At 64.0% G+C, this 50,526-nt stretch carries 38 protein-coding genes; 23 read left to right on the top strand and 15 right to left on the bottom strand.

Features of this window, described 5'->3' with window-relative positions; genetic code table 11:
• The first annotated feature begins 307 nt into the window (after positions 1-307).
• From CKO25_RS18695 to CKO25_RS18685, 3 genes are all read left to right on the top strand, one after another.
• Complete coding sequence (locus CKO25_RS18695) at positions 308-754, top strand: Hsp20 family protein (RefSeq protein ID WP_200389468.1); 447 nt, start codon at positions 308-310, stop codon at positions 752-754.
• Positions 755-965: 211 nt separating this feature from the next.
• Positions 966-2,315 (top strand): Do family serine endopeptidase, encoded by a 1,350-nt coding sequence (locus CKO25_RS18690; protein ID WP_200389467.1) that lies wholly within the window; start codon positions 966-968, stop codon positions 2,313-2,315.
• Positions 2,316-2,750: 435 nt separating this feature from the next.
• On the top strand, positions 2,751-3,092 hold the full coding sequence (locus tag CKO25_RS18685; protein WP_200389466.1) for a TusE/DsrC/DsvC family sulfur relay protein: 342 nt from the start codon (positions 2,751-2,753) through the stop codon (positions 3,090-3,092).
• 201 nt (positions 3,093-3,293) lie between these two features.
• Here the strand turns inward: CKO25_RS18685 and malQ are convergent, their stop codons facing one another.
• Complete coding sequence (malQ, locus tag CKO25_RS18680; RefSeq protein ID WP_200389465.1) at positions 3,294-4,802, bottom strand: 4-alpha-glucanotransferase; 1,509 nt, start codon at positions 4,800-4,802, stop codon at positions 3,294-3,296.
• A gap of 278 nt (positions 4,803-5,080) precedes the next feature.
• Between malQ and CKO25_RS18675 the strand changes: the two genes are divergently transcribed.
• From CKO25_RS18675 to CKO25_RS18615, 13 genes are all read left to right on the top strand, one after another.
• Positions 5,081-7,036, top strand: a complete 1,956-nt coding sequence (locus tag CKO25_RS18675; protein WP_200389464.1) for a methyl-accepting chemotaxis protein — start codon at positions 5,081-5,083, stop codon at positions 7,034-7,036.
• 11 nt (positions 7,037-7,047) lie between these two features.
• Positions 7,048-8,124, top strand: coding sequence for a chemotaxis-specific protein-glutamate methyltransferase CheB (cheB, locus tag CKO25_RS18670; RefSeq protein ID WP_200389463.1), 1,077 nt, complete (start codon positions 7,048-7,050; stop codon positions 8,122-8,124).
• Between the two features lie 13 nt (positions 8,125-8,137).
• Entirely contained in the window at positions 8,138-9,712 is a 1,575-nt protein-coding gene (locus tag CKO25_RS18665; protein WP_200389462.1) for a CheR family methyltransferase, read from the top strand.
• Between the two features lie 10 nt (positions 9,713-9,722).
• Positions 9,723-11,996 (top strand): hybrid sensor histidine kinase/response regulator, encoded by a 2,274-nt coding sequence (locus CKO25_RS18660; protein ID WP_200389461.1) that lies wholly within the window; start codon positions 9,723-9,725, stop codon positions 11,994-11,996.
• Positions 11,997-12,025: 29 nt separating this feature from the next.
• Positions 12,026-12,376, top strand: coding sequence for a response regulator (locus CKO25_RS18655; RefSeq protein ID WP_200389460.1), 351 nt, complete (start codon positions 12,026-12,028; stop codon positions 12,374-12,376).
• Between the two features lie 38 nt (positions 12,377-12,414).
• On the top strand, positions 12,415-14,226 hold the full coding sequence (locus CKO25_RS18650; protein ID WP_200389459.1) for a diguanylate cyclase: 1,812 nt from the start codon (positions 12,415-12,417) through the stop codon (positions 14,224-14,226).
• On the top strand, positions 14,216-14,812 hold the full coding sequence (locus tag CKO25_RS18645; protein WP_200389458.1) for a chemotaxis protein CheW: 597 nt from the start codon (positions 14,216-14,218) through the stop codon (positions 14,810-14,812). Before CKO25_RS18650 ends, CKO25_RS18645 begins: the two co-directional genes overlap by 11 nt.
• The gene (locus CKO25_RS18640) at positions 14,809-15,318 is read left to right on the top strand and encodes a hypothetical protein (protein ID WP_200389457.1); all 510 of its coding nucleotides are present in this window, start codon (positions 14,809-14,811) and stop codon (positions 15,316-15,318) included. Before CKO25_RS18645 ends, CKO25_RS18640 begins: the two co-directional genes overlap by 4 nt.
• Positions 15,315-18,134 (top strand): sensor domain-containing protein, encoded by a 2,820-nt coding sequence (locus CKO25_RS18635; protein WP_200389456.1) that lies wholly within the window; start codon positions 15,315-15,317, stop codon positions 18,132-18,134. Before CKO25_RS18640 ends, CKO25_RS18635 begins: the two co-directional genes overlap by 4 nt.
• Before the next feature lie 20 nt (positions 18,135-18,154).
• Positions 18,155-19,894 (top strand): circadian clock protein KaiC, encoded by a 1,740-nt coding sequence (gene kaiC, locus CKO25_RS18630; RefSeq protein ID WP_200389455.1) that lies wholly within the window; start codon positions 18,155-18,157, stop codon positions 19,892-19,894.
• The gene (locus CKO25_RS18625) at positions 19,891-20,169 is read left to right on the top strand and encodes a circadian clock KaiB family protein (protein WP_200389454.1); all 279 of its coding nucleotides are present in this window, start codon (positions 19,891-19,893) and stop codon (positions 20,167-20,169) included. The genes kaiC and CKO25_RS18625 overlap by 4 nt, the downstream gene beginning before the upstream one ends.
• A gap of 13 nt (positions 20,170-20,182) precedes the next feature.
• A complete protein-coding gene (locus CKO25_RS18620) occupies positions 20,183-22,945 on the top strand; it encodes a bifunctional diguanylate cyclase/phosphodiesterase (RefSeq protein WP_200389453.1) in 2,763 nt (920 codons plus the stop codon).
• Between the two features lie 377 nt (positions 22,946-23,322).
• A complete protein-coding gene (locus CKO25_RS18615) occupies positions 23,323-27,288 on the top strand; it encodes an EAL domain-containing protein (protein WP_200389452.1) in 3,966 nt (1,321 codons plus the stop codon).
• 145 nt (positions 27,289-27,433) lie between these two features.
• Here the strand turns inward: CKO25_RS18615 and CKO25_RS18610 are convergent, their stop codons facing one another.
• Positions 27,434-28,033 carry a fasciclin domain-containing protein gene (locus CKO25_RS18610; RefSeq protein ID WP_200389451.1) on the bottom strand — a complete coding sequence of 200 codons (600 nt, stop codon included), beginning with the start codon at positions 28,031-28,033 and terminating at the stop codon, positions 27,434-27,436.
• A gap of 137 nt (positions 28,034-28,170) precedes the next feature.
• On the opposite strand from CKO25_RS18610, the gene CKO25_RS21690 reads away from it, so the two are divergent.
• Positions 28,171-28,296, top strand: a complete 126-nt coding sequence (locus CKO25_RS21690) for a hypothetical protein (protein WP_276569056.1) — start codon at positions 28,171-28,173, stop codon at positions 28,294-28,296.
• A 102-nt stretch (positions 28,297-28,398) separates the two neighbouring features.
• Positions 28,399-28,563 carry a hypothetical protein gene (locus CKO25_RS18605; RefSeq protein ID WP_200389450.1) on the top strand — a complete coding sequence of 55 codons (165 nt, stop codon included), beginning with the start codon at positions 28,399-28,401 and terminating at the stop codon, positions 28,561-28,563.
• 88 nt (positions 28,564-28,651) lie between these two features.
• Here CKO25_RS18605 and CKO25_RS18600 read toward each other — a convergent pair whose 3' ends face one another.
• From CKO25_RS18600 to CKO25_RS18590, 3 genes are all read right to left on the bottom strand, one after another.
• Complete coding sequence (locus CKO25_RS18600) at positions 28,652-30,325, bottom strand: MFS transporter (protein WP_200389449.1); 1,674 nt, start codon at positions 30,323-30,325, stop codon at positions 28,652-28,654.
• 127 nt (positions 30,326-30,452) lie between these two features.
• On the bottom strand, positions 30,453-30,902 hold the full coding sequence (locus CKO25_RS18595; protein WP_200389448.1) for a barstar family protein: 450 nt from the start codon (positions 30,900-30,902) through the stop codon (positions 30,453-30,455).
• Positions 30,899-31,333 carry a guanyl-specific ribonuclease gene (locus CKO25_RS18590; protein WP_338115175.1) on the bottom strand — a complete coding sequence of 145 codons (435 nt, stop codon included), beginning with the start codon at positions 31,331-31,333 and terminating at the stop codon, positions 30,899-30,901. Before CKO25_RS18590 ends, CKO25_RS18595 begins: the two co-directional genes overlap by 4 nt.
• A 135-nt stretch (positions 31,334-31,468) precedes the next feature.
• On the opposite strand from CKO25_RS18590, the gene CKO25_RS18585 reads away from it, so the two are divergent.
• The 5 genes from CKO25_RS18585 (at position 31,469) to CKO25_RS18565 (ending at position 39,202) form a co-directional block, all read left to right on the top strand.
• Positions 31,469-32,104: a LysE family translocator gene (locus CKO25_RS18585; RefSeq protein ID WP_200389447.1), complete on the top strand. Its 636-nt coding sequence runs from the start codon at positions 31,469-31,471 to the stop codon at positions 32,102-32,104.
• A gap of 429 nt (positions 32,105-32,533) precedes the next feature.
• Positions 32,534-34,804 (top strand): transglutaminase family protein, encoded by a 2,271-nt coding sequence (locus CKO25_RS18580; RefSeq protein ID WP_200389446.1) that lies wholly within the window; start codon positions 32,534-32,536, stop codon positions 34,802-34,804.
• A 113-nt stretch (positions 34,805-34,917) separates the two neighbouring features.
• On the top strand, positions 34,918-35,934 hold the full coding sequence (locus CKO25_RS18575; protein WP_200389445.1) for an AAA family ATPase: 1,017 nt from the start codon (positions 34,918-34,920) through the stop codon (positions 35,932-35,934).
• A 93-nt stretch (positions 35,935-36,027) separates the two neighbouring features.
• Entirely contained in the window at positions 36,028-37,344 is a 1,317-nt protein-coding gene (locus tag CKO25_RS18570) for a DUF58 domain-containing protein (RefSeq protein WP_200389444.1), read from the top strand.
• Positions 37,345-37,720: 376 nt separating this feature from the next.
• On the top strand, positions 37,721-39,202 hold the full coding sequence (locus tag CKO25_RS18565; protein WP_200389472.1) for a hypothetical protein: 1,482 nt from the start codon (positions 37,721-37,723) through the stop codon (positions 39,200-39,202).
• Between the two features lie 72 nt (positions 39,203-39,274).
• On the opposite strand, the gene lipB is transcribed toward CKO25_RS18565, so the two are convergent.
• The 10 genes from lipB to CKO25_RS18515 all read right to left on the bottom strand — a co-directional run bounded on the left by lipB (position 39,275) and on the right by CKO25_RS18515 (position 49,932).
• Positions 39,275-39,913 (bottom strand): lipoyl(octanoyl) transferase LipB, encoded by a 639-nt coding sequence (gene lipB, locus CKO25_RS18560; protein ID WP_200389443.1) that lies wholly within the window; start codon positions 39,911-39,913, stop codon positions 39,275-39,277.
• A gap of 2 nt (positions 39,914-39,915) precedes the next feature.
• Entirely contained in the window at positions 39,916-40,221 is a 306-nt protein-coding gene (locus tag CKO25_RS18555; protein WP_200389442.1) for a YbeD family protein, read from the bottom strand.
• Positions 40,218-41,369: a D-alanyl-D-alanine carboxypeptidase family protein gene (locus tag CKO25_RS18550; protein WP_200389441.1), complete on the bottom strand. Its 1,152-nt coding sequence runs from the start codon at positions 41,367-41,369 to the stop codon at positions 40,218-40,220. The genes CKO25_RS18555 and CKO25_RS18550 overlap by 4 nt, the downstream gene beginning before the upstream one ends.
• A 132-nt stretch (positions 41,370-41,501) precedes the next feature.
• Entirely contained in the window at positions 41,502-42,665 is a 1,164-nt protein-coding gene (gene mltB, locus CKO25_RS18545) for a lytic murein transglycosylase B (RefSeq protein ID WP_242467738.1), read from the bottom strand.
• A gap of 235 nt (positions 42,666-42,900) precedes the next feature.
• Positions 42,901-44,010 carry a rod shape-determining protein RodA gene (rodA, locus tag CKO25_RS18540; RefSeq protein WP_242467740.1) on the bottom strand — a complete coding sequence of 370 codons (1,110 nt, stop codon included), beginning with the start codon at positions 44,008-44,010 and terminating at the stop codon, positions 42,901-42,903.
• Between the two features lie 16 nt (positions 44,011-44,026).
• Entirely contained in the window at positions 44,027-45,889 is a 1,863-nt protein-coding gene (mrdA, locus tag CKO25_RS18535) for a penicillin-binding protein 2 (protein ID WP_242467737.1), read from the bottom strand.
• A gap of 13 nt (positions 45,890-45,902) precedes the next feature.
• Positions 45,903-46,391, bottom strand: coding sequence for a rod shape-determining protein MreD (mreD, locus tag CKO25_RS18530; RefSeq protein WP_200389439.1), 489 nt, complete (start codon positions 46,389-46,391; stop codon positions 45,903-45,905).
• Entirely contained in the window at positions 46,388-47,254 is an 867-nt protein-coding gene (mreC, locus tag CKO25_RS18525; RefSeq protein WP_338115176.1) for a rod shape-determining protein MreC, read from the bottom strand. The genes mreD and mreC overlap by 4 nt, the downstream gene beginning before the upstream one ends.
• A gap of 75 nt (positions 47,255-47,329) precedes the next feature.
• Positions 47,330-48,373, bottom strand: a complete 1,044-nt coding sequence (locus CKO25_RS18520; RefSeq protein WP_200389438.1) for a rod shape-determining protein MreB — start codon at positions 48,371-48,373, stop codon at positions 47,330-47,332.
• 380 nt (positions 48,374-48,753) lie between these two features.
• Entirely contained in the window at positions 48,754-49,932 is a 1,179-nt protein-coding gene (locus tag CKO25_RS18515; protein ID WP_200389437.1) for a hypothetical protein, read from the bottom strand.
• Positions 49,933-50,526 lie beyond the last annotated feature (594 nt).

Raw genomic sequence — 50,526 nt, 5'->3', positions numbered from 1 at the left:
CTCCCGCCCACCCTATCCTCAGTCCTCGGTGATGTGGCCAAGATCGGGCCGCAAGGCCGCGGTGATCACGCCATCAGCTTCCTCGACTGGGCTCGGCGAACGCCTCGACCGACCCGGTTCGAGGATCATCTAGATCCTGCTTGATCGAGAGCCGAGACCTTGGGATCGGGATGGATATCAGCGGCCCTTGACAAGGCCGGAAACCGATCCTACTTTACATAATGTAGTCGCTCCCCGGAGGGCTACGGACCTCGCGGTTCTTGATAGAACGCGCCCTTCCATATTGCTCGAGATTGAGGATATGACGATGACAAATATCGACTTCTCACCACTGCTCCGCTCCATGATCGGCTTCGATCGGATGTCGAATGCACTCGAATCGGCTTACCGTTCCGACACGGGTGGTTATCCGCCCTACAACATCGAGATCAGCGGCGAGAACGACTACCGCATCACCATGGCGGTTGCCGGCTTCACGGATCGCGACTTAGCGCTGGAGGTGAAGGAGAATATCCTCACGGTCACCGGCACACGGCCGGACGAGGAGGAGAAAGAGCCTGCGACCTATCTGTATCGTGGCATCGCGAACCGAAACTTCGAACGCAAGTTCCAGCTCGCCGATTATGTCCGGGTACGTGACGCACGGCTTGAGAATGGCCTGCTGCACATCGATCTGCGCCGCGAGATCCCCGAGGCGATGAAACCACGTAAGATCGCGATCCGCAACGACGCCGGCCCCTACATCGAGGTCTAGTGTTCGGGTCACGCCAGCGACGCGATCTGGAAGAGCGTGGTCACACCTCGACACCGGCATCTTAAGGTGATCCCAGCGATCCAGGCAGTGGTCGCGTCCAACCCATCTCGCGCCGGGCCGAGCCCGGCACAAATCAATCACGATGACCTCCATCCGCGGTCGTGATCGGATCGCACGCTCAGAGAAGCGACTTGAACAGAGCATCCTATCCATGCGGCTCTTTCACCTGATCGGCGCCGGCGGCCTTGCACTCGTCCTGAGCGGTCAGGATGCTGGCGCCGCACTGCCCGCGGTCGTGGATCAGCAACCTCTTCCAAGCCTCGCGCCCATGCTGGAACGCACGGTGCCGGCGGTCGTCAACATCTCGACCGTGATCCGGATCGACGCCGCCGAGCATCCGCTGATGCGCGATCCCTTCTTTCGTCACTTCCTCGACATCCCCCAGCGGCGGCGCGAGGGCAACAGTTTGGGCTCAGGCATCGTCGTCGATGCCACGCGGGGGCTGGTGTTGACCAATCATCACGTCGTCGCGAAGGCGACCGAAATCCGGATCACGCTCCACGACGGGCGGCGCCTCCTCGCGGAGCTGGTCGGCGCTGATCCCGACACGGACATCGCCGTGTTGCGCATTCCCGCCGACCACCTCACGGCCCTGACCATCGGTGACTCAGATGCACTCAGGGTCGGGGATTTCGTCGTCGCCATTGGGAACCCCTTCGGGCTGAGCCAGACGGTCACCTCAGGCATCGTCAGCGGTTTGGGACGGACGGGCCTCGGGATCGAGGGCTATGAGAGCTTCATCCAGACCGACGCCTCGATCAATCCGGGAAACTCGGGCGGCCCCTTGGTGAATCTGCATGGCGAACTCGTGGGGATCAATACCGCGATCCTCGCACCTGGGGGAGGCAATATCGGGATCGGCTTCGCCATCCCCGCCAACATGGCCCGCGCGATCATGGAGCAACTCATTGATCACGGCGCCGTACAGCGGGGCCTCTTCGGCGTGGCCATGCAGGATCTGACACCCGAGTTGGCCGCCGCCCTGGGGGTGGAGTACGGCCGGGGCGCCGTGATCAATCACGTTGTCCCAGACTCCGCCGCGGCCGCGGCCGGTGTGCGGGAGGGCGATCTGATCCTGCGCATTAATGGCGCAACGGTCAACAGCGCGGCGGATCTCCGCCATCGCCTCGCGCTGCTGCGGGTCGGCACCAGGGTGGATCTCGAGATCCTGCGCGGCGGGCAGCGCCTGCGCTTGGTCGCAACCCTCTGGGACCCCTACCATGCCTTCGTCGATGGTCAAGGCATCGCCCCCAGCCTCGCGGGATCACTGATCGGAGAGTTGGATCGCCAGGGCGGTGTTCCCGCCCTCCCGGTCGGGACGGTGCAGCCCAACAGCAACGCCTGGAATGCGGGTCTGCGCGAGGGTGATCGGATCCTGCAAGTCAATGGGCAGCGGGTGGTCAGCCTGCATGATCTGTCGCGAACGATTCAGCAATCAGGCGCGCTCATCAGCCTCCGAATCCAACGCGGCGACGACCTGGTCGTCCTCGCCCGCCGTTGAGGGCGGGAGCTGGGGCGCTTACCCCCCGATGGCGCGACGCGGCCAATCGTGACGTCTTCATCATTGCCAACAACAAGGCCGAAGGCTCGGCGCCGCTCAGTCTGCTGCACCTCGGGGCGACCCTTGCCGCCACCGCGGGCCCTAAACCGCGGTGAACCGATGAATGGCGTGATCATGTAACCCATACCGAACCGGGAACGCGGTCGCTCAGATTGGGTATGACCAAGTCCAGATTGAATTATTGACCGCCTCATTGATCTGGGTTCGGTTCCATCCAAAGGTCGGATGGTTCATCATAGACCTCGTTGCATTGACAATTGTCTAGCCTGGCGACCTGTCTTCGGGCGAAGACCACAAACATGGAACCCATGCCACGGGAAGGCAAAAGACCCACCTCAGCAGGACCAAACCACCCACCGGGTGGAGGAGTGACCGATGTCAGCGATGCAGAACCTTGGACAGCAACTCGAGTTCAATAAACAAGGCCATCTAGCCCGTTTCGACGACTGGAACCCCAGCGTGGCGCAAGCCTTGGCCGAGGAAGAGGGGCTGGCACTCACCGAGTGTCATTGGGCGGTGATCGATTTTTTGCGAGAATATTACGGAACGCATGAGATTCCGCCCTCGCCTCGCGTCGTTATCAAGACCGTCGGCGCACGCGTCTCGCCGCATGTGTCCTGTTCGCGCAAACATCTCGAGGCGCTCTTCCCAAATGGAGGGTGCAAGCAGGCGTGCCGACTCGCTGGCTTGCCGCGTTATTACTGCCATTCCTGTTAGCCATGCGGCACGGCGCTCATCCCCATGAGCGCCCAACCTCGGTGAGGGACCTCCGCGTCCCTCACCGCCCCGCACCGCCCCGCACCTGAATCTGTCCCCCGCGCGACCCAGCCATCCCAGGAGCTGTGCTCGGACGACCACGGCAGCGATGGCCAACCGCCGCCCCCGGCATCATCCCGCGACCTTACGGCTCTCGTCTGATCAAACCGGATAGGGCAGACGTCCATACAAACGACTGAGCCTGCGCAACCGCTCAGCCGCGGCCTCGTCCAGCATCTCATCGCGATAACGCCAGAGCCAGTTGCCTCCCGCGGTGCCGGGTCGATTCATGCAGGCTTCGCTCCCCAGACCCAGGACATCCTGGAGCGGGAAGATGGCGAACGCCGCAACCGAGCCCAGCGCGGCGCGAATGAAATCCCAGTGAATCGCCGTCTCATCACTGTTCAGATAGAGCCGGGCATGCTCTTGCTGTGCCGCATCGCGCTGCGCCCACCATCCGAGCAAGGTATTGTTGTCGTGCGTGCCCGTGTAGACCGCCAGGCCGCGGCGGTGGTTGTGAGGGAGAAACGCCGAACGACCGAAACCGCCCTCGATGTCCTCGAAGCCAAACTGGAGGATCGCCATCCCCGGCAGACCCAGTCCATCGCGTAAGGCCTCGACATCCTCAGTGATGACGCCCAAATCCTCCGCGATCAGCGGCAGACCCTCGCCCAGCGCCTCGCGCAGGGCATCAAACAGAGCCATCCCCGGTCCTGGAACCCAGCGGCCGTTGATCGCGGTCTCCTCCGCGGCGGGAATTTCCCAATAGCCGGCGAAACCTCGGAAATGATCGACCCGCACCAGATCCACCAGGTCCAGGACGCGGCGCAGCCGTTGGACCCAGAAGCGATAGCCATCCGCGGCCAGCCGTGGCCAGTCATACAGCGGGTTGCCCCAGCGTTGCCCGGTCGCGCTGAAATAATCCGGCGGCACCCCGGCGATCACCGTCGGATGCCCCTGCGCATCCAGTTGGAACCACTCGCGATGGGTCCAGACCTCGCTCGAGTCGTGGGCAACGAAGATCGGCATGTCACCAATCAGACGGACGCCGCGCTCATTGGCATAGGCACGTAACGCGCTCCACTGACGAAAGAAGAAGTATTGGATCAGCCGCTCCCGCTCGAGCTCCTCGGCATGCGTCTCGCGCCACCGCGCCAAGACTCGCGGCTCTCGTTGCGCGAGCGCGTCCGGCCACTCGGTCCATGACGTGAGGTCATGCTGGATCTTCAGGGCTTGATACAGCACGAAGTCCTCTAGCCAGTTCGCATGCGTCTCCAGGAACCGCTGGTAGTCGGCACGATCTGAGTCACGCGCTTGACAGGTGAACTCCCGCGCGGCCTCCACCAGCAGCCTGCGCTTCCAGGCGATCACCTGCGTGAAGTCGATCCGATCGGTGGGAAAGGGTGGGGGATCACAGGCCGATTCGCCCACCCACCCGGCATCACGGAGCAATTCGGGGCTAATGAGAAGCGGATTGCCCGCGAAGGCTGAGGTGCACTGATACGGCGACTCACCGAAGCCAGTGGGTCCGAGCGGCAGCATCTGCCAGAGCCCCTGTCCCGCGGCGGCGAGAAAATCCACGAAGCGGTAAGCGCAAGGCCCGAGATCGCCGATTCCAAAGGGACCCGGTAAGGATGTCGGGTGAAGCAGAATGCCGCTCGTGCGGTGCATGCCGAAAGCTCCTGAGACCTAATCGTAGAAACCGAGACCAAACCGCGCGGGCCGAGAGACGCCCCATCGACGCGAATCCACCACAGCAGTCTACCGAAAGCCTCGGAGAAAAACTGCGCGCATTCGAGCCCGTCCGCGCACACCCGCTGGAGCCGCGCGCCTGGCGGCCTTCGCCACTCGAACGATCCGGGTGGATTTCAGCTACACTTCGCGAGGCTTCCCTCGTGCGCCAGATCCTTGATCGGGCGCGGTCTGAACTCTGTCGAGACGCGTTCCGAATGTTCAAGCAACTCCGACTCTGGGCCAACATCCTGCTCGTGATTGGCGCCGCGATCATTCTCGCCATCACAACGCTGACCTTGGTCAGCATCCACAACCTCAAGCTCGTCAGCCACAACGCCGAGGAGGCCGAACTGCGTCAATTCGTCGCCATGGTGCAAACACGCATCGCCGACGAGGTCCGCGTCGCCCAGGCACTCACTGCCTTGGTCGCGAATATGCCTGAGATCCAAACCCGCTTCGCGGCGGGCGACCGCGACTGGCTAATCGAGCAGCTCCACCCCGCGTTTCTGGTCCTCGAGCGCGATTTCGACGCCGTTCAGTTCCAGTTCCACACCCCCCCAGCGACCTCGTTCCTGCGTTTGCACCTACTCGAGAAGTTCGGCGATGACCTCACCAGCATCCGTCAGTCGGTGGTGGACACCAATACGCTGCGCGCCGCGCATCATGGTCTTGAGTTCGGGGTCGCCGGTCTGGGTGCTCGTGCCGTGACACCCGTCTTCGAGAACGGGCGGCATCTGGGTTCGGTTGAATTCGGCATGTCGTTCGGGCAGGGCTTTTTCGATGAATTCAAGGCGGATTACGGTGTCGAGGCGGCGCTCTATCTGTTTCCGGACGGACAGCTCGAGACCTTCGCCAGCACCCATCCCGACCAGCCCATGCTGAGTCCTGAAGTGCTCAAGGCGGCCTTCGCCGGTCAGTCCTCAATGGCCGAGCTGGTTGTCGGAGGGCTCCCGGTGGCTGTCTATGCCGAGGTGGTTCATGACTACTCAGGCACGCCGCTCGGGGTCGTCGAAGTGGCCATCGACCGCAGCCCCTATGTCGCCGCTCTCAACCAAACCACGATGCAAGCGGCCATCATCGGCCTGCTGGTAGCCCTCTTCAGCATCGGGATCGCCTTGGTCACCGCGCAGGCGATCACCCGCCGCATTGGCCAGCTCACCGATGAGATCAATCGGGTTGCCAACGGTGATTTGAGTGGGGGCAGCGTGATCGACGGCCGCGACGAACTCGCGCAGCTCGCGCACGTGATCGAAGAGATGCGGGGGCATCTTAACGAATTGGTCGCTGGAGTCGCGTCCAACGCCTCCTCGGTGCATGCCGCCTCGCGCGAAATCGCCCGGGCCGTCGATGGCCAGGCCGCAACCTCGAGTGAGATGTCGGCCTCGGTCGCCGAGATCACCTCCACCATGGAAGAGCTTTCCGCATCCTCGACCCAGATTGCCGAGTACTCGGAATCCGTTGTGTCGATCGCCGAGCGCACCCACGAGGACACCCGTCACGGCTCGGAGGCCATGCAGCTCCTCGTCGACAAGATGCAGCGCATTGGCCAGGACAATCAGAGCGCACTGAACGAAATCCTCACGCTCGGCACCCGCTCCAAGGAAATCTCGAAAATCATGGAGATCATCGATACCGTGGCGGACCAGACGAAGCTGATCGCCTTCAACGCGGCGCTGGAGGCCTCCTCCGCCGGCGAGGCCGGTAAGCGCTTCGGTGTCGTCGCGGGCGAGATTCGTCGCCTCGCCGATTCCGTGTCCGAATCGACCAATGAGATTACCGCGAAGGTCTCGGAGATCCAAGAATCGATCAGTCGCTTGGTGATCAGTTCGGAGAAAGGCTCAGCCGGCATCCAACAGGGGATTAAGGACTCCACCAGGACCGCCGAGATCCTTGAGGCCCTGGTTGAGGCCGCGAGCGAGACCTCGAGCTCGGCGCAACAGATCAGCCTCTCGACCCAACAACAGCGCACCGCGAGCAATCAGGTGGTCGTCGCCCTGCGCGAGATCGTCACGGCGAGTGCCGAAACGGCGCAGGCCGTGCGACAGATCTCACAGATCGCGCGGGATATGAACGCACTCTCGGACACGCTCAAGGACCGCATGTCGCAATTCGTCCTGACCCGAGCTGACGCATCGTCGGACACGCCCCCCACGCCAGCGAGTCACGCTTGATGTCGCGCCCCATGAAGCCCCCCATACGGGTGTTGGTGGTCGATGATAGCCGTTCGGCCCGTGCACTGATCAGGGCCCTCATCGAGTCCGCGCCAGAACTGGTGGTCTGTGGCGAAGCGGCGAACGGACGCGAGGCGATCGAGCAAGTCCTCGCGCTGCGGCCCGATGTGGTCACCATGGACATCCAAATGCCCGTGATGGATGGGATGCAGGCCATTGAGGAGATCATGGCCCGCTACGCGGTGCCCATTCTGGTGCTCTCCGATGTCGCCGATGCCCACAACGCCATATCGGCGGTGGCACGCGGCGCGCTGGAGGCAGCGCGCAAGCCGACCTACGACGAAGGCAGTGGTTTGACCACGCGCTTGCGCATCCTCGCCGGCGTCCCCGTTATCCGTCACATTCGTCGCAGCGGCACGCTCGTCACCACCCCGGTTCCCGCCCAGCCGCCAATCCCTTTCGAGATCCCCGCGCACCATGAGCCGCACGGTGCTGTGCCGCGTCCGCGTGCGCCAGTCGTCGCCATTGCCTCCTCGACCGGTGGCCCCCAAGCCCTCGCGCGACTGCTCCCTGAACTTCCCGCGGATTTTCCGGCACCGGTCCTGATCGCCCAACACATCTCCGATGGCTTCGCCCAGGCCATGACCGAGTGGTTGAGCGAACTCAGCGCCCTCCCGATCCAGCTCGGCGTCGAGGGTGAACTGATCCAACCTGGGCGAGTCTATGTGGCCGATTCCACAACCAACATGACGCTCAAGCCGGGACGCCGCATTCATCTGGAACCCAGGTCCAAGAACGATATCTATCGACCCAGTTGCGATCGGCTCTTGGGCAGTGTCGCCGCCACATGCACGCGCGATGCCATCGGTGTCGTCCTCACCGGCATGGGCCGCGACGGTGCCCGCGGACTGCTCGACATTGCCCAGGCGGGCGGCGCAACCCTGGCCCAGGACGAGGCGAGTTCCGTGATCTTCGGCATGAATCGAGAAGCCATTCAACTCGGTGGCGCCCAGCGGGTGTTGCCGCTTGACCTGATCGCTGACGCACTCCGAACCCTTGTCCGTCTCCACCTCGACGTCACCGCCTGATCTCGCCCGCCTGATGAACCTAGACGCCTTCAAACAATTCGTGAAAGAGCAACTTGGTTTGCATTTCGGGGAGGATGCCCATGCGCGCTTGCAAGCGCTGCTCGCGGGTCGCATCGCCGCGACCGCGACCGCCTCAACCGCGCACTATCTCGCGCTCGCGGCCGAGGACCCGCGCGAACTGCAACGCTTGACCAGTCTGCTGACGGTCAACGAGACCTATTTCTATCGCGAGCCCCAACATTTACAGCTACTGACGGAACACCTGATCCCGTCCATCTTGAAGCGTCAAGAGCCTGGACAGCGGATTCGCATCCTTTCCCTTGGCTGCTCCACCGGCGAAGAGCCCTACTCGATCGCCATCGCCTTGCGCGAACGCTTTGGCGACCAGGCTGAGCGACTGTTTCAGATCCAGGCCGCCGATGTCGACGAGGAGGTGCTGGAGCGTGCCCGCGCGGCCATCTATGGCCCCTTCGCGTTCCGCGCCTTACCGGCGGAGCTGCGTGAGCGCTGGTTCACCGCGATCGATCCGACCCACCGTCGCCTCGACCAACGCATTCGCCAACAGGTTGCATTCCGTTCCCTCAATCTGTTCGCCACCCCCTATCCGCAGTCGGTGGCGGCGCAGGACATTATTTTCTTCCGCAATGTCTCCATCTATTTCGATAGTGACACCCGAAAAATCGTGCTGACACGGCTGCGCGACCTGCTCAACCCGCATGGCGCCCTCATCGTCGGCACCTCCGAGACGCTGGCGAATGATTTCGGCATTCTGCGTCTGCATGCCATCGACGGTGTCTTCCTGTTCAGCCGCGCGACCACTGGAGAGGGACGGCAGGAGGCGGCGGGGGCACACCACAAGTGGGACACGTCGCGCGCACGATCGCATCCCCAGCCGCCGCCCGTTGGTAAGCCTCCTCCCACCCCTGCGCGCGCCATCAAGACCGCGCTCGACCCTGCCCCGCCCCGACCTCGTACCAAAGCGCCGGTTCGCGGCGACACGCGCGCGGATCAGGCGGCTGCCTCGACGAACCGCGCACCCGCCGCGCACCCGCCGCGGTCGTCCTCTCAACCGGACCAGGACCACTATGCGCGGGCGCTGGCCGCGGCACGCGCGGAACGATTCCAGGACGCCTTGAACGCACTCGCGCCGCTCATCAAGAGCGCGGACGTCCGTGCCGAACATCTCGCCCTGAAAGCGCATCTGCTGCTCGAACAAGGTGACACGCAAGGCGCCGAGGCCGCTGCCGAGCAGGCGCTGAGCAAAGATCCCTGGTGCGCGGACGCACTGCTGCTGCGCGGCCGCTGTGAGCGCTTGCGGGGTCACGCCGCGGCGGCGATTCGCACCCTGCGTCGGGTGGTCTATGACCGACCCGATTGTTGGCGTGCCCACTACCAACTCGCGGAGACCTATCGAGAGAGCGGAGAGCCACAGCTCGCAAGACGCGAATACCGCATCGTCTTGCGACAGCTGGAGGATGAGACCCGCGCCCTGCAGAGCGTCGCAGCGCTCCCCTCGCTGATGTCAGTGAAGGATCTGCGCTTCTTGTGCGAAACACGTCTCGCCCAACTGGCGGACAGCGCGGCCTAGATCCATCACCATGGCGCTCGATCTCAGCAAATTCATCAACCGCTTCGTCGATGAGGCCCGTGAGCATCTCGCCCGCCTTGAGGACGGCCTCGGCGCGCTCGCAACCGCCCCGGATGGTGGGCGTCAGGGCATCGATGCCCTGTTTCGCTCCGCCCATACCATCAAGGGCTCGGCGCGCATGCTGAAATTGGCCAGCATCGCCGAAACCGCCCATCATCTCGAGGACGTTCTCGGTGCCTTGCGCGAGGGCAAGATTCAGCCCAACCCGGAGTTGAGCGTCCTGCTGATGCGTGCCGTCGATGCCATCAGCGCCCTGGTCGAGCAGGTGTCCACATCCGGCGGTGACACGGATCCACCCAACCAGGCCTTATGCGCTCGCCTGACGCGGGCCGCCGCGGGCCAGCTCGACGACCCGGATGGCGACCCCGCGCCGGCATCCGAACCGGCCGCGGCAGCGACCGTTCCGACGGCGGCGACCGCCCCAGCTCCCGCGGTGGCGCCCGACCGGACCCGTGCCGAGCGCCCCTCCCCGCCGGACACGCAACACGACCCGGCCATTCGCGCTCCCGAGAGTGTCCGCGTGCGGATGGACAAGCTCGACCAGGTCATCAAGCTGATGGGTGAATTGGTCTCGAACCAAGCCCGCCTCCGTCATACCCTCGACCAAGCACGCGCGCTCGATGCCGCCGCCGCGGCATTCGCGGTCAAGATGGGCGCCAATGCGGCCGCGGATCCGCACGCCTTGTCCCGCGCCCTGCACCAGTTCACACTCGATCTGCGTGACCTCACACTGACTCAAGAACGGCTCATCGGCGAATTGAACGACCATGCGCTCGGGCTGCGGATGCTGCCGTTGAGCACGGTCTTGGACCCACTGGCACGGGTCGCGCGCGAACTCGGACGCACCCTCGGCAAAGAGGTGCAATGTGAGGTGAGCGGCAGCGAAATCGAACTCGACCGGCAGATCATCGATCATTTGGGTGAGGTTCTCGTCCACATGATGCGCAATGCCATTGATCATGGCATTGAGTCGGCCGAGGCGCGCCGGGGCGCGGGCAAACCCCCCATCGGACGCATCCATCTGGCGGCACGCCAAGAGGGCGGTGCCGTGCTGATCTCGGTCACGGACGACGGTCGTGGTCTCGAGCGCGAACGGATCCTTGAGAAGGCGATCCAGAAAGGGCTGATCGAACCTGGGGCCATCCATCAAGTCACCGACGAGCAGGTCGCGGACTTGATCTTCCAGCCCGGCTTCAGTACCAGCGCCATCCTCACCGAGGTCTCCGGTCGCGGGGTCGGGATGGATGTCGTCAAACGCACCGTCACCGATGATCTCCAAGGTTCGGTCGTTATCAGCAGCCGCGCCGGGGCGGGCACAAGCATCACCCTCAAACTCCCGCTCTCGCTGGCGGTGATGCGCATCCTGCTGCTCGAAGCCGCGGGCTATACCTTCGGTCTCACCGCCCCACATGTCGCTGAACTGATCCGCACCCCGCGCTCCGGGACCATTCAAGTGGCCGGTCGCCCGGCGGTGGTCCTGCGCAATGAGCTCGTCCCGCTCATTCCCTTGGCCGAGCTGCTGGATCTCCCACCCTCATCCACCAGCCTGGCCACGGTGAAGCCGTCCAGCCATCAGGATGAGACGCTCTTGGTCGTGATCATCGGGGTGCGTCAGTCCAAACTCGGGCTGGTGGTGGATCAATTGGTCGACGAGCGCGACATGGTGCTGAAACCCCTGCCGGCCCACCTGCGGGGACAGGGCGCCTTCGGTGGCGTGGTCGGTGGCATGGTCGTGACCGGGACCAATTCACTCGTCAGCCTGCTCCAGGCCCCCGCGTTGCTCGATGCGGCACGGCGTCTGCGCGGCGAGGCGATCAAGGCCGCGGTTCAGGATCACTCACGGGCCACGCACCAGGGCGAGCACCATATCCTGGTGGTCGACGACTCACTGAATACGCGCGAGATCGAAAAGGAGGTCCTGGAAGCATCGGGCTACCGTGTCACCCTGGCCGAGGATGGTCTCGACGGTTGGCAGAAGGCCGTCGGTGGTCGTTTCGATGCCATCCTCACCGACGTCGAAATGCCCGGTCTCGATGGCTTCTCCTTGACGGCCAAGCTGCGCGATCATGAGAAATATCACGCGACGCCGATCATTATCGTGACCTCGCGGCAAACCCAGGAAGACAAACAACGAGGCATCCAGGTTGGCGCCGATGCCTACATCGTCAAGGGCGATTTCGACCAAACGAACCTGGTCGACACCTTGCGCAACCTGCTCGGCTAAACAGGCCTAAAACTGGAGACTCCCTTGTCATGAAGATCTTGATCGTCGATGATGACCCCTTCGCGGGTGAGATGGCATCCGTCATCCTGGAATCGGATGGCCATGACTGTACCCTCGTCGAGAGTGGGCTTGCCGCACTGGAACTCCTCGGCGACGACTCCGATGGTTTCGAGGTCATCATCTCGGACATGAACATGCCACTCTTGAGTGGTCTTGAGTTATTCCGGGAGCTCCGTGACCAGGGGATCGCAACCCCCTTCGTGCTCTTGACCGGGGACGATCCGGCGCCCTTGCACCAGCAGGAGCCACGCCTCGAGGCCTGCTTGATGAAGGATGCGTCGCTTGAGCATCGTTTACCGTCCCTGGTCGAACACCTCTGAGTCCACCGAGACGCTTCGCTGTTGTTGAGTCGCGCTCTATGTCAAATCCCTCATCGAAACCCATCCAGGAGAGCGCCGCCAAGCCGCCAGAATCCTTCCAGGCGCGCAAGGCGAAGTTGCGTCAACTCTTTCTGTCGCAGTTGCCAGGGCGACTTGCCGATGCGCGTCGGGTGGTCGCGGACTGGCGCGGGCTGGAGCCGGATCGCACGGAGCTCGAGGCCCTGCGTGTCCTGTTCCATACCCTGAAGGGCTCGGGTGCCACCTTCGGTTTCCAACCCATCGCCGACCGGGCCCAGGACGCCGAGCACGCCGTGCGTCAGGTGCTTGAGGATGAGGAGACCACGACCGCTGGAACCTTGCGCAATACCCTCACCGGCATCCTCGACGACCTTGAGCATCTGCAGCGCACCGCCGAGGGGCAGGCCGCTCCAGACCCACCGCCAGCCTTCGAACTTGCGCCGCGCGAGCCGCATCCCGAACGCGGCAGCGATCGGAGCCAGCGGCTCATCTATTTGTGTGACGATGATCCGGCGCTCGCGGCGCAGTTAGCGGGCCAACTCGGTTGCTTCGGCTATCGGGTGCAGGCCTTCACGACCCTCACCGAACTCGCCGAGGCGGTCACGCAAGAGACGCCCGCGGCCCTCATCCTCGATATCGTCTTCCCCGAGGACAGCAATGGCGGGCCGAAGATGCTGAGCGAGCTGACGGGCCGCGGCGAGGAGGATCTCCCCTGCATCTTCATTTCCTGCCGTGATGACTTCCAGGGCCGCCTCCAAGCCGTGCGCGCGGGTGGCAGCGCCTATTGCACCAAGCCCATCAAGACGGTCGAGATGCTCGAGTTCCTCGACCGTCTCACCAACCCCAACCCACCCGAGCCGATCAACGTGCTCGTCGTGGATGATGACCAGGAACTCGCCCAATTCCACGCGACCGTCCTGGAAGAGGCAGGCATGGTCGCCAAGGCGGTCAGCGACCCCGAACAGGTCCTCGAACTGCTCGATCATTTCGATGCGGACCTGGTGCTGATGGATATGTATATGCCGGAATGTTCCGGACCCGAATTGTCGCAGATCCTGCGCCAGATCCCCGGCCATGTCAGCCTGCCGATCATCTACGTCTCCTCGGAGACGAACGTCGAACGCCAACACCAAGCGATGGCCGCCGGGGCGGATGGCTTTCTGACCAAGCCAATCGAGCCCGCGCAACTGGTCGCCGAGGTCAACTTGCGCGCCGAGCGGATGCGCATCCTCCACTCTCTGATGGTACGCGATGGCCTGACCGGGCTCTTCAATCACAACGCCATCATGCAGTTCCTCGAAATCGCGGTGGCCAATGCGCGCCGCGCGGACGCGATGCTCTGCTTCGCGATGATCGACGTCGACCACTTCAAGGCCGTCAATGACACCTATGGTCACCCCACCGGTGATCAGGTTCTGATGGCCTTGAGCCGCACCCTGCGCCTGCGCCTGCGCGAGGACGACATGGTCGGACGCTACGGGGGCGAGGAGTTCGCCGTCGTTCTCAACGGGGTCACGCTCGCGCAGGCCAAAGACATCATTGATGATCTGCGCAACAGCTTCGCCGCGGTCACCTTCTATGCCGACGGGCAGGAGTTTCGTTGCACCTTCAGCTCCGGCGTGTCGGACTTCCCCACCTTCGCCACGCCCGATGCCATGACCGAGGCCGCGGATCGCGCCCTCTATCAGGCCAAGCACAGCGGCCGCAACCGCGTCGAGATTGCACTCGCCGACCCGAGCGCGAGTGCCGAGGACGACACATTCAGCGCGCACCGGCAAGCCACTGACGCGGCCACCACCGACGCCGACCAACGGAGCCACGATGGCGAGTGATGATCTTCACCACGATCCGCGGGGTCTCGGCCAGGCGACCCTCCGAGGGGGCACGGACACCCCAGGAGTCCGTGCGGACGAACTCGATGCGCTGCTCGCGCAACGTGGCCAGGCCGCGCGTCAAATCATCGACGTCGAGACCGCGCGGATCAAACTCGTGATCTTCGTCATCGGCGAGACGTCGCTCGCCTTGCGTGCCCGCAATCTGCTCGAGATCCTACCGTTCTCAACGCCCCATTTCGTCCCGGGTTGCCCACCGGTGATCGAAGGGGTCATCGATGTGCGTGGCGACATCGCCTCGGTGCTGCGATTAGGCGACCTGCTTGGCCTCGCGCATGCCCCGCCGGAGCGAGGTGGGGCCATTCTGCTCGGTGAAGCGCATGCGGTTCGCAGCGGTCTACGGGTCGATCGCGTCATCGATGTCTTCGATCTCGCCGAGGAGGCGATCCAGCCCCCCCCCGACAGCCTGCGCCAACCGCTCCGCGACTTCACCAGCGGGGTTTTCGAACATCAGGGTGAAGTGGTGATCCTGCTGGAACTCGAACAGATCTTTCGCGCCCTAGTCGGCAGCATGGACGGAGCATGACTGAGACCCACGTCCCGCATCCGGATTCGACCTCGGTCCCCGCAACCGCTCCGCTCACTGAGATCGACATGGTGGCCTTCAGGCTCGGCGCGCAGCGCTTCGTCGTGGATGCGCGCCAGATCCGGGGGATCGGCGAGAGCACGGATCCGCGGGTGCCGGCCTTGGCACCACTCATCGGATTACCGATGCCGTCCGCGCGCGCGCGCGAACGCGCCCTGCAACTGCGCCACGCCAGCGCGCCGGAGACTGATCGCCCCGACACCCTGCACTGCGTGCGGGTCGAGGAACCCGTGTCACTCCAGACCATCCCCATCGACGCGCTCTTTCCGTTGCCCAGGCTCATCACCAGACTCTCGACCCTGCCCTGCGTGCGTGGTCTCGCTCGACTCCCCGACAGCACCGGACCGGGGTTTTCCGTCCTGCTTGATCTGCGACGCATCCCCGCCCCCGAGACGGCTTCGACCGGTCATGCGGAACCGGCAGCGAGGCCTGGACCGACCGCATGACCAGCGACCGCACACCGCGTCCTCCCGCGCAGCCCTTGGGATCGTCCGGAGCAACCGATCAGCCGCCCACCCCAGCGCCCGCATCCGAGGTGCCGGAGTCTGACCTCAGGGCACCGGCGCCACCTGGTGAGGATCAGCAGGGGGAGCAGGACCCGCTCACCAGACTGCGCGCGCGCGCCACCGAGGCCCTCGTGAACGGGCTGATCGAGCGCGCGGACGACCTGGTGTCCGAGGCCAATGAAGAGGCACTGGGGCTGACCGGACTGGTCGAGAACCTGCGCATCTATCAGGCCGAGTTGGAAATCCAGAACGAGGAATTACAGGTCAGCCAGCAAACCAGTGAAGATGCCCTGATCCGCTTCGCCGCCTTCTTCAATGACCTGCCGCTGCCGGCCATCGTGATCGATCAACAGGGGCTGATCCTCGAGGCCAATCAGCGCTCACGTGCCTGTTTCGATCTGCGTGATCGGGTCGGACACGCCTATTTCTTCGCCCGTCTGATCGGCAACCCAGATCGCGGTCGTGTCATCCATGCGTGGTCGCGCCTCGGCAGCGGCCACGCACTGGAATTAGCGGAAGTCACCTTCAACACGGCGTCAGGCGAGGACTTCATCGGCGATCTCCACATCGCCCGTCTGCATGCGTTGGCACACGAGACCCCACGATTCGTTTGTGTGCTGGTCGACCGCACCGAGGCGGTGCGCAAGGCCGAGGCGCTCGCGCGCACCGCCGAGCGCTTACGAGCCAGTGAGGAGGCCTATCGGGTCGTCGCTGAGTTCAGCCCCGATTGGGACTACTGGCTCACCCCGGACGGGCAATTTCGCTATGTGTCTCCGGCCTGCGAACTGCTCACAGGCTATCCGGCCGAGGCCTTCCTCGCGGATCCCAGACTCTTCGAGACCCTGCTCCATCCCGCGGACCGGGCACGCTGGCAGGCGCATTACGACCTGGTCACCGCGCACCCGTGCGATGATCAACAACGGCTCGAACTGGCACTGATCGACGCGCGGGGACAGATGCGTTGGATCGAGCACGTGTGTCGCGGGGTTGTCGACGACAAGGGCCGTTTTCTCGGCCGGCGCGGCGTCAATCGCGACATCACCGAGCGGCGGCGCGTCACCGAGGCGCTAGAACGTAGTGAGCGTTTTCTGAATGCGACCGGCCAGATCGCGAAGGTTGGGGGCTGGGAACTCGAGGTCGCGACCCAAGCGGTGCGCTGGACCGAGGTCACCTACCAGATCCATGACCTCCCGGAGTCCGCGCCCGTCCCCTTCGAAGAGGCACTCGATTATTACCATCCCTCCGATCGCCAGTTGCTCGCCCAGCATCTCGAGCGGGCGACAACCCTTGGCGATCCCTTCGATCTGCAACTGCGCATGACCACCGCGAAGGGACGCGAGATCTGGGTCCAGGCGACCTGTGAACCGGTTCGAGAGGGTCAGACGGTGGTCAAGCTCCAGGGCACCGTCCAGGACATCTCGCACCGCAAGGAGGCGGAGGCACAACTCGACTATCTGGCACACCATGATCCGCTGACGAATCTGGCGAACCGGAGTCTCTTTCATGCCCGGCTCGAACTCTGTCTGCAGCGCGCCGCCCGTTTCGGCGCCCAGATCGGGTTACTCTTCATCGATTTGGACCGCTTCAAGTCCGTCAACGATACCCTGGGGCATTTCGTCGGCGATCAATTGCTCCAGGTCGTCTCAAGTGCCCTGGCCGCGCAGATCCGCGCGTCCGATACCATCGCCCGACTCGGTGGTGATGAGTTCGTCGTGATCATGGATGACCTGGTCAAACCACGTTTTGCCGCCCGTCTTGCCCGCCGCCTCTTGGGGACCTTGGAACAGCCGTTCACCATCGAGAACCGTGAACTCTATATCACGGCAAGCATTGGAATCAGTATCTACCCCAACGATGGCACCGAGATGCAATCCCTGCTGCGGCACGCCGACATTGCCATGTATCGCGCCAAGGAGCATGGCCGCAATCACTATTGTTTCTACACCCCCGAGATGTCCGTGGGGGCGGTCGAACGGCTGCGTCTCGAGAATGCCTTGCGGGGGGCCGTCGCGCGTCATGAACTGCACTTGCACTTTCAGCCTCAAGTTGGACTGCGAGATGGACAACTCACCGGGGCCGAGGCGCTGTGCCGCTGGGAGCATCCGGAGTTCGGATCCGTGTCACCCGAGCAGTTCATCCCGATCGCGGAGGAGATCGGTCTGATCGGCGAACTCTCGACCTGGGTTCTCCACACCGCCTGCACTCAGCTCATGCATTGGGATGAGGCCGGCTTCCGCCTCGCACGACTCGCCGTGAACCTTCCCATGAACGAGATCGAAAAGGCCGATCTCGTCGAGCGCGTTCAACACGTCTTGCGGCGCACCGGGTTGGAGGCCTCACGCTTGGAGTTGGAGATCACCGAGTCGATGATCATGCGCCGGCTCGATGTGGCGATCACCACCCTGCAAGCGCTGCACGAACTCGGCGTGACCCTGGCCCTGGATGACTTCGGGACTGGGCACTCCTCCCTCTCTCACCTCAAGCGCCTGCGGGTCGATCGGCTCAAGATCGATCGCTCGTTCGTCGCTCGGCTCGACGACGACCCACGTGACGTCGCCATTACCCGCACCGCCATTGCGCTGGGTCATAGTCTTGGTCTTGTGGTCATCGCCGAAGGGATCGAGTCCCAGGCACAATTCGAGATCCTGCACCGTGAGGGCTGCGATGAGGGCCAGGGCTATTTCTTTGGCAAGCCCTGCTCAGCCGGGGCGTTTTTCGCGCACTGGTCACAACAGCCCATCCGCGCTGATCGTTAGCAACAGAGATCGCATCGTCCATGCCCGCATCCAACCACCAGGACCCCGCGTCCGACCGCGCTAGTCCGCATCCGAGCTCGCCCAGACCACCAACCCCCACCGGTCTCTCTGGGCTCGATGCCATCCTGCGCGGCGGGTTGCCCGCGGGGCGGCCTAGTCTGCTGCGGGGCAGCGCGGGGACCGGCAAGACGGTGATCGCGCTGAGCTTCCTCTGTCATGGCATCGCACAGGGCGAGACCGGGGTGTTCGTGACCTTCGACGAATCACCCGAGGCCCTGCTCGATCATGCCGAAGGCTTCGGCTTTCCCGCACGCGCCGACCTCGCGGCCGGGCGTCTGCGCATCCTCGACATGCGCCCCCAACCCAATGAGGTCCAGGTTGGCGAGACGATCGAATTAACCGCGATCCTCGCCCGCATCGGCTATGCGCTCGACCGTCTTGAATCACCCCGACTCGTGCTCGATGCCATCGACGCGCTTGAAAGCGGGTTCGCCGATAGCGCGAATCTCCGCGCGGAACTGACGCGCGTCTTCGATTGGATCCGCGAGCGGGCCGTGACCTGCATCCTCACGACCGGAGAACAGGCCGAGTTCAGCGCCCGCTATGGCCTCGAGGACTATATCGCCGACTGTGTGATCGCCCTGCGACAGGACGTCAAGGACCGCATCATGACGCGCGTGTTGCGCATCGTGAAACGGCGCGGCGGTGGGCATGGCGCGAACGAGTATCCCTTCCTCCTCGACAGTCAAGGCATCTTCCTGATTCCGGTCACCGGCACGACCCTGCAGGCACGGGTCTCGTCGCAGCGCCTGCCCACGGGGATCCCCGGCCTCGATGCCATGCTCGGCGGCGGGGGGCCCTACGCGGGCTCGACCATCTTAATCTCAGGTCAGGCGGGGACCGGCAAAACGAGCATTTCGAGCAGCATCGCCCGCGCGGTCTGCGACACGGGACAGTTGGTGCTCTACATCAGTTTCGAGGAGAGCATGGATGAACTGATCCGCAATCAAGGCAGCATCGGGATCGACCTCGCCCGCTACAGCGACAGCGCCGATTCCGCGACCGGGTGTGCGGGAACACTCGTGATGCAGCCGGTGCGCGCGGTCGAATTCGGTCTCGAGGAGCACCTGATGCGGATCATTCGCTCGATTCGTGTCCTGCAACCCGCGCTCGTCATCCTCGACCCAGTGAGCAGCCTGTCCGAGCGCCGCGACGTCTCGGGGGCGAAAGAGATGTTGCTGCGATTGCTCTACCTCATCAAGGAGGAGGGCGTTACCACACTCGCCACCGAGTTGCTGAGCGACGACTCGCTCGGCGTCAGTCATCTCGACGTCTCCTCCATGATCGATGTCTGGATCAAGCTGCGTCGCCTCGAAAACGACGGCGAGATGAATCGTCTCATCACAGTGATCAAGGCCCGTGGCCTGCCGATCTCGGACCAGGTCAAGGAATTTCGGATCACTCCAAGCGGGCTACAGATCATCGATCCCTACATGGGCGAAGGTGGTATCGTCTACGGAACCGCGCGCATCGCCCGGCTCGCCGAGGACGAGGAGACACTCGAACAGTTGCGTCTCGATCTCGATCGCGCCCAGCAATTACGCCGCGAAATCGAGGAGATCGCGGCCGCGAGCGAACGACTGAACCGCGCCGAGCGGGACGCGAAGGCCGCTGATCTCGACCGCCAGATCGCCCAGATCGAAAGCCGACTCGCCCGGATCACGCGCGCGCGCGCTGCCATCAAGCGAGAGCGTGCATGAACACACAACGGCTCAGACTCTATATCGCCGGGCGGACCGCCGTGGCCGATCGCGCCATCGAGAATCTGCGTGCGATCGCCGCTGCTCTCGAGTCCACCGGGTGGACGCTCGAGATCGAGGTCATCGATATTCTCGAGCGACCGCAACTGGCCGAGGACGAACGAATCCTCGCCACCCCCATGGTGATCAAGAAGCTGCCACCGCCCGTCAGGCGTGTGGTCGGCGACCTCTCGGAGCACGACAAGGTGCTGATCGGCCTCGATCTTCGGCCCTAATCGCATCCCCCTCATGGAGCCGACCCGCCCCCACTTCGAACAGATCGTCGCCCGTGCCTCGGACGCCATCCTGACCCTCGACCAAGAGGGCCTTATCCGCTATGTGAATCCCGCGGCGCTCCACTTGTTTGCGCGCGCCAGCGAGGAGCTTATCGGATACCCGTTCGGTTTCGTGGTCACGGATGGTCCCACGGAAATCACCATCACGCGCCCTGGCGGCAAGGTGGTGTCGGCGGACGTGCGCGCGGTGGAGATGGACATGGAGGGTGCTTGGGTGACGGTGCTCTATCTGCGCGATGTCACGGAGCGCAAGGCCTCCGAGCGCGTTCTGCTGAAGACCAAATCCCAACTCGAGGAGGCGCAACGGATCACCGCGCTCGGCTACTGGGAGTGGTTGCCGGAGTGCGGCTCCCTCTTTTGGTCCGCCATGGTCTACGAGATCCTCGGCGTCGACGGGCACCAGGTGGTTCCGAGCGAGAGGGTCTATGAGCAACTCGTCCATCCCGATGATCGCGCCATGATGCTGGCGGCCAAGGAGCGATCGCTGATCAGTAGCGCCGTCGATCTCGACCATCGCATCATCCGCCCCAACGGCGAACTCGGATGGGTCCGCCTCGTCGCCCGCATGCAGCCAGACGAAGACGGCCATGGTCAACGGCTGCTCGGCACCATCCAGGACATCACCGAACGCAAGCTGGCCGAGACCCAATTGCGAGACCGTGAACGCTTGATCCAGATGGCCGCGGACCTGGCCCGCATCGGTGGTTGGGAGGTCCGACTCGATTCACAGTACGTCATTTGGTCCGATGAGGTCTGCCGCATCCATGAAGAGCCGCCCGGGATGCGGTTCACCGTTGAGCAGGCCATTGCCTACTATGCCCCGGAGTGGCGCGAACGCATCACCCGTCTCTTCATGGCCTGTGCACATGATGGCGTCGGATATGACGAGGAGATGGAGATCATCACGGCGAAACAGCGGCGTGTCTGGATTCGCACCACGGCACAAGCCGTTCACAATGAAGCCGGTCGCATCATCTCCGTCCAGGGCGCCCTGCAGGACATCACGGAACGCAAGCAGGCCGAGGAGCGTCTACGCCTCACGGCCGCGGTGTTCGAGAACACCAGTGAGGGCATCCTGATCACGGATACCGCCCCGGTGATCCTGTCCGTCAATCGCGCCTTCACGGAGATCAACGGGTATCCACCCGAGGATGTTCTGGGCCAGAATCCAAGTCTGCTGAAATCAGGACGGCACGATACGGACTTCTATCGAAAGATGTGGCAAGCGCTCAACGAGCGAGGGCATTGGCGCGGTGAGATCTGGAATCGGCGCAAGGATGGCGAAACCTATCCACAGTGGGTCAATATCAATGCCGTGAAATCCGAGATCGGACTGACGACGCATTATATCGGCGTCTTCTCCGATATCTCCGATATCAAGCGTTCCGAGGCGCAACTCGAACGTCTCGCGCATCTCGACCCCCTGACCGAACTGCCCAACCGACTCCTGTTTCGAACCCGTCTCGAGCAATCCTTACTCCGTGCCAAGACCACGGGGACGGAGGTCGGGATGCTCCTGGTCGACATCGATGGCTTTCGGCATATCAACGACAGCCTCGGCCATGCCGTCGGCGATCTCGCCCTGCGCGAGATCGCGGCACGACTGACCAGACCGGCGCGCCCCGAGGAAACCGTCGCACGGCTCAGCGGCGATGAATTCGCGCTCATGATCGAGAGTAACGAGGACATCGAAACCCACGCCGCGCTCACCGCGGAACGCATCCTCGAAACACTCAATTCGGCCTTGACCCTCGCCGGACACGAACTCTTCATCGGGGCCAGTATTGGGATCGCCTGCGCGCCCGTGGACGGGACCGAGGCCGCGGAGCTCTTCCAAAACAGCGACGCCGCCCTCTATCAGGCCCGCGAGTCCGGCGGCAACACCTACCGGCATTATGCGCGGGCTCTGACGGAACGCGCCCATGAACGGGTTCGTCTCACCGCGGAACTGCATCGCGCACTCGATCGTGATGAGCTGGTGCTCTACTATCAACCACAAGTCGACCTCCGGCTCGATCGGCTGGTGGGCTTCGAGGCCTTGCTGCGCTGGCAGCACCCTGAGCGTGGGTTGCTGATGCCCGATGCCTTTCTCCCGATCGCCGAGGAGGCGGGGTTGATGATCCTCCTCGGCGAATGGGTGTTGCAACGTGCCTGTCTCCAGGCCCGCGCATGGGAGCGCGCGCGGCTCGATGTCGGTCAGATCGCCATCAATGTCTCCGGCGTGCAAATCCAACGCAGTGATTTCGCCGCGACAGTCACACGCGTCCTGCGCGAAACCGGACTTGCCGCCGAGCGGATCGAACTGGAGTTGACCGAGACCTTTGTCATGGATCTGCGTGATCGCGCCCCGCAACTGCTCGGCGCGCTGCGGGATCTCGGCATCAGCCTGGCGATGGATGATTTCGGGACAGGCTATTCCTCCCTTGCCTATCTCAAGGGGCTGCCGTTCGATCGACTCAAGATCGATCGGAGTTTCATCAGCGGTTTACCAGGTGATCCCGCAAGCGTGGCGATCGTCACCGCCATCACGACACTCTGCACCACCCTGGGTTTCAAGGTCCTCGCCGAAGGGGTCGAGACTCCCGCCCAGCGCCAGTTCCTGCTCGATGTGGGCTGTGATCTCGCGCAGGGTTACTTGTTCAGTCGGGCCGTTCCCGCCGCGGCGGTCCCACGACTCTGCAAGCGTCTGCACAGGGGTCTAACCCGATCCGACTGACAGCCGCGCCTCACGCCCCTCCTCGCGACCCCATCGCACCCACGCAGACTGACCCCCGAACCAGGTGGTCAGACGGTTCGGAGCCCCGCTCGGCGGCGTCGAAAAGCTCCAGCGCATCAGGCAAAGAACGATATACTCCGAACAGGACGCCATTCAACGCTGTCCGATCTACCCCGCTCATCGCGGCGCTGGATCGACGTTGCGTACGGGCGACTGAAGGCGTGCACTGGGCGTGCCGCGCCGAGCGCCAGACTCCGAACCATGACGCTATCCGGGAAAGCAAGGGCCTTCGCCCGCCGCGCGCGAGAATCGCACCGCTGAACCCAACCCGCCAGTCGGTTCGCGCTGAGACAGCACGCCCGGGATCCAGTGAGGACATGACGAGACACCAGATCGATCCCGAGAAGCTGACGGATCTGAGAGAACAAGCGCGCAGGATCCTGCGTGACCACGTCTTCGAGGGTGCGCTCGCGGACATCGCTCAGGGTGATCTCGATCTCGAGGCACTGCTCGAAGAACTCCACATCTATCATGCCGAGTTGTATCTGCAGCAAGAGGCACTCGGCGAGAGCCACGAGGCCAACGAGCGGGCGCTCGCGCGCTTCATGCGCCTCTATCATGAACTGCCGCTCCCCGTCCTCCTGCTCGCGCGGGAGGGGCGGGTCAAGGACGCGAACACGGCGGCGCATCGTCTCCTCCCACTCGATCGCCAGCTCTTCTCGCACCTCGCGGCCGCGGGACAGGAGCGGGTGCTCGAGCATGCACTAATCGAGGCCCATCGTCGCGGCACGGCCGATTGCAAAGAGGTCAAGATCCGCGCCCTCGGGGACAGCACGCTGATCGCCGACCTGCGATTGATCCGGTTACCAGCCGCCAATGAAGTCGCTACGGAGATCGTCTGCACGCTCGTCGATCAAACCGAACAGGTGGTGCGTCGCGACGACCTGGTCACGGCGAATCGGCGCCTGCGGCTGCAAGAAGAGCGGTACCACATCGTCGCCGATTTCGCACCGGATTGGGCCTATTGGATGGGCGAGGATGGACGCTTTCGCTATGTGTCGCCCGCCTGCGCCCGCATCAGCGGCTACCCCGCGGCCGCTTTTCTCAAGGATCCCGAACTCTTGGTTCGCATCATCCATCCGGACGATCGCGAACACTATCTGGCGCACCTGCACGGCGGAACCACGACCAGTTCCCAACACCCTCTGCGCTTTCGCATCCAGGCACGCACCGGTGAATGGCGTTGGATCGAGCACCAGTGCACGCGCGTCGTCGGTGAAAACGGCCGTCCATTAGGCCACCGTGGCTCGAACATCGATGTCACCGAGAAGAGCCTGCTGGAGCAGGCCCTGGCCATGGCCGCGGAGGTCATCGACAGCAGTTCGACCGTGGCCCTGCACTGGAAACCCGAAGCCGGCTGGCCCATCGCCTATGCCTCGGCGAACATCCTGCGCTGGGGGTATCCGCTCGAGCGTGTTCTCTCGGGCCACGTCACCTACCTCGACATCGTGCACCCAGAGGATCGCAATGAGCTGGTCGCGGACTTTGAGCACTTCAACAACGCGGGCGACGAGACCTACACGCGCACCTATCGTTTGATCTGGGCCGATGGCTCGGTTCATTGGGTCGATGAGGAGACCCATGCGAGCCGGGACGAGGCCGGGCGGATCGTCTCCTTGCGCGGTGTCGTCACCGATGTCAGCGAACGTGAACGCGTCCAGGCGCATCTCGCGAACCAACTCAAGCTGCAGGCGCTCGCCGCGGATCTGTCATCACGCTTGACAGAGGTCACGGCAGACACCCTGGATGCGACCATGATTCAGCTCCTCGAACGGATCGGGGCTGGTCTCGGCGCGGATCACTGTCATCTCTACCAGGGCCAGGAGACCAGACTGGCCCTGACACATGCCTGGTGTCGTGACGGGGCCAACCCCATGCCTCGGGACAAGACGACGCTCGAACTCGCCCAGTTTCCCTGGTGTTCCCAGCTCCTGCAGAGCCGGCAGCCCAGCGTGATTCCCGATGTTCAGGCCCTGCCTCCGGAGGCGGCTGCCGAGCGTACCGCCTGCGCGCGGCACGCGATCCGCTCGCTTCTGAGCGTCCCCTTGACGCGACACGATCGACTCAGTGGCGTCCTCGCGATCATGAGCGAGCAGGGACCCCACCACTGGAGCGACGATGAAATCCACATGCTGCAACTCATCGGTGAGGTCCTGTCCTCCACCCTTCAACGAATCGAGACCGCACGTGAACTCATCGCCAGTGAGAACCGCTATCGTCAGGTGACGGCCGTGATGACGGATGTCGCCTATTCCTGTGTGGATCATACGAATCAGGGTTTTCAACTCGACTGGATCACGGCCTCCGTCGCCACGCTCACCGGTTACTCCCTCGAGGAGATGATGGCCATGCGATGTTGGGGAGACCTGGTCATTCCGGAGGATGCGAAGGTCTTTCAAGCACGGGTCGTCGGCCTGCCCCCGAACACGACGGCAACCTGCGAACTGCGACTGCGTCATCGGGACGGCTCGATACGTTGGGTTCGGGTCACGACGGAATGCCTCGAGGACGTCCCTGGAACCTCGTTGCGACGTCTCTACGGGGGGTTGTTGGACATCACGGCCGAGAAGAGCCGGCAGGATGAGATCGAGCGCCTCGCGCTCGTGGTCGAGCAAAGCCCGAGCATCGTGCTCATCACCGACGTCGACGGCCTGGTTCAGTATGTCAATCAACGTTTCACCGAGGCGACCGGCTATGCTCGCAACGAGATCATCGGACGCAATGCGTCGGTCTTGTCCCGCGAGGGCTCGAACCGCGAGCAGAGCGCCGAGATCTGGGACCAACTCCGACAGGGTATCCCCTGGACCGGCGAGTTCGAGAATCAGAAGAAATCGGGCGCTCGCTATTGGGAGCATGCCCAGATCACCCCGCTGTATGACTCCCAGGGCGCGATCAGCGGTTACGTGAAGCTGGCCGAGGACATCAGTGATCGCAAGGACCTCTCACAGCGACTGGCTTATCTGTCGCAGTATGACCCGCTCACCGGTCTCGCGAATCGGCTCTTGATGCGCGAGCGGATCGACGAGGCCCTGCACGACGCGCAGGGCACCAAGCGCGGCATCATTCTGCTCTCGATCGATCTCGACGATTTGCGCTCAGTGAACGACTCCTTGGGCCATCGCGCGGGCGATGCGCTGTTGAAATCCGTGGCCTTGCGTTGGCAATCCCTGCTTGGCGAGCGCGATACGCTGGCTCGCTTCAGCGGTGACAATTTTCTGATCCTCGCGCCCGGGCGCACGCCCCCCTTGGTCCCGAAAGCAACGCGCCTGGCCACCGAGTTCGCCGAGGCGCTGCGCGAGCCGATCACCCTTGGCGACCAGAGCGTCATCGTCACCTGCAGCCTGGGCATCGCGCTCCATCCGGATGATGCGCAGGGCATCGATGAACTCATTGGTCACGCCGACGCGGCGCTGCATGTCGCGAAGGCCGAGGGGCGCGGACAGCTTCGCTTCTATGCCTCGGTGCTGAACAAGGGCCTGCACGAACAGTTTCGGATCGAACAGGCACTGCGTCGCGCAATCGATCGTGATGAATTTCTGCTCCACTACCAACCGCGCGTGGACATCGCGACCGGGCGCGTGCTTGGACTCGAGGCACTGGTGCGCTGGCACGACCCCGAGCAGGGCATGATTGCGCCGGATCGGTTCATTCCGATCGCCGAGTCGAGTGGGCTCATTCTCTTAATCGGCCCCATCGTATTCAGGCTGGCCTGTGCACAAATTGCCGCTTGGGAACGTGCCGGCATCCCCGTCGTTCCGATCGCGATCAATCTCTCCGCGAATGAGCTCTATCAAGAGGGTCTCGTCCAGCGGATCTGCGCGATCGCCGCCGCAGGTGGCATCGACCCAGCACAGTTGGACTTGGAGGTCACGGAAAGTGCCGCGATGCGTTCGATCGACCAGGCCGTCGAGGTGCTGTCGCAACTGCGTGAGAAGGGCTTTAAACTTGCGATCGACGACTTCGGAACCGGTTACGCGTCGCTGAACTATCTCAATCGCTTGCCGGTGCAGACGATCAAGATCGACCGCTCATTCCTCGCGGCGATCGGCAGCGGGCGCCCCGAGGAGACCAGTGCACGCAGTATCGTGAAGGCGATCATCGGCTTGAGCGACAGCCTGAATCTGGAAGCGATTGCGGAGGGCGTGGAAACGGATGATCAGCGTCGGTTTTTGCTCGAACATGGCTGCCGTGAGGCACAGGGTTATTTCTTTAGCCGCCCCCGACTGGGCGTGGAACTCGAGGACATCCTGCGAGCGGGTGTAATCGATTTCGCGTCACGGTGATGAGGCCGGCCCGAGGCGCGATCGGTCATCGACTGGGTCCGGGGGATTCAGGACGGGTTGACGCAGGGGTCAACCGACGTGGATGTGATCGCGTCAGGATGACGCGGGGCGTGACGGGGCGGATTCGACGCCCCGTCATCCTGGCCTACAGAATCACACGATCGATGACATGCACGATTCCGTTGCGGGCATTGATGCTCTGTGAAATCGTGGCATCGCCCACTTTGAGATTGCCAGCAACGCCAACCGGGACGGTCTGACCCGCAAGATTGGCCGCGGTGAGCCCTTGCATCATCTGGGTCGTACTTAAGCGGCCTGGGACGACGTGTGCCTCGATGAGTGCACGCAGGGCCTCGGGATCAGCCATCAAGGCCGCGAGCTGTTCCTTTGGGAGGCGCGCGAACGCCTCGTTACTGGGTGCGAACACCGTGAAGGGGCCCTCACCTTCGAGCATCTCCTGCGTCCCGGCGGCCTGGATGGCGGCTTGCAACTGACTGAAGATGGCCGAGCCGCTGGTGATATCGCGCAGGCTCCTATCACTCGCATACGCGGCGGAGCGGGTACTGTCGTACGCGCTCAACTGATCACTCGGCGTGGCATTGGCAAGGCCGGCGCGCGCCCGTTCCAGGGTTTCTTCACCGGCATACTTGCTCCCAAGGGAGAGCGCGGTCAAGGGACCCAGCACGACCGCCAGCACGACGGCGATGGTCCAAGGATTGGTCTCTGGCGTCTGTTCTTTGCTCATCTGTTCGGTCCTCTCGATCACATGTCATGGAATGGCTCATGTCACAACGCTCGGCAGGCGGCGAATGCAAACCACCTTATTTCCTACCGTTGCGATCAAGTATTAGGGCGGTACGATGACAGACAAGGAATCCGTTGTTGTTGACATGGTTTTGTCACGAGACCGCCCTGATCGAGCATCGCGACAGCCCGGGGCCGCTCCATGACGCGGACCTCGGTTGGGTTGAACTCAGCGGCTCGGCGCCGAATCTGGTCTTGGTGTGATCCTAGGGGGTCACGCAGGCGTTCGAGACGCGCTCATCCCACGACGGCCGCATCAGAGTGCCGTTGCATGCTTCCATCAACCACCGTGCAGGAGATTTCCGCATGTCATCCGGATCACTCAAAGGGCTCGAAGTTTTGCTGATCGCAGGCGTCGTCTTCTGGTTCGCCTACTCGCAACTCAATGCCTTGAAACGCGACAAGCCAACCAAGACCGAAACCGAAACCAAGGAACCGCAAGAGCAGGCTGGGGAGGATCAGACACGCTAGGGCTGACTCACCATCGTGGCGGTGGGCCGCCGTGATGCCGTCCGTTGGGGGTAGGCGCCTCGCGCCGGGAGCGCCTGAGCGTGCTCGCTCAGGCGCTGCGCAACCGCGAGACCTTCACCAGCGCGACCGCCGTGAGTGGCAGAAGCAGCCCGATGATCAACGCCGTGATCATCAAGGGCCCGAGTTCACTGTAGTCCGCGGGCACGGTGACCTGCCCGGTGATCGGATCGGTGACCTCGCGGGTGACGAGAAAGACCTCGTTGAGATATTTCGTGCCCAACTGACCCGCCGACAGCGCCAGGTTGCTGAATGAGGCCATCACCGCGAAAAAGGTCGCCTTGAGGTGATCGGGCGCGGAGTTGGCGATCCACGCCAGCATCGGCACCATGGCCACCTGACCGAGCGGTGATTCCAACGCCGTGTCGACAATCGCGATGAAGCGCGCATCGACGATGCCGCCGGTCATCGCGGCCGTCCACTGATGAAGCCCGAAGTACATGCCCACGATGGGCAAATAGAAGAAACTCGACAGCAGCGTCAGGAACACGACCACATAGGCGATCGAGCGCTCGGCCATGAAACGGCGAAAAACGAAGAGGCCAACCAGGGCCATGGTGCTGCCGATCAGCGAGAGCACGGAGAGAAATTGCTGATCGAAGGCGAGTTCGTCGATCATCCACCAGGTCTGCCCAGCGCCTGGCCCCGGCATGGCGCGAAAGACAAAAATGATGATGGCGGTGCCCAGGAGATAGAGCCGCGCCTCCTGATCGAGCACACGCATCAGGCGCGACATCAAGAAGAGCACGATGGCCATGGAGCCGATGAAAATGATCTCCTGGTTGTGGGGGAGATTCGTCAACCCCATCCCGAGGGTGAAGGCGACGAACACCAGGCTGCCGCCGAGGATCCACCAGTTCGGCGTGGTCTGCTGCACCGGTCGATCCAGTTGCAGACGCGCCTCCTCCGGCTCGAAGCCATGCGCCAGCAGACGCTTGAAATCACGCCGTTTGATGTAGCCGGCGAGGGCCACGCCCAGGATCGAGATCAGCGGAATCACCAGGGCGAGTTGATAGATGAAGATGTAGGTCGCGATCTTGTCCGCCTCGGACATGGCGGCCACCCCGGCGAACAGATAAACATTCGCCACCGAGACCAGCACCCCGCCACCGATGATGGCCACCCGCCCCAGGGTCTGCATGGTGGTGTGCATCAGCTTGCGACGCGCTTGATCGATCGGTTGGCCCGCCGGGTCCAGGCGCGGGACCGCCTCGACGGTCATGGCATCGGCGACCACGTCCTGAACCACATAGCCAGTCGGGGCCAGCAGCACAGCGGCCACATACCAGGCCTCGGCAGACATGATCGCCTCCATCGCCGCGCGATCCGCGAGCAACCCGATCATGATGAGGATGCTGGCGCTGAGCATGGCCGCGCCCAGATACACCAGACCCGCCTTGTAGCGCCAGATCAGGTCCACCAGATGACCGAGCGGCATCTTGAGCACCCAGGGAATCCCCGCCCAGAAGGCCAAGGCGGCCAGAAAGGAGGCCGGCAAACCCAGATAATCCTTTACGAAAAAGGTGCCGACAATGGCGGTGAGCCCCTGAATGCCGTAGGCCAGGTACACCATCAAGGGTGGCAAATAGGACAGGCGCAGCTCGCGGCCCAACTCCAGGATGTTGCGATCGAACCAGTGGCTGAGTCGCGCGACCCAGGGACCCTGATGTTGCCGATGCGGGACGTGGCGGCCTGGTTGCGTCAAGCTCGGTGTCTCCTTCGTGGGAGTGGTTGCAGGGCAGGACTGGGTGAAGCGAGCCCGCGCGGCCGGTCAGTCGCGCGTGACAGTCCGCTCGCTCTGCGGATGCGCATCGATCAATCCCATCACAACATTATGGCCGCGGCAGTCGTGCGCCGTGGCGCACGACCACCAGGTGCAAGGCGCCCCAATCGAGTAACTCATGCACCTCCTCGATGATGTCCAGAAACACCTGCGCGTCCCGTGGGGCTTCGTCACGTAACCCATCGAAGTCCCGGAAGATCAGCACTAGGGGCGCGGGCGCGGCCGCGGCGATCTCCACCAGGACATCCGCAAGCGCATCCCAGTTGAAGCCGAAATAGTCCGGAAACTGACAAGCCTGATCAAGGGCCCGCAGCAGGCTCTCCTTGTTGCAAACCGGCAAGCGATCAACCCAGACGGCACGCGCGCCCTGCTCCTGCAAGGCCTCGACGAGTGGCGTGACGCTCCACCCTTGAGGACCTGGATGCTCCGGTGGTGTCAGTTCGATGATCGCGGTCTCGGCGGTCAGAATCCGTGTGGTCCAGGCAGCAATCGTCATCATTGGATCCTCGTGAAACGACGATAGTGATCAGCGGTGTAATAGACTTCTCCGTTGGCACCAAGCACGAGCCGCTGCGGTCCGGCATGATCGATCCCCGGGGTCCGCACCACGTACTCGCGATAGTAGCCGCGTTCTTGTCGTGGCAGTCGAGCCTCCCGGTTCTGAAACACCGAGCCGTCGTTGCGGTGCGGGTCGCGCTCGCCACGCTCGATCCGCGCAAGCTCTGGGCGCAGATCGACGTCCCCTCGATAGATGAGACGACCATCGCGATCCGTGATGCGGACGTCGGCGATGACAAACGGGCTCGTGGGTGGCGAGATCGCGGTCGCCGCGACCGGATCATCAGTTGAACTCAGTCGCTCCAGAACGGATGGAGTTCCCAAGGCCATGGCCACGACGATAACGCCGAACAATAGGATACGCTGGATCACCTTGCCCCTCTTCGCTGGTTCGTTGAACGATCCCGGTCATTCTAACGGGTCGGCTCTCGCCTCCGCGCTGTCCTGGTCGGTCGCGGCGATCCCGCGCGCGCACGCGGCCCGGCATCGAGACGAGGCGTTGGCCGCATGAGCGAAATCCTGTTTACGGGCCTGATCCTCGGAATCTCGGCAGGGCTCGCGCCCGGGCCACTGCTGGCGCTGGTGATCGCCGAGACCTTGCAGCATGACGTGCGCGCGGGGATCAAGGTCGCGATCGCGCCGCTGATCACCGACCTGCCATTGATCCTGGTGACCCTGTTCATCTCGACCCGCCTCGCCGCGGCGACCACGCTCCTCGGCGTCATCTCGCTGTGCGGTGCCTTCTTTCTCCTCGTCATGGCGTCCAAGACGCTGCGCTCGAGTCCCGACAGACTGCGGCAGACCGTGCCAGCAGGGCGCCCCGCATCGCTCACAAAGGGGATTCTCGCGAATGTTCTGAGCCCCTACCCCTACCTCTTTTGGTTGAGCGTCGGCGGCCCCCTGATGACCCGGGCCCTGGTTCAGAATCCGCTCGCCCCCGTCCTCTTCATCCTGGTGTTCTATGCCGTGATGGTCGGGTCGAAGATAGCGCTGGCGATGCTCGTCGGGCACTCGAAGGCGTGGTTGCGGGAGCGCTGGCTGACGTGGTTCGATCGCGTGATCGGGATGCTCCTGTTGGTGCTGTCGTTCCGCCTGTTCCAGGATGCGCTGATCCTCCTCGAGCTCGTCGGCCAGGATCGCTGAACGGCCCCCCGCGCCACCGTAAGCGCGATCCAGCATGGCGCGGGCTTGGCCAGGCGAGCTGTGAGGCAACGGCACAGTCCGTTCAATCGTGCGATGCCTGGTCATGCACCAGGGTCTGCGCCGGCTGTGGACACGCCGGATGAAGGGACTGTCATGCAGGCGGTCAATCGTGGCATCATCGCCACGGTCGCCTAGGGGTCGCATCGCACCGGCCGGGTGCCGCCTCTAATGGCGGCCGGCACCGGCAGGCATTTCCGTGATCCTGATTCCGCGACCTGTCCCTGAGTCTGGCATGAGGGTCGCGCGCTACGGCACGGCCGCTGCTGCGTGCGCCGGTACGGGGCGACGATCACGGCGGTGACCGCGGTCGATCATGCTTCATCTCCAATCCTGCGAGTCCTGACAACGTGGTGAGACCCTCCTGTGGCGATGCTTGAAGCCGACCCGAATCCTTTCCTCAGCATGCCGGCCACGATCGACTTCGATCAGGCCGTGCGCGAACACGACGAGGCCGTCGCCACGCTCGGGTTGGCGATCTGGGTCGGCACCGAACCGACCTTCACCGACCGCTTCTCCGAACGCGCCGAGTGGTTGAGCACGGCCCTAGGAGAGGACAAGGCGGCACGCGCGGAACAACTCCTAACGGTGTTGCATGCGCGCGCCGGCGGCATGATCCTGCGCACGCAAGGCCGACAGTATCCGGGGGAGGAACACCCGCGTTGGAGCTTGGGCCTTTACGCTCGACGCGATGGCGCGCCACTCTGGTTCGGTCCGCCCGACCCCAGTTGCGCCGAACTCCCGGCGCTCGCCCCGGACCTGGCACGCTTTTGCCTCCTCCTGCGGCAGGCGCTGGAGGCCCGTGGCGATCGCGTCCGCTGCGAGCATGATGTGGACGGGCGCACGCTCATCCTGAGCCGACCGCTGCATGGCGAGGACCCCGACGCGGAGCCGGAGCGGGATCTCGCGCGAATCGATCAGGCGTTGGCCGAGGCACTCGAGGCCGCGATCGAATCGCACCCGGTGGCGCCCGGCACGGCCCCGCTCCCAGGGAATATCGCCCTATTCGTGCTGGAGACTTGTCTCTGGGAGGGTGTTCAGGTGGCGCGTCTCGCCCTCCCGGACTGCCAGACGGTCGCGCACTTCCTCGGATCACTGGACCTGATCGGCGCCGCCGCCAACGCGGCGGAGTTGCCCGCGCTCATCCTGAGTGGCCATCCGCCGCCGGTCGATGCCAGTGTCTGTTGGACGACGATTACACCCGATCCGGCGGTGATCGAGATCAACATGGCACCCCATTGCGACGTATCCGGGCTCTTGGCGGCCAGCCGAACCCTCTATGACGCGAGTGCGCAACTGGGACTCGCACCCTATCGGCTCTACTACAATGGCGCCGTCGCGGACTCGGGAGGTGGCGGTCAGATGACCTTCGGCGGCCCCAGCCCCGAGGATAGTCCCTTCTTTCGGGCTCCGCGTCTCTTGCCCCGACTGGTGCGCTATCTCAATCACCACCCGGCACTCTCCTACCTCTTCGCTCACGATTACATCGGCGGCTCGGGTCAGGCCGTGCGCAGCGATGAACGGGGACATGACGGTTTGGGTGAATTGGCCCTTGCCCTCGCCCTCTTGGAGCGGGGCCGCTTGCCCAATGCCGAGACCCTCTGGGAAGGGCTATCGCATCTGCTCACCGATGCCGCGGGCAACAGTCATCGCGCCGAGCTCAACATCGAAAAACTCTGGAACCCCTTCATCCCGTGCCGCGGGAAACTGGGCCTGGTCGAATTTCGCGCCTTACGCATGCAGCATTCGCCCGAGCGAACCGCCGCGCTCGCCGTGCTGCTGCGGGCGATCATCGCCATGCTCGCGCACGCGCCAGCCGCATCACCCGCCCCCTTGATCGATCATGGCGAGGCCTTGCATGATCGTTACGCCCTGCCCTTCTATCTCGAACGCGATCTCGAGGAGGTACTGGCCGACTTGCAGAACGCCGGCTTGGGACTCGGCGCCCCACTCGCTGCAATGGTGCGTCGCAACCGGTTGCGCGAACTCGGCCAGGTGGTCTTCGGGGGCTGTGATCTGCGCATCCGCCGAGCAATCGAGTTCTGGCCCTTGATCGGTGATGTCAGTCGCCAGGATCAGAACACCTCGCGACTCGTCGATGCGAGCACGATGCGCCTGGAGATCTGTCTGCGTCCGGTCGAACCAAAGGCGATGGCCTCCGCTGACGATGAGACCGGAGGGGTAGGGCGTGCCGCGGATGCCTTCGCGGGCTGGCAGATCGCCGTCGGACCACCCGAGCAGGCGCTCGCCCTGCCACTGCGTTTGGAGCAGGATCACAACGGCGTGGCGAAGGTGATCGGATTGCGTTATCGCGCCTTCACCCCTCGGCAGGGTCTGCACCCCGCGCTCAAGGCGCAAGTCCCGGTGCGGTTGATCCTCTGGCATCCCGCGCGGCACGAGGCCATCGCGGTCACCCTGCACGACTGGCGTCCGGACGGTGAAGCCTACCAGGGTCTGCCTGCCGATCTCGCCGAGGCCGAAACGCGACGCCTGGCCCGCTGCGTCACCGCCTCCATCCCAGCACCCCGACCGGAACAACTCCGTGCGCCACCGTCTGAATCCTTGACCCCGCACACGTGCGACCTGCGCTGGCTGAGTGTCCGCGGGGAGGCGGACCTGGACAGCTCCGCCGCGGCAGCCTGAGTTTGGATCATGTCCCGAACCCATCCGAGCGCCCGCCATGGTCAAGTTTAAGTCCCCGCGCGGCCACCGCGGGGCCTGCCCGGCAGCCGTCAGCCATTCAAGCGCGACCCGCCATGCACGACACGCACGATCACCCGCCTAGAACCGCTCCGAGTCCGCCTCCCACGGCGGCCCAGGTCACGCACTGCGCCGAGACGCTCGCCGCGCTCGAACAGGGCATCGGTGGCGTCTTGATTGGCCAGCAGCGGGTGATTCGCGAGTCGGTGGTGGCCTTGGCGGCGGCTGGACACGTCCTGCTCGAAGGGGTCCCGGGAGTGGGCAAGACGCTACTCGTGCGGGCGCTCGCGGTTGCGCTCGGCGGGCGCTTTTCGCGGATTCAGTTCACTCCCGACCTGATGCCGAGTGACGTGACGGGGCACGCCGTGTTCGACTCCAAAAGCGAGACCTTCCGCATTCGCCGCGGCCCCATCTTCTGCAATCTGCTGCTCGGCGACGAAATCAATCGCGCCCCACCGAAGACCCAAGCGGCCTTGCTGGAGGCCATGCAAGAGCAACAGGTCACGATCGAGGGCGCCTCGCTCGCGCTCACACCGCCGTTTTCGGTGTTCGCAACCCAGAACCCGATCGAACACGAGGGGACCTATCCCCTGCCGCGGGCCCAGCTTGACCGTTTTCTACTCAAGATCATCGTCGATCATCCCAACGCGGACGATGAACTTGCCATGGTCCGTCAGGTCACGCATGAGCGGGTCGGCGATCTGCTCGATGTCTCGGCCGTCGTGCAGATCCTGAACACGACCGACCTGATTGCGCTGCAGCAGGTCTGCGCGCGGCTGCAGGTCGCCGACAGCGTCCTTGCCTATGCGGTTCGCCTGGTGCGTGCCGCCCGGGAATGGCCCGGGATCGAAACCGGGCCAGGCCCCCGCACCGGGATTGCCCTGATCCGCGCGGCCCGCGCACATGCCCTCGTCGGTGGGCGCGATTTCGTGACGCCGGACGACATCAAAGCGATGGCCGCGGCGGTGCTGCGTCATCGCCTGACCCTGAGCGCCGATCTCGAGATGGAAGGGCTCGAACCGGACGACCTCATGGATGAGCTACTCCGCACCGTCCCGGCGCCGCGGCCTTGAACCCGCAACCGTGGTCACGCCGCTGTCTGTTGCGAGAATCAATCCTGTGCCGCTCACCTCCGCGAGCGTCCGCGTCAACTCCGCACCCTGGCCATGAGACCGCGGCAGGCACTGGTCCCATGGCTCGCCGGTTGGACCGGCCTGGGGCTGGCCGCGCACTGGCTACCCAGCGCGGTGCTGGTCTGGCAGCTGGCCGGCCTCCTGATCGCCAGCTTCAGTCTGGCCGATTGGTGGGCACTGCACCGCCAACCCACCCCGCGCTTGGTCGAGCGACTGGTCGGGGGACGCCTGGGCCGGCTCGCCTTGCACGATTGGGGCGATGTGGAACTCACCCTCGCCAACCCGAGCGCCCGGTCGCTGCGCTTGTGGCTGCACGATGCTCACCCCAGCCGGTTCGCGGTCCGGGGCTTGCCCTGCGCAATCCTGCTTGGCCCCGGTGAAACAACCCACGTCCGCTATCAATTGCGCCCCGGGCAACGGGGCGACTTCTGCATCGCGGGCAGCCGGATCGCGCTGCACTCGCCCTTGCGTCTCTGGGTCGATCATCGATTCATCCCCCTGGCGACGCGCGTGCAGGTGGGGCCTAATCGGCGCGTACTGAGCCGCGCGCTTCTCAATGGCGCGCGCGCACGCGCCGGTGAACGCGGTCCGCACCCCCAACTGGATCGCCGTGCCGGGATGGATTTTCAGCAATTACGTGATTTTCGCCAAGGCGACAACCTACGGCGCATCGACTGGAAGGCCAGCGCGCGGATGCGTAAGCTGATTGCACGGGAGTACCGCGACGAGCGTGATCAGCAACTGGTCTTCATGCTCGACGCTGGGCGGCGCATGCGCCATGGCGATGCTGGGCACACCCATCTCGACGAGGCCCTGAATGCCTTGCTCGCGGTGGCCGACCTGGCCCTCGCCCAAGGGGACGCCGTCGGCGCCATGACCTTCGGGGGACCGCAACGCTGGCAAGCCCCAAGGCGCGGCACACGCACCCTGGGCCGCTTGATCGACGCACTCTACGACCTCCAGCCGAGCCTGGAGCCCGCCGATCCCTTGGAGGCCGCGCGCACGCTCTGGCCACGCCTCCCACGCCGGACCTGGGTGATCATCATGACCAACACCAGGAACGAGGATCAGTCCGAGCTGGAGCAGGCCGCGCGTTTGTTACGCCGGCGGCACCTCCTGGTGATCGCCGACCTGCGCGAAGCGGTCTTGGACCGCACCCTGGCGCAAGGAATGACCGATCTGCCGAGCGCACTGCGTTATCATGCCGCGCAAGATTGGCTCGAGCAGAGACGAGCGCATGGGGCACGCTTGCGCCAACTCGGCGTCGAGACGCTCGATCTCGTTCCGACAGGGCTCCCGCAAGCACTGATCGAACGCTATCGTGCCCTCAAGCACGCTGGAATGCGCTGAGTGCATCAGACCCAGACACCGGCCGGGGTCCGGGCCGCGCTCATGCCCCCGGTCACCACCCACTGTTCGGCCCGTCCGCCCGACGCCGCTGACGCGTCATCGATCCCTCGGCCCAGCGCGCACGACCGGACCCATGGGCTGCAGACCGCCTTACACCGCATCAGGAGAACAGCGTATGCGTTTCACCCGCTCGTCCTTAAGGTTGACCCGCGCCATGACAGCCTCGCGACCCACCCACACCCTACCGCGCCGCACCGATTCGCCATGCCTCGGCCTGCCCTTGCGGCTGTCCAAACCGTCGCCGCGCCGGTTTGCTGATCGCCCGGTTCCTGGTCTGAAGGCCGCCGCACTCAGCCTGGTCGGGCTCTTGGGCTTCATGGTCACGATCCCCGCTGCCGCCGCCATCCCGGCGACCCCGGTCATGACGGTCTATCAATTCAATGGACCGCTCGAGATGCCCTACTACCGGGCAGACAGCTTCGCGCGCTCCGGGACGTCCACCCCGGCGGGAACCCTGACGCAGGGCACCTCCGTGATCCCCTGCCTCGTGATTCGCGATGGCCTGCCCTTGATGGATGCCTCCGGAACGCCTTACGTCGGCTTCGAGGTCGTCGTCGATCCGCGCCGCGCCACCGCGTCCGCCACCGAGACCTTTCGGCGTGCCGTGAATGAACGCAAAACCATGCGTGTGAAGAACCATCATTGTCCCCCGCAGGTCACCAACGTCATCAACGTTCGCCATCTCTACGCACTCGAGAAGGCGCCGTTCTTCTCCCCGCCCCGCAGCGGGACCGCCGTCAGTCCGAGCAGCGGGAGCGACCTCGACCGCATCGTGCGGGCCTTCCACACCTCGCCGCAATGCGAGGACGTGAACCGGCAATTGGTCGGGCGGCGTGCCGCACTCGAGCGCGCCTGGGACGACTTCACGCGCGAGCATACTGGACGGTTGGGCACCGCGACCCAGCTGGACCATGCCAAGCACCTCGACTACAGCATGCGCACCGCCATCTATGAGGGCCATCTCGAACGCGGCTGCAACGCCTACGGCGCCTGCGAACGCAACATCATCGTCCTCTCCATTCGCAACCGCGCCATCGGTCAGTGTTTGGCACGCCAGGGGTGCCAGTTTCCTGGCGACTTCAAAGGCGTCTCCTCCTCGGTGTCCCAGTACAATATCTGGGACGAGTATCTGACCCAGATCTCGGGGCTGACGGCCTGCTATCTACGTCCAGACCTCGCGAGCAACGACCGATACGCCAAACTACAGGCCATGTACACCCAGTCGGTGGGGGATGCCGAGCGCATCCTCTTCGGCGGCGAGCGGGATCTCCAGGCCCTGTTTCCCGAGAACCGCCTCGCGGACTTGACGGCCATGCGCCACTATTATCATGCCCCGGCGATGGGCAAGTGTTTCCCGAACCATGACCGCGTCGAATACATGAGTGGCGCGGTTGCCCGCAACGGCAACGATTTCGCCCTGATCGCGAACACCCGCATCAAGGTCGGCGCCGCCAGTGGCAATGGCTATCAGTTCGAGGAGTTCCGCTTCGAGGAAACACCCGAGCGTGATCTCGTCCGCACCGAGAACAATTTTCCCGGCTTCGTCGTCGACGGTCGCAAGGTCTCGCTACGCGCCCCCCGTTCCTGTCCACCCTACGGCATCCCGAGCGGCTGTCCATCGAATCAAGTCGGACGTTATCGCACCACCCCGAGTTGGCTCACCGCCGGGCGGCCGATCGAGATCAGCTGTAGCATCCTCGACCGGGGTGAGTCCTGTCGCGGCAGTGGCACGCTCAAGACCGCGCGCGTAGGCGGTGTCTGCGACAAGGAAATGCGACCCGTGACCGGGGTCCACTAGTGCTGCCCTGAACCGGGGTCGCGGCGCGCGACCGCTTGAATGGAGCCGCTCGGGGCCTGGCCCCGGTCGGCGTCACGCGCGGGGCGCGCCGAGCACCTCAACGAGCCTCTCGATGACGCCGCTCGCGACCGCGGCGATGGACACGCTTGGGACCAGGTCACGCATCTGCGTGACGGCGAGACCGGGATATCCACAGGGATTGATGCGACCGAAGGGCTCGAGGTCCATCGCCACGTTCAGCGCGAGACCATGGTAGCTGCAGCCATTGCGAATGCGCAGACCCAGCGACGCAATCTTGGCCCCCGCGACATAGACACCTGGCGCATCCGCGCGGCGCTCGCCCTGGATGCCATAGGAGGCGAGCAAGAGGATCACGCCTTGTTCCAGATGCTCGACCAAGCGCTTCACACCCAACCCGGCACGGCGCAGATCAAGGAGCACATAGACCACCAATTGGCCCGGACCATGATAGGTCACCTGGCCCCCACGATCGGTCCGCACGACCGGGATGGCGCCCGGATTGAGCAGGTGCTCGGGCCGACCGGCCTGCCCGAGCGTGAAGACCGGACGGTGCTCGAGCACCCACAAGTGGTCGCGCGTCGCGGGGCCGCGCTGATCGGTGAAGGCGCGCATCGCCTCCAAGGTTGGCTGATAGGCTTGTAAACCCTCAAGCCGCTCGATCACGAATCCCGTTGCGGCCCGCGGGTGCATGCTCAGATCACCCAGGCAATGGCTTCATGCGCGGTCAGTTCGCGGTAGATGGCATCGAGCTGCGCCCGGCTGTGCGCCTCGATCGTCAGGGTCACGGAAGTCCATTTGCCACCGCGACTGGAACGACTGCGCACAGCAACGCTGGCATCCGCAGCGAGATGACGACGCGCGAGCGTCACGACCAGCATTTCGAGATCGGCATCGGCTCGCCCCATCGCCTTGATCGGGAAGCGGCAAGGAAAAACCAGCAGGGTCTCGGCCGACGGCGCATCCGGGCCCTTGGCCGGCGGTGCTGCGTCGTCGCTCATTGGGATTGGAACAGCCCCAGGACGCTATCGCGGGCAATCTGCCAGAGATTCCCCTTCTCGATCCCGGCGAGCCCGATGAGCGGCAGGCGGTTGATCTCCGCTCCATCAAAGGTCACGATGACCTCGCCGACCGGCGTGCCGGACGCGATGGGTGCAGTCAGGTTCGCCTCAGCCTTCTCCAAGCGGGCCGCGAGTTCAGCGTAGCGACCACGCGGAAAGGTCGCGAAGACATCGCTCACGGGACCGACCGGTAACCATTCCTGATCCCCTTTCCAGACGCGGAAGGACTCGACGGGCTCATCGGCCGGATAGAGGAGATGGCTCTCGTAATAGCGGAAGCCGTAATTCATCAGGGCCAGGCTGGCATCGGCACGTGCGTTCGGGGTCGGCGAACCCATCACCACCGAGATCAGCCGCATGTCGTTGCGCTTGGCGGAGGAGACCAGACAGTAGCCTGCCGCCTGCGTGTAACCCGTCTTGATTCCGTCAGCAGATTCATCACGACGTAACAATGGGTTGCGATTGTGTTGCGTGATCTCGTTGAAGGTGAACTCGCGGGTACTGTACCAACCGTAGAACTCTGGGAATTCACGCACGATGGCCATCGCGACCAGCGCGATGTCACGCGCCGTGATATAGAGTTCGGGATCTGGCAACCCATGGGGATTGGTGAAGTGACTGTTGGTCATGCCAAGACGTTGCGCGTTGGCATTCATCAGATCGGCAAACGCCTCCACACTGCCCGCGACATGCTCGGCTAGGGCGACACTGGCATCATTTCCAGATTGCACGATCATGCCCATCAAGAGGTCCTGAATCGAGACCTGCTTGCCGACCTCAACGAACATCTTGGAGCCGCCAGTGCGCCAGGCACGCTCACTGATGAGCACCTGATCGCCAAGAGCGATCTTCCCGGCCGCCAATTCACGAAACACCACGTAACCGGTCATGATCTTGGTCAGGCTCGCCGGCTCGAGACGTTCGTCCGCGTTCTTCTCGGCGAGGATCTGGCCACTGTTGAAGTCGATCAGGAGATACCCCTTCGCCGCGACCGCTGGAGGATCCGGGATGGCTTGAGGCGTCTGCGCGAACACTCCGGGTAGCACGAACAACAGTGACAGCAACAACAGCTTCGAGACAGGCTTCATGTGGATATCCGGGTGTTCTAGGGTCGACCGCATCACAGGTCGCATTCTAACCGCCTGTCGCGGCATTTGGCAGCCGTCGCGTCGGCTCGAGGCCGCGCGACCTCGAGCCGATGGGGAGCCGCGGCGGCGCGGTCACCACGCGGAGCCATCAACCCGCGCCCGGATCGCTTGGCTCAACTGATAGACCGCCATGGCATAGAGGGTGCTGTGGTTGTAGCGCGTGATCACATAGAAGTTGCGCAGACCGATCCAGTAGGCGGCATCCGGCTCCTCGAGTCGAATCAGGATGGCGGCCGTCGTCGGATCCAGTTGCGCCGCGGCGGCCTCGCGCGCCACCAGACCCGCCGCCGTCAGGGCGGCGAGCGTGGTATTGGGTTCCAGGGGCGCCTTTTCAGCGATGGCCAAATCAGGTGGCGGCGCGGCGCTCAGGTCGACGGGGAAGGCGATCGCAGCGCCTGGCTGCCAACCGTGACGAGCCAGATAGTTCGCGACACTGCCGATGGCATCGGCGTCACTGTTCCACAGATCGCGGCGCCCATCCCCGTCAAAGTCGATGGCATAGGCACGATAGCTGGATGGAATGAACTGTGGCTTGCCCATGGCGCCGGCATAGGAGCCCACCGGCTCGAGCGGGTCCATCCCCTCTTCGCGCGCCAACAGCAGGAATGACTCCAGTTCGCCGCGAAAGAAACGCGCGCGTCGCGGATAGGCGAAGCCAAGGGTCGTGAGGGCATCGATCACGGCATGCTGACCGAGATTGCGACCATAGTTGGTCTCCACCCCGATGATGGCAACGATGATAGACGGATCGACCCCATGGAGGGCGTGCGCGCGCGCCAAGGTGTCCTGGTTCTCGCGCCAATACTCGCTACCCCCTTCGATCCGCTCCGGCGTCACGAACAACGACTGATACCGATACCATGGTAGCCCCTCATAGGGCCGATTCATGGCATCGATGATGCCCTGACGGTATTCGGCTTGCGCCAGCAGGGTCCTGAGTGCGTCGGCATCGAATCCATGCCGCTCCGTCATCTCGCGCACGAACGCATCCACGTCGGCGGGCGCGATGGCCGGGGCCGCGGCGAGCCCCGAGGCGAAGGCGAGGAACGCGCAGAGCACCAGTCGCGGGGTGACGCGCTGACGCCAGGTCGACGGCGCGGCCAGTCGCACCGGATGAGGCCGGCGCGCATCCCGGAGCCTGCAGGCATGAGAACGCAGTCTGGAGGTGGTGGCGCGACCGCGCGCCATCAGGGACACCAGCGGGAAGACCATTGGGGGACTCTGCACTCTGGGCATTCGGGCCTCCGGTGCCACCGCCGGTTGGAGCCGGACCCGGGGCGGCGCGGTTGATGAGTTCGGCGCACGGCGACGCCGGGGTCGGGGTCGGGGTCGGGGTCGAAACGCTGGGCATGCCCGCGGCCGATCCGCCGTGGTCCGGTGCCTTCAGTGGGCCCCATGCGGGTGTCGGCACGCGCCCCCTGATGCGACCCCCGATGATGACACCAACGGGACACCATCACATGGACTGAGTTCACAGGGGGCGGATGCGGTGGGTCTGAACGGCCATGATGATGCCGAAACCCGCCATCAAGGTCACCATCGAGGTCCCACCATAGCTGATCAACGGGAGTGGCACACCCACGACCGGCAGCAATCCGGTGACCATTCCAGTATTCACGAAGACATAGACGAAGAACACGAGGGTGAGGCTGCCGGCCAGCAAGCGGCCGAAACGATCCTCGGCCCGCGCCGCGATCAGCAGCCCGCGCAGAATGATGAACAAATAGATGGCCAGCAGCACGAGGATGCCGGTGAATCCGAACTCCTCCCCAATCACCGCAAAGATGAAATCGGTGCTGCGCTCCGGAAGAAATTCCAGATGGGACTGGGTCCCATTGAGCCAGCCCTTGCCGTCGATGCCACCCGAGCCGATCGCGATCTTGGATTGGATGATGTGATAGCCGGCGCCGAGCGGATCCATCTCCGGATTGAGGAAGGTCAGCACGCGATCGCGCTGATAATCGTGCAAACCGAACCACACCAAGGGCGCGACGGCGAGGGCGGCAACCGCCAGGGCAAGGATCATCCACCAACTCAATCCGGCAACGAAGAGCACCATCACCCCCGCGCTGGCCACCAGGATGGAGGTCCCCAAGTCGGGTTGCTTGGCGATCAAGATCACTGGAATCAGAGTCAGAACCGTCGCGAGAACAACCCAGGGCAAAGTTGGCGGCAGGCGACGCGCGCTCAACATCCAGGCCAGCATCATGGGAACCGCGAGTTTCAGGAGTTCCGAGGGCTGAAACCGAATGACGCGCAAATCCAGCCAACGTTGCGCGCCCTTGCCGACATCGCCGACCAGCAGGACCGCGATCAACATCAGCACACCCACCCCATAGAGAACGGGTGACCAAACGCGCAAACGTGCTGGCGGCACCTGCGCGAGCGCGATCATGAAGAGGCTCGCAATGCCGAGTCGGATCAACTGCCGTTCGACCGTCGCCAGGTCCTGGTCACTCGCCCCGTAGAGCACGACCAGGCCGAAGGCACAGAGCAGCAGCAAGGCCAGCAACAGCGGTGCATCAAGATGGAGGCGATACCAGGGTCCACGATCGCCGTGATCGCGCGCCAACTCGGACAGGGCGCGATGATTCGTTCTAGCCACCTGCCCCCTCCTCGTCTTCCTTCGCCAGGGTCGAACCGAGCAGGTAGGCATCCATGATACGCCGCGCCACGGGCGCCGCGGCCGCGCCGCCACCGCCACCATGCTCGATGATCACCGCGATGGCGATCCGCGGATCGTCGACGGGCGCGAAGGCGACGAATAAGGCATGGTCGTGCAGATGTTTCGGCAGCCGCGCCGCGTTGTAGGTCTGATTCTGCCCGAGCGAGAAGACCTGGGATGTCCCCGTCTTCCCCGCGATGCGATACTCTGGGGTACGAATCCGTCGCGCCGTTCCCCCCTCTACCACCTTGGCCATGGCATCGACGATCCGCTGCCATTGCCACTCCTCGCCCAAGGCGATCCGATGCGAGACCAGGGGTTGCGCCCGCGCCAGGGCATCGCCCGGCGCCTGCGCGGCCCGCACGACCCGCGGTTGAATCACTTGTCCGTGATTCGCGACCGCCGCGGTCGCCACGGCAAGCTGCAACGGCGTGGCCAGGTAGGAGCCCTGCCCGATCCCCACGATCAGTGTCTCACCTGGATACCAGGGCTGGTTGCGGGTCCGTCGTTTCCATTCCCGCGTTGGCATGAGCCCGCCGAGTTCACCGGCAACGTCGATTCCCGTCACCTGACCGAAGCCAAAGTCGGACAAGAACGCGGACAGCCGATCGATGCCCATCCGATTGGCCAGATCGTAGAAATAGACATCGCAGGACTGCACGATCCCCTGCTCGAGATTTTGTGCCCCATGCCCGCCGCGTTTCCAACAGCGAAAGCGATGGGAATGCCCGGGCAGGCTGAAGTGCCCCGGACAAAAGGTGGTCCGACGCTCGGTCGTGATTCCAGAGGCCAGACCGGCTAGGCCCACGAAGGGTTTGATGGTCGAGCCGGGTGGATATTGACCGCGCACGGCGCGGTTGTAGAGCGGCTTGTCGGGCGAGGACAAGAGGGCCTGATAGTTCGCTTGGCTGATACCCTCCACGAACAGATTGGGATCGAAGCTGGGATTGCTCACCAAGGCCAACACCCCGCCGTTGCGCGGATCGATCGCCACCACCGCGCCGCGTTCGTCTCCCAGTGCCTCCTGCGCCGCCTGCTGCAGGGCGATGTCCAAGTAGAGATACAGATCCTGGCCCGACACGGGGGGGCGGCTTTCCAGGGTCCGGATCACCCGTCCGCGGGCGTTGACCTCCACCTGCTGATAGCCGACCTGCCCATGCAGCAAGGCCTCGTGTGCCTTCTCCACCCCGCTCTTGCCGATGAATTGGGTGCCGGCGTAGTTGCCGCGATCGATGCGGGCCAGCTCTTGTTCGTTGATGCGCCCGACATAGCCGAGCACATGCGCGGTCTGCTCACCCCGTGGGTAGGTCCGGATCAATTCGGCTCTGACCTCGACGCCGACGAACCGGTGTGCATCGACCGCGAAGCGTGCCAGCTCGGACTCGGTCAGGTTGAGCCGGATGGGGACGGGCTGAAAGCGCATCCGCCGGCGCTTTTGACGCTCGAAGCGGGCAAGATCCTGAGGTTCGATGCGGATCAGCCGCGCGAGATCCGCCAGCGTCTCCTCCAAATCAGCGACCTTCTCGATCGTGATCTCGAGCGAGAAGGAGGGGTGATTATCGGCCAGCAAAACGCCGGCTGCGTCATAGATCAATCCCCGCGCCGGTGGCAACGGCTGGACCTTGACCCGATTGTCTTGAGACAGAACCGAGAAGTGCTCATGTTGATCGATCTGGAGATGCACGAGACGGACAATCACTGCCGCGAGCGCGCTGATCACCAGCAGCGCCGCGATCAGCGCACGAGTGGCCACCAACCGGACCTCGCGTTTGCGATCTTCGAGCCGTGATTCCATCAGTTTCTCCGCCTCAAACCAGACCCGCTCGGCGCGCCAGATCACTCATGACGAAGAACAACCAGGGCCACAGCAGAAAACCGATCAGGGTTGACATCCAATCATCCCAAGCGGGCAAGGGAGTGGCGGTCGCGGCCAGTACCCAGAGATTGATCAGTCGCTCAGCGACCAGCAACAACCAGACGAAGACCGCCTGCTGCCAGATCGGAAAGACACGTACACGCTGCTGCAACATGACCGCGGCATAGGCCAGCAGTGACAAGCTCAAGGCATGCTGCCCAAGCAAGGAACCCAAAATCAGGTCGAGCGCCAGCCCCAGTGCGAAGGCCGAGAAGACGCCGAACCGATCCGGGACCGTCAGACACCAATAGAGCGTCAAGAGTGCGACCCACTGCGGTCTGAGCATCTCCAGGCCGAATGGCATCGGCAAGACCATCAATGCGAGCGCGACCCCTAAGGTCAGCAGCACCAACCAACCGCCCTGTGTGGTCGCATCGCTCACGGTGCCACCCGAGCGCGTATCCGCTCGGCATCCGTGAGGGCATTCGGATACATCCGCGGATCAAGGGTCCACACCAGCAGCACCTCGCGACTGCGATCGAGTCGCGCTGTCGGCTCCGCGAGGACCGTCGTGAAGGGGTTGTCGGGATCCTGCCGCACCACGGTCACTCGGGCGACCGGATACCCGGGCGGGAAACGCTCTCCCATGCCCGAGGTGACCAGGAGATCGCCTTCACGAATGTCGGCGTTCTTAGGGATGTAGAGCAGTTCGAGGTCGTGTCCGACACCGGTCCCAGCCGCAATGCTGCGCAGGCCATTGCGGTTAACCTCGACCGGTAAGGCATGTTCCGAGTCGGTGATCAAGAGCACCACCGAGGATGAGGGATTCACCCGCACGACCTGCCCCATCACCGCATTGGCGTCGAGGACCGGTTGACCGATGAACACGCCCGCGTTCGCACCCTTGTTCAACATCACCTGCTGGCGCGCCGGCGTCAGGTCGACCGCCAAGATCTCAGCAATCAGGACCCGTTCACCGACATTGAACGAGGATCCCAGAAGGTCGCGCAGACGCATGTTCTCCGCCTCCAACGCCTCGAACTGCTGGAGACGTCCTTTCAAGAGCAAGTTCTCGCGCCTCAGCGCCTGATTGAGAGCGCGTAACTGTGACTCGCGCACCAATCGCTCCTGGGTCGCACGAATAGCACGCGTCGGGGCATCGACGGCAAAATGGAGCGGATCGGTGAGGACGGACAGCACCACCCGCACCCGCTCGAGTCGTTCGTAGCGGTGATCCGCGATGATCAGGCCCAGCGCGAACATGACCGCGAGGGTCACCCGAAGTGTCGGCGAAGGTCCGCGTATGAACAGCGGTTTAATCGGTCAAGTCCTCGACAGGTCGAGCCGCCCATTGCCGGCGGGGGACTCGGGGGCAACCGCTCACTCGGTTGTGAAGAGATCCGCCCCACGCGAGTCGATCATCTCCAGCGCCTTACCGCCCCCGCGCGCGACGCAGGTGAGCGGATCCTCCGCAACGATCACGGGCAAGCCGATCTCTTCCTCGATCAGTCGGTCGAAATCCCGCAGCAGCGATCCTCCACCAGTCAACACGATTCCGCGCTCGGCCACATCGGCGCCCAGCTCGGGAGGCGTTTGCTCGAGTGCCATCTTCACGGCCCCAACGATTGCCGCCAACGGCTCCTGGAGCGCCTCGAGGATCTCATTGCTATTGAGGGTGAAGCTTCTCGGCACGCCCTCGGCCAGGTTGCGACCCCGCACGTCGATGGTCAGGACCTCGGCCCCCGGGAAGGCGGACCCAATGCCGTGCTTGATCCGCTCGGCGGTCGCCTCGCCAATCAGGGTCCCGTAATTGCGCCGGACATAGCTGATGATGGCATCGTCGAAGGTATCGCCGCCCACCCGGATCGACGCCGAGTAGACGATTCCGTTCAATGAGATGATCGCAACTTCCGAGGTCCCGCCGCCGATATCGATGACCATGCACCCACGTGGTTCGTGAACGGATAAACCCGCGCCGATCGCCGCCGACATGGGTTCCTCGATCAAAAAGACCTCGCGTGCCCCCGCCCCCGCGGCCGACTCCTTGATGGCGCGCCGTTCCACCTGAGTCGAACCGCAGGGAACACAGATCAGGACGCGCGGGCTCGGCCGAATCAGACGCGCCGAGTGAACCTTGTTAATGAAGTATTGGAGCATCTTCTCCGTGATCGTGAAATCGGCGATGACACCGTCCTTGAGCGGGCGGATCGCCGTGATGCTCTGCGGTGTGCGGCCGAGCATGAGCTTGGCCTCCTCGCCGACTGCCACCACCGTTTTCCCACCACCCTTGCGTTCGTGGCGAATGGCGACGACCGAGGGTTCATTGAGCACGATCCCCTGATCGCGCAGGTAAATCAGGGTATTTGCTGTTCCCAGATCGATCGACAGATCGTTCGAGAAGATTCCTCGAAGACTTCTGAACACGTTCAGGTTCCTATCTTGCGCGAGACGTTGGGGGGATCATGCCCCTCGGGCGTGTAGGATACGGAGCCGGTGGGGAGCCGTCACCAAAAACGGCGAGTTAATCTAACAACGCGCGCGGGGATCGGCAAGGTGTGGCATCGGGCAGGACCGGCGCTCAGCGGGCCGATCCCGTGCCTAGACTTGGCCGCGGTGGGACGGGGCCGATCCGATCTCGCGTGGTCTTCCTCATGGCGCAGGCCCTCGGAAACACGCACGGCGATGAATGCCGTGCGCGATGGCGGATCCGGTAGCGGAGCATGGAGCAGTGACCCGTGGCGGCTCTGAGCTCGGTCCTGAGCCCAGCCCCGAGCAGACTCCATGACGTCGCGGATCGCGCGGACTCAGTGGGTCGTCACCGCGACGCTGGTCGCACCCACGGTCACATCATCCGACGCAAAACGCAGGAAGATGCGATGCGACACCGGATCGAACGCGATGGACTCGCCTTGCCCCGATACCACCACCGAAAAATAGGCGATCTCTCGCGGGTTCATCCGGCGCGCGAGACGTGGGCCGCAGTTGAGCACCTGCCCGGTCACATCGATCTCACAGACCTGAAGCCTCAGGGGCAGGCCCTGACCCGCATCGTCGGCGCTGACCCCGATCACGCCGGCAGCTCCGATATTGATTGCCGAGGCCGCAATCACATTCACCCCCGTGAGATGGGGTAATCGCAGGACACCATCGGCGCTCGGAGTCACCGCAATCGGCACGACATCGGGTGGTGGGGTCCGCGCGGCAGTGAGCGAAAGGGTATTCAGGCCAACTTGGCTCGGCGCGGGAACCTCACCGGCACAGCGAAAGATCAATGGAACCGTGAAATTATTCAGACTTGCCTTCGGACGAATCGCGACCACGAACCCCTGGCTCGCCCCGGCGGCGATGTCGACGGGATCATTCGCCCGTCCCGTCAACCGGTTCGCGGGGTCCGTGGTCTGATACGTGAACTCGAAGGCTGATTGCAACTCACGCGGCAGGGCCACGCCGCAGTCGCGCGCGGTCACCGCCGCGCCATTGATGAGGGTGGCGAAAACACTCGCGGTCGTGTCGACCGCAACGGCACGCGTTGATGGCAAGACGGCCGCGCGCAGGCTGGAGGTCTGCTTGACCACCTCCAGGCTGGTTATCGCGGACAAGCTGACGGAACAACTCCCGGTCGTCGACCCGGTGCGAATGTCGATATTCCAGCGATAGGGTAAGTCGACCCGTTCCCCGGCGAGCGGGAAACGGCCGGCACTGAGTTCGACGATGCGCGTCCCGTTGCCATCGCTGACCTCATCACGCGCCCCGCGAAACGCGCCATTGGCATCGACCCGGATGGCCGGGAAGGCCGCCGTGATGAAGCCGGGATTCGTCCCGCAATTCCTCGGGGTCTCCACGAGGATCCGCAGACCCGTCATCAGCCCATCGTCGGACACCTGAAAGGGCTGCCCCTGACTGGTGACCCAATCCCCCGCGAATGGAACCGGCTCAGCGCCCTGCACCGCATTCGACGCCAACGCGGCCACGACCAAGAGCATGCCGAGACGGATCCTCGCGCGCCCGGGCGCACGCCAGCGCTCAGCGCACAACGGCGGGGCGGAAGTGGGCCACACCGGGCTCGCCCGCACCCTGGTGGATCGCTCATCGGCACCGCTCACCAACGCGTCGCGCGCATCCTGGTCTCGAGACTCAGTCCTCTGCCGCATGGTTTCGCCCTCCCTTATCGAATTCATCGTTAGATTGGATGCTTCGGTCACCAGTCTGTGGCCCGTACTCTGGCGTCCATCCCGCGCACACTGCAGACGTCGGACCCGGACACCGGACGTTCGCCGCTGATCCAGCACCCTCTCGAGTCCACCGGGATGATCGGACCGCAATAACCGCATCGCAGGCCTTCACACACCTTGATACTAGATGAAAGAGGCTGCTTTTGTTCGATGATTCGCACAGCCGATGCACAGCGTGCCAGGGTTCAGGCCCGCCATCCGCGGTGACACGGCCGCCGCCATCAGCGAATGCCGGGGTGATGTGTCGCGCACCTTGCCTCCCAGGTCGACCGCGCGACCCGTGGGCACCCAGCGGCGCGCGCGGTCCTCGAGCACCGAAGGCTCAGGGGGCTCGGGGGCTCAGGG

It is taken from the genome of Thiocapsa imhoffii, assembly GCF_016583985.1.
Classification (GTDB): domain Bacteria; phylum Pseudomonadota; class Gammaproteobacteria; order Chromatiales; family Chromatiaceae; genus Thiocapsa; species Thiocapsa imhoffii.
Note: the sequence above shows the minus strand (reverse complement) of the source record. Positions and strands in the feature narration are given on the sequence as shown.

What these genes read in the sequence shown, in the direction of transcription:
- CKO25_RS18695 (WP_200389468.1), top strand. Translation starts at nt 308, where the DNA reads ATGACAAATATCGACTTCTCACCACTGCTCCGCTCCATGATCGGCTTC.
- CKO25_RS18690 (WP_200389467.1), top strand. Translation starts at nt 966, where the DNA reads ATGCGGCTCTTTCACCTGATCGGCGCCGGCGGCCTTGCACTCGTCCTG.
- CKO25_RS18685 (WP_200389466.1), top strand. Translation starts at nt 2,751, where the DNA reads ATGTCAGCGATGCAGAACCTTGGACAGCAACTCGAGTTCAATAAACAA.
- malQ (WP_200389465.1), bottom strand. Translation starts at nt 4,802, where the DNA reads ATGCACCGCACGAGCGGCATTCTGCTTCACCCGACATCCTTACCGGGT.
- CKO25_RS18675 (WP_200389464.1), top strand. Translation starts at nt 5,081, where the DNA reads ATGTTCAAGCAACTCCGACTCTGGGCCAACATCCTGCTCGTGATTGGC.
- cheB (WP_200389463.1), top strand. Translation starts at nt 7,048, where the DNA reads ATGAAGCCCCCCATACGGGTGTTGGTGGTCGATGATAGCCGTTCGGCC.
- CKO25_RS18665 (WP_200389462.1), top strand. Translation starts at nt 8,138, where the DNA reads ATGAACCTAGACGCCTTCAAACAATTCGTGAAAGAGCAACTTGGTTTG.
- CKO25_RS18660 (WP_200389461.1), top strand. Translation starts at nt 9,723, where the DNA reads ATGGCGCTCGATCTCAGCAAATTCATCAACCGCTTCGTCGATGAGGCC.
- CKO25_RS18655 (WP_200389460.1), top strand. Translation starts at nt 12,026, where the DNA reads ATGAAGATCTTGATCGTCGATGATGACCCCTTCGCGGGTGAGATGGCA.
- CKO25_RS18650 (WP_200389459.1), top strand. Translation starts at nt 12,415, where the DNA reads ATGTCAAATCCCTCATCGAAACCCATCCAGGAGAGCGCCGCCAAGCCG.
- CKO25_RS18645 (WP_200389458.1), top strand. Translation starts at nt 14,216, where the DNA reads ATGGCGAGTGATGATCTTCACCACGATCCGCGGGGTCTCGGCCAGGCG.
- CKO25_RS18640 (WP_200389457.1), top strand. Translation starts at nt 14,809, where the DNA reads ATGACTGAGACCCACGTCCCGCATCCGGATTCGACCTCGGTCCCCGCA.
- CKO25_RS18635 (WP_200389456.1), top strand. Translation starts at nt 15,315, where the DNA reads ATGACCAGCGACCGCACACCGCGTCCTCCCGCGCAGCCCTTGGGATCG.
- kaiC (WP_200389455.1), top strand. Translation starts at nt 18,155, where the DNA reads ATGCCCGCATCCAACCACCAGGACCCCGCGTCCGACCGCGCTAGTCCG.
- CKO25_RS18625 (WP_200389454.1), top strand. Translation starts at nt 19,891, where the DNA reads ATGAACACACAACGGCTCAGACTCTATATCGCCGGGCGGACCGCCGTG.
- CKO25_RS18620 (WP_200389453.1), top strand. Translation starts at nt 20,183, where the DNA reads ATGGAGCCGACCCGCCCCCACTTCGAACAGATCGTCGCCCGTGCCTCG.
- CKO25_RS18615 (WP_200389452.1), top strand. Translation starts at nt 23,323, where the DNA reads ATGACGAGACACCAGATCGATCCCGAGAAGCTGACGGATCTGAGAGAA.
- CKO25_RS18610 (WP_200389451.1), bottom strand. Translation starts at nt 28,033, where the DNA reads ATGAGCAAAGAACAGACGCCAGAGACCAATCCTTGGACCATCGCCGTC.
- CKO25_RS18605 (WP_200389450.1), top strand. Translation starts at nt 28,399, where the DNA reads ATGTCATCCGGATCACTCAAAGGGCTCGAAGTTTTGCTGATCGCAGGC.
- CKO25_RS18595 (WP_200389448.1), bottom strand. Translation starts at nt 30,902, where the DNA reads ATGATGACGATTGCTGCCTGGACCACACGGATTCTGACCGCCGAGACC.
- CKO25_RS18585 (WP_200389447.1), top strand. Translation starts at nt 31,469, where the DNA reads ATGAGCGAAATCCTGTTTACGGGCCTGATCCTCGGAATCTCGGCAGGG.
- CKO25_RS18580 (WP_200389446.1), top strand. Translation starts at nt 32,534, where the DNA reads ATGCTTGAAGCCGACCCGAATCCTTTCCTCAGCATGCCGGCCACGATC.
- CKO25_RS18575 (WP_200389445.1), top strand. Translation starts at nt 34,918, where the DNA reads ATGCACGACACGCACGATCACCCGCCTAGAACCGCTCCGAGTCCGCCT.
- CKO25_RS18570 (WP_200389444.1), top strand. Translation starts at nt 36,028, where the DNA reads ATGAGACCGCGGCAGGCACTGGTCCCATGGCTCGCCGGTTGGACCGGC.
- CKO25_RS18565 (WP_200389472.1), top strand. Translation starts at nt 37,721, where the DNA reads ATGGTCACGATCCCCGCTGCCGCCGCCATCCCGGCGACCCCGGTCATG.
- lipB (WP_200389443.1), bottom strand. Translation starts at nt 39,913, where the DNA reads ATGCACCCGCGGGCCGCAACGGGATTCGTGATCGAGCGGCTTGAGGGT.
- CKO25_RS18555 (WP_200389442.1), bottom strand. Translation starts at nt 40,221, where the DNA reads ATGAGCGACGACGCAGCACCGCCGGCCAAGGGCCCGGATGCGCCGTCG.
- CKO25_RS18550 (WP_200389441.1), bottom strand. Translation starts at nt 41,369, where the DNA reads ATGAAGCCTGTCTCGAAGCTGTTGTTGCTGTCACTGTTGTTCGTGCTA.
- mltB (WP_242467738.1), bottom strand. Translation starts at nt 42,665, where the DNA reads ATGCCCAGAGTGCAGAGTCCCCCAATGGTCTTCCCGCTGGTGTCCCTG.
- mrdA (WP_242467737.1), bottom strand. Translation starts at nt 45,889, where the DNA reads ATGGAATCACGGCTCGAAGATCGCAAACGCGAGGTCCGGTTGGTGGCC.
- CKO25_RS18515 (WP_200389437.1), bottom strand. Translation starts at nt 49,932, where the DNA reads ATGCTCTTGGTCGTGGCCGCGTTGGCGTCGAATGCGGTGCAGGGCGCT.